Origin of the sequence: Paenibacillus sp. CCS19, from assembly GCF_033239625.1 — a bacterium.
In the GTDB taxonomy this organism is placed as follows: domain Bacteria; phylum Bacillota; class Bacilli; order Paenibacillales; family Paenibacillaceae; genus Paenibacillus_T.
This window is the reverse complement of sequence record NZ_BTCK01000038.1, coordinates 1-57,671: the sequence shown is the minus strand read 5'-3', so window position 1 is coordinate 57,671 and position 57,671 is coordinate 1. Positions and strand designations below refer to the sequence as shown.

The window sequence follows — 57,671 nt, the reverse complement described above, 5'->3', positions numbered from 1 at the left end:
AGCTCCCTCGGCTCGATCACATATAGAGCGCCGTCGTAGGACGCCGCCAGTATGTGTTGGCCGTAACGCGCTACAGTGCTTATTCCATTCGCTGCTATTTTGCTGCGTTTCACGCCGCCGCTTGCCAAGTCAACGCACATCACGTGACCCCAATAATCGCCGACTACGATTGTGTTGTTATCGACGAAGCATACTGATTTCAGTGAACGGCGTCCCAGCGTAATGGAATGTACCAAATCGCCGCGTTCCACATCATATACCTTCAGTGTAAAATCGCGCGATACACTCGCAAGAAGCTCGCCTGAAGGACTGATGTCTACATCATTGATAATCGCCGTGTGACCAAGGTAAGAACGATAGAGCTCGCCTTCGAACGTCCAAGTAACGAGCTCTCCTGCAGCCGAGCAGCTTGCGCCAAGAGCACGTGTCGGATGAAGTCGCAGCGCTTTGACGGCACCGTCATGCACTTCAATGGTCCCTTTGCGCTCGCCGTCGCGTCCGACTCGAACGATCGTACCGCTGTAGCAGCCAACGAAGCACTCTTGTTCATAACCGTGAAGGTTCGCAATGCGAATCGTATTGATCGGGCCTTCGCCAAGCGCCAGCTCGCGTTCGTGAATGAGCGCCCCGTCGTTGTATCCGAACAAATGCAGCCGGTGATTGTGCGCCCCACCCGCAACCAGTCCGTACTGGCCGCTTGCAGCAAGTCCGTTCATCAGAAATCGACCGGAAGTCGGCTCGAATTTGCTCGCTTGATTGTTCTGCAGATCGATCAGCCTAACATAGCCGTCATCGCTGACCGTCGTAATCTGATGGCCGTCCAGCACGCCAATATCATTAAAGCAAGCATTGCCTTGTATTTCTGTATCGCCGCTGACTTCTTTCAAGAGCGTGCCTGTTTCGGTGTCCCAGACAAGTACCGTTCCGTCGAAAGTGCCGGCAAGCAGCTTGCTGCCATCCGTCGTAAACGTAAGCGAACGCTCCCATTTGATCGGATTGTTCTCCAGCTCGCGCTTCAGCTCGAACGTTTGTGCATCCCAGATCAGAATGCGTTGATCATAAGCGGCAGACAGAATGTCGCCGGACGCAGGCGAGACATCGACCTTCTTAATGCCTGATGCATGCGCTGCGATATCTTGAATGAGCTCGCCGCTATTCACGCTAAAGACACGAATATGGCCGTCGTCGCAGCCGAGAATGACGCGTTCGTTCAACAAATCGATGACGCAGGTGTCCGTCTCGACGTCGAATGGTCCCCACGTATTGAGCAGCGCTCCCGTTTCCAAGCTCCAAACGCGAAGCGTTTTGTCATCGCCGGAGGAATAGATATAGCCTTGATGGTAAGCCAGAGAAAGCACGTCCTTCTCATGGCCTTCCAATACTCGCGTGATGGCGCCCGTCGTCAGATCCCATACAAGGATACGATGGTCGCGCGAAGCCGAGATGCCGACGGTTTCGCTGGCGAAGACGAAGCTCTCCACGTCGTCATAATGGCCGTAGAGAACGCGCTCCTGTTTATCCGTTTCCATATTCCAGATGCCGATGGAGTAGTCCGAGGATACGGAGGCCGCTTTGCCTCCTTCGCTGCTTACGACGATCGAGTTGACGAGATGCTGATGGTAGCCTAGCAGCCGAACCTCGCCGCTGTCGAGATTGAACTTAGCCACGGCGCCGTCGTAAGCGGACGTTACGGCCCACGCTGTATTGCCGACCTGCCGAATGGCCGTCACAGGGCCGCGGTGCTTGACGAACTGCTCGATCTGAATGTCTGACAGTAATTGAACGGACATGGATTATCGCTCCTTATGAGCATGATTCCGACCTCTCCTCGATGATCGGTATCATGTTTGATTGGTAAAAGGCAACTGTGCAAACTTCTTCTCTTTGTCGCATTGATGACGCTACTATCTCTTCATTAATCTATATATCCTCGGCTAACCGGAACCCCATGACATAGATGTCGCGGGGGTATCGTCCGTGGCGGCGCCTGCAGCGCGCAAGGTCACGAAGCCGTGTGAAACTTCCGCCTCGCGCGATCCGGTATGTGCCGAGCGAATGAACAAGATCATCTTCGATATCCTCGCCGTTCGGATACGGTCGGTAATCGCAGGCAACATATTCTTCGACGTTGCCTGCCATGTCGAAGATGCCGAATGGAGAACGACCATTCGGGAAAATGCCGACAGGCGTGCTCGTGAGCAGCCCTGTCTCCACCGTGTTGGCGTGATCCTGGAGAAACGTGTCGCCCCACGGGAACTCTCTTCGCTTCGGACCCGAAGCCGCAAACTCCCACTCGAACTCGGTCGGCAGTCGGAACGCTCGGCCCGTCTTTTCCGACAGCCATTTGCAGTAGGCTTCTGCCGCTCCTTCGGACACCGTATGCACGGGATGGTTCGCTTTCTCGGCAGGGTAGCGGCCGAATGCCCAAGACGTCGGCAGTTCCGCTGATGGATTGTCGCGCACAAAATGCCAATATTCCAGGTTCGTAACCGGATATTGGCCGATAGCGTATGGCATTAGCCGGACTTCGAACATCGGACACTCTTTGCGGATCCATTCCGCAATGATGCCTGTTTCCTTATAACGTTCGACGATGTCGTCGACTTCCTGCGGAGCTGTACCAAGCATCGCCGCTCCGCCTGGAATGATTGCCATGCTTGGCGCCAGCGGGTTAATGCGCGGATCGCCTATTAACGCCAACAAGTTTCCAGCCGCGAGCCTTTCCTCTAACGTCCTGCATTCATCCTCGCATAAGATGCTCAATGCCTCAGGCGTCAGCGAAAGGAGCGATCGGAACGAATCGAACAGCTGCTCATGCCGAAGCGCAACATACCCGGCGGGAAGGCCCATTGCCTCCCGGTCGGACAGCTCGTTCAGCTTTCCGCGATAGCCTTCGAGCGAGTTCAGCTGTACATGCATAACGACGAACCCCCTTTTCTACTTAAACGAACCGTACGTATTCATCTGGCTCAGTTCGCGCATTCATTCCGCATAGATTCCATAGCAATCAGCATCACTGGCGATTGCTATATTCAGCAGGCGCAAACATCACAAGGATGACCAACTCTTCCGTGATCGAATGGAAGCGGTGCGGAACGTTCGCTTCGACGAGCACGATGCTTCCCGTCCGGACTTCATGCTCGTTGTCGCCCACGGTCATAGCAGCGCGACCGCTCACGATATAATAAAGTTCATCCTCTGTATGCGGCGATTGATCATCAACCGCACCCGCAGGCAGCCGATAAATCCCGGCGCTCATGGAAGGAATGCGAATAAATTCGCAATAGTCTACGCTGTCGCGGCGCATCGTATCAAGCAGTTGATCCAAGCGCAATGCCATTGGCTGTCAGCCTCCCATCTGCCCGGCGTGAGATCGCCAGCGTCACCTGTCCCGGTTGGTTAGCGAGTAATTGCCTTGATGAGCCCAAGCTGCCGGGCAAACTGGATCTCACGGTGCAGTCCCTCGGCAATCCGATAGAGTTGGCCGAGCATCACCTCATTGAAGTCGACATCGCCGTCGTCATCTTCCTCGAGATCGTACTTCGAGCATGCAGCCTGCTCGTTAATCGTTCTGGCGTACACATTGCGAAAGATGAGCCGCAAGCCGTTAAGCGAATTAATGCCGGTTCTATAACCGCCTGCAGCCGCAATCAGAGCGATCGGCTTGTCCTTCCATAGCTCTGTTTTCGTATAATCGAGCGCATTCTTAATCGCGCCGCTGAAGCCGCCATGATACTCCGGCGTGCCGATGACCAATCCGGACGCCTGCTCGATCTGCTCGACCCAAGTCTGTGCGCCCGCCGGCTGATTGACTAGATCGGGATCGAAGATCGGCAAGTTCAACGCTCCGACGTTCAGAATCGAAGTCGTATACTCCTTTTCCGAAAGGAAACGCTCTACCGTTTGCAAGGCGAATCTCGTTAATGATTGTTCTTTAAGGCTTCCGCACACTAGCAGGATGTGATCAGGCAATGACGTATCCTCCGTTACAAATGAAAAATGTACATGCTACATTGCTTTCGCTTCGGTAGCTGGCGAAGTTGTGCGATCTCGAAGCCCCCATACGATCGGTCCCGTACATGCTAAAATGAGAAAGCTCACCAGCAGAAAAGCAACCGATGCATGCCCAAGCCCGCCGATATAGCCGATAATCGCGTAACTCGTTATTGCGGCGACTCTTTGAAGCGAATTAATAATAGAATAAATGCGGCCTCGCAGGTCAGCCGGCGTCATCTCGGCCATATACCCGGATATCGGGCTTTTCGTTCCACTGGCGAATAACCCCAGGAAGAAGAACAATGCCACGGCAGCTGCAGCATTACTGCTCCATCCGATAATGGCAAAAATAATGCTCTGCATCACAAGCGAGATGAGGATGAATGTCTGTCTTCGAATACGCTTCTCCAATAGACCGATTAACCAAGCGCCTATCGCGGTGCCGGCGGCCATTGCGCCGATTAAGGAAGCATACATACCGCTCTGGCCTGACTCTGTGAGCCCGAGGCTCGACTTCGTATACAGCAGCGCCCCGACCGCAACGCCTGCGAGTACGAATGTATCGAGCAGAAACGAGCTGGCGACGAATTTCAGCTTCGTATGCGAGGACAGATAACGCGCCCCCTGCATGAATTGCTCGCGGAAGACGGGTTTAGCCGTGGTATGGTCTTTCGGCTGTTCTGCAGGCATTCGAATGGAAGCTGACAGCAAGAACGATACGAAGAAGGTTGCCGCATCGATCCATAGCGCCGTGCGAAGGCTGCCTACCGCGCTTATGACGAGCGCGGCGACGAAAGAGCCGCTAATATTCGCGATTTTGAACGAGCTGACCAGCAGTCCGATGCTCTTCACATATTGCGATCGTTCGCATAACAATGGAATGACTAGCGAACGGACAGGCGCGAAGACAGCCGCCAGCGAATGAGATAGGAAGATGAGCAAGTAGATCGCCCACACCTTATCCGTGAAGAAAATGCCTGCAATAAGGAAGCAGCGTATGAGATCGATGGAGACAAGCAGCATCCGTTTGTTCAGCCGATCGATGAACACGCCTGCGAGCGGACCGAGCACGATCCACGGCAAGCTCTCGATGACGAAGCCAAGCACAAGATTCGTTGATGAATGCGTCATCTCGTAAATAAGAAGCGGGATGATGACGAAGCTCAGCGCATCGCCTAGCTGCGACACGGTCTGGCCTGATAATAGTTTCATAAAGCTGCTGTTTCGTAATACTGCACGATAAGTCGAACTTTGATTCGTTGTTACCGACACCTTGTTGCCACCCTTTCGCAGCGTGTCATGAATGACGATCTGCTTGCCGGCTCCAACTCGCTATACCATTCGGTATAAGAGCCGAGGAACGACAAGCGCTCCCTCCTCCTCGTACAATCGGAGCGCTGCTAGGTTATCACCGCTGACCGACCATTCGAGAAATGCGTAACCATTCTCCTCCATATACTGCCTGCTTCCTTGAAGAAGCGCCCTGCCCAGCCCCTTGCGGCGGTAAGTCTCTCCGATGAACAAGTTGCTTAGATACAAGAAAGGCTGCGCTCGTACTGTGTTCCATGCGCTGTATAAGGAGACGAAACCCGCATCGACGCCGTCGTATTGAACAATGAGGTGAATGCCGCGCGAAGGATCTTCGAACAGCTCGGTCAGCATAGCATGCAATTGCTCCTCGTCAGGATACGGGATGCCGTATTGATCGATGTAAGCTTTGATCAGTTCGGTGACGGAGGCGCGGTCGGCCTCTAACGCGGCTCTCACCGTTATGCATTCGGAATGAATATGGAGCACCTTCGGAATCCTCCCGTCAGTTGGCTGTCATGAACATAGACTTCTTCGCTTCCATGTCGATCGAAGTACAGCTCAAATCGTGCGAAACGCCATACGACCTTTGATTCCATCCATCCACATAATCGCGGATCAAATAGCAGCCGGCACGGAAGAACAACGGACCGATCGGCATATCCTCCATCAGCAGTTTTTCCGCTCTGTAGCAGCAATCCATGTACTGCGCAATTTCCGTTTCCTGTCTAGCCTGCTGTAAAAGCGCATCATATGCAGGGTTCGCATAACCGGTCATGTTGAAGGGGTGATCCTGCTGGCAAATATCTAAGAAATTAAGCGGATCGTTATAATCGGCTCCCCATACAGACAACGTTAACTCGTAATTCCGGTCCGCCATTCGCTCGTTCTTCTCCGAGAAGGGCACGGTTTCAATCGCTACATCAAGTCCCAACCGTCGTTTCCATTGCTCGATTAGGATAGGCCCGAGTTGCTTGCCGAGATAGCCATCCTCGAATAGAAGCGTAAGTTTAGGCATCGAATCAAAGCCAAGAGAACGAACCAACTCGCGGAACGCAGCTTCTTCCTCATCGAGATTGCGTTCGATGAGATTGCCGAAATGTTCGCGGTACGATAAGGCATGGTCGTACTGAATGCCGGGCGGGATAAAACCCGTCGCGCCCTTCGATCCGTTCTGATAGATGAGATGCGCGAACTCATGCCCATCGATCGCCAGCGTCATCGCTCGGCGGACTTCCTTGTGGCTGAGCAACGGAATTTCCGTATTGAACATCACTAGGCCCGTTGAAACCTCGAAACGAGAACGAAAATCGGGATGGCGTTCATATTTGGCGATCTGCGAACGAACAAGCGGGATACGATCCAAGCTGCCCGTCTCGTATAACCGCTGTGCCTCTTCGCTATCGAATAGAATGCGATAATGAACCGTCTCCAATTGAATATTCGCATGGTTCCAGTAGAGATCGTTGCGTTCCAGCTCTAACTCTTCCGCATTCCATTTCACAAGCCGGAATGGGCCGTTGAACACCGTCTGCTCCGGCGTCGTGCCATAGTCGGAAGCTGCTTGCTGCACGAATGCCCGCTGCTGCGGGTAGAAGGTCGGCATAGCGAGCATCTCCAGAAAATGGACCGACGGCCGAACCAGCTTCACGCATAACGTAAACGTATCAACCGCCTCGACGGCCATTCGGTCTAAATCGGCTTCGCCGCGATAGTAGCTGCTTACGCCTTCAATCAATTCGAGCAGTCGTGCGTATGCGGCGCCATTGCTTAATTCCACTGTACGCTTCCACGCAAAACAATAATCGTCGGCTCGCACAGGTGATCCGTCGGACCACCTGGCATCCTCGCGAAGATGGAATGTGTACGTCATGCGATTCGAATCGATCGACCATTCGCGGGCTGATCCCGGAACGACGTTCCCATGCTTATCGATGCGCGTTAAGCCTTCGAACGTTTGGCCGAGCATCAAGAAGGAATAAAGATCGTAAGCGCGCGTCGAATCAAGCGTAGACAGCCGATTCGTCATTAGCAATTGGAGCCGTTGTCCTTCCACTCTCTCCTGCTGCACCGCTTCGCCCTCCATCCGCATACGTTCTAGTCGAGGCAAAATAAAACTCGCGGACCTTCTCCGGCACCCCGTCGATAACCCGATATAAGTTCACGAAATTGCCTCTGCCGCCAACGAGCAGTATCGGTACGCCATCATCGCCGATCCGGCCTGCCATCGCCTTCGGAAAATCTTGAATTTGCTCGATCAAGCCGACCATCTCGCCGTCTTCCTCTTGATACGAGCCCAGTTGATAGCCATAGCTGATGACGTGCGCATAGCCGTCTAGAATTTTGCCGTTTTCCTTCGTATTGACCAACAGCTCGATGAATTCTTTCTTTACCTCGTATGTATCGAGATCCAGCTCTACATAACCGAAAGCGCCGACGACGTACATTTTACCTTCTCGTGTTGGCAGGAATCGCTTCGGAAACAGCTTTAAAGAGCTGTCTTGATGCAGAAGCTCCTTGCTGTCTGCCGCGTACACATACAGATTCGCATTCCGAGTGAAGAACATCCGTCTACCGTCCATGGTGTACGTACAGGCCCATACCGGAATGCCTTCCGTAGAGAATTCATCCAGCTTCGTTCCGTCTTCCGCATTGAACTCCGTTACATAACCGTCGTCCGTCGATACCAGCAGCTTATCGAAGCCATGGCTGGGCGATAGGCTGCGCGGCAGGCCAAGCACTTTGCGGTACCAGAGCAGCGTGCCGTCTGATGCGGCGCGGAATACTACGTTCTTTCTGCCGATGGCAGCATACGAGCCATCCGGGAACGGATATACGCGACGGATAATGCCGAACGCGTGCTGATGCTGGGCAATACGGTCGATCTGAATCGAGTTATAAATGCCATTGCGGTAGCGAATAACCTGTACGCCGTCATCCAATGCGCAATATAGCAGGCTTTCATCCTCTGGATGCGGCTCCATCTGCCAGACGCATCGGCCTGCATAATTCGTTCTGGCCGTTATATTGCCATGTCGATCCGAGCGAACGAGTTCGCCGTTCTGCATGAGGACGTACAACTCATCGTCGCTGACATAGAGCATATTAATGATGCTGTATGGGAACGGTCCGATAATACGATTCAGCCGCAGCTCTTTGTTCGTATTGTCGAACACATAGATATGCCCGTCGAAACCGCCGGTATAAACGTAACGGCTTTCATGGTCGAACTCCAGGAACTCGATATCATCGTCTGTGAAATTGTACAACTGAAGGCCGGTTCCATCCTTTTCCACAGTAATGACGCCATTGCGGATGTTTTCATGTTCATTGATCCCCGCATCCTGCGTAGCCCAGAATCGGTCATGACGGCGGTCGTAACGAACCCAATGGACGTTATTGTTGTCTACCTTCAACGTGATGGGGAAATGTCCCGTCTCGAGATTGCCCAGATGAAGCAAACCCGATGTCTCGGAGACGGCGTGCGTATCTGCGCATTCGACGTTAATGCAATCCACGAACGAATTGGGGCTGAACGGCTTGCGAATTTCTAGCAATTCGAAAGAATCAGCGTCGATAACGGCGAACTGGCTGTATCCGTTATTGCCATACACTTTGCCATTCACGACAGCTAACCCGCGATTAGACGCTGGCGAAGGCTCCTCGCCTTCCATCAATCCCACGTCGTCCCGCAGGTACATATCATCATATATGTCGAGCGGTTGCAGCGTTTCAAGATCCCATCTGGCAATCGAACCTCTGCGGTCTTTCGTGAATACGAAGCGATCGGTGGCGAATAGACCATTCTTGGGCTCATTATACGAAGTAGTAGGAGAGGAAAGGAGCAGGTTTAGATCGAGATCCAGCAGATGGATCCGTCCTTTCACATCCGATGCGAGAATAGCATTCTTGCTGGGTACATAGATCATCCGCATCATGCGGTCTTGTACATTCATAACGTGTCTCCCTCCACGAAATTGGTTGTTAGGCAGCCCTTTAATAGGCCCTGCAATCCCTTAATAGCAGAACAATATCCAGCACATGCATGCTGAGTGCAAGCGCTGGATATTGCCTTAGTAACTAGATGAGTGGTTCAATAATTCCGCGAACCGGTTTTTTGAATTGGCTTTTTTTCATTGTGAATCACCCCCTGCCTGTAGATGATCGACGGGATAACGAATGCATCCTTGCTTTCCCACAACGAATCATAATCGAACTTTAAGGCGATGTACATATTTTGCTAATTGGTCTAAAATTCGACAATCCAGTACTTTTAATCTACCTTTTTCTAAGTCGTTCTCGTTGACAAGCTGAATTCATCTCAATTTCTGTTCCGCCGTTTTTCGTAAAAATTAGGAACAAATGTATGAAGCGAGGCGCCATCAAAAGACCTACTGCGCCGTAGAAGGCTTAATGTATCCACAGAGAGTACCCACAGAGATAGGCAATTGGAGAGGATTTGTCTTCGGGACTTTTCTTACAGTTGATTTCGAGAGAGGAATGACCGGATTTTATTCTTATCGCTAACATTTTCGCCAAAAAATGATAAAAAAGTCCTGAGAATTAGGGCAAAGTCAAATCCAGCGAAGCTGTTGTCTACTTTAGTGGGAATAACTCGAAATACTCTATGCTTCTGATAAGAAGCTTAATAAATTTCCGATTGCATCGTAATCATATGATTGGTTAATGACATTGGCAGCAATTTGCTTCGTTATAGATATAAAGACACCAAGTCCTTGTCATTGGTTCTTGACAAGAACTTGGTGTCCTGCAGCCGATATCTCTCACAGCTTATTCTCCATCTCAACACCAAACCCGCGATATATTTACGCGGGTTTGGTGTGAATCGGCATCTATTATTTTACTTTCTCCTTTATTTTTTGTTTTACAATTTCGTACGTTTGGTTTTCTAATGCAGCGAATTCCGGGGCTTTCGAATATAGCGGATGAATCTTTTCCTTACTTTTGTCCATTTTGTCCGTTTTGTCCATTTTGAAATATCCTGCCGAGAAATGAGCCGAATGATATTTGCCTGTCTTCTCATCCCGATTTAAAAATAAGATGTAGCTATCACCTACTTGTACTTCCGGATCCAAGTTTACGTCAACATTGTAAATGTTGAGTGTGGCTTCTTCACCATTAATTCTCCCCTTGAGCGTGTCCGAGACAGAAATGACGATATCCCTCCCATTCACCGTATAAGATGGGTCTACCCCGAACTTCTCCGTTACTGCTCTTTCAGGAGTATCCTCCTCCATTGTCAACGTATTCGATGTGTCATTGATTGAAACGATTTCCCCGGATATTATGGTGTCTGCGGAATCCACGATTGCTTGCAAGTTTTTCGGATATCTGACACTTACTGATGCGTTGCCGGCTCCTGCAAATTCCGGTTCCGTCCATCCCTCTTCAAGAGTCTGTTTAGTAGGACCATTGTTTACTTTACCGTACGCAGCAAAGCCAGCCCCTAGAAGAAGTACCGCTAATACACCTGATAGAAGGATATGTTTTCTCATCATTTAACCTCCAGTTTCAAATAGTATCATTGAAAATTAATAGCCATAAAACCGTTTGACCTCACCTACTTCATGATTCTGCGGCGTATAGCTTTTCTCCATCCACATGTATGTATAGCTCATGATTGATGGATCCGTACTAGGATCTGCTGGATTATACTTAGGATCGTGAGAATGTCCCAGACACAATACATGCCCAAATACATGAGTCATTGTTACGATATAATCATGCTTCGACATCGTCATATAGACGGGTTTGGGATTGAAATAGATTGAAGCAAGTTTGATTTGTTCGCTGGAAGCGGCGGCATTATCATATGTAGTAATGACGCTGCCATATGTGTCAACTACATCCGTAACTCCTATAACTTCATAAGCCAAGCTAGGTTGGCCAAAACGGCCCTTCAACCATACTTCAAACATCAAACATCTCTTGTCATAATCACCTAATCAGCTAACATCGGTCGAAAAAATTTATGAAAGGGTTACAAATTTAGTTTAACGAAACAAATCCAATCCATAAATCTACAAATTTTCTATAAAACTGTAATATGTATAGTTTTGTGTCTCGTTGTGTCTGATTTAGGGAAATATTCTCGATCTTGTCGTTTGAGATAAACTTGATTTAATAAACGTATAAAGTTCGCGCGCGCATTCGGGTTTATACTCGGAAGTACCTTCAACTATAAGCATCACCCTCGCATAATTCAGCATTTGCTTAGTTCGCCACGTTGTTCGTACAACTCCCGTAACTTCGCCCTCGGCTCCGTCTGCGGCATTCAAGCTTGGTTCTTGTCATCCTAGATCCGTTGTATAACAAATAAAAAGTCGCAGTAAAGCGACGCGACTTTTGTATCCGTATGAAATTCAGCTCGTTCCAGCTGAAGCGGAGCCGTTAAATACTGCAGGCCCCCTCAACGTGAATACCGAATCCGCCCCTGCGCTTATGAACAGCCTGTAGCGAATTTGTCCTGCTACAACTATATTTATCGGCGGGAAATCTCCTGCCGATACACTGAATGGCGGGATGTCGAACCCAGTATTTGGGGGAATAAATGAATCGGTATAAATAACAGTCCCCGTACCAGCCGTACCCGTTCCATTGCGCTCAATTGTTACCGTAATGGTTGTTAATATTTCAGCATCCACCAATGCAATCCCGACTATTCCTGTTAACGCAATGCGTACAAGACCGGCATTGCCTGCTGGTGCTGCTGCTACTGTCTGAAGTCCTATATCACCAATTAATAATGGCGTAGCGCCAATCGGCTCTGCACCCGTGCTATTGTTCCGATGCACCGACAGTCGTTCGTCCAGAAATTGTATAGCCATACTAAACCCCTCCTTGTTGCTAAACTATTGTATTATATGTAGCTGCTACTAGAGTTGAACTAGGCGGAGGTTTAAATGATAGACTCGCAGCACAAATGTAAAAACCATCGTCACAATGATGACGACGGTTTTTACATTTGTGCTGCGTGAGAGTCGGTCGGCATGTATTTGCCTAGCCCTTATATACGGCATATCGCTTGTAATCCGCGCCGCAAAGTTTGATATTCCTGCTTTGAGACTTTAATTTTTGGTCACTAATTTTCCATGTATGGTTTTTCTTTTCGGCACGTCTATTAATGACATAGTGATAGCAGTCCGTTGAATAAATTTTGAGGCCTTTATTGTGGCAGCGTCTCAGAAACCCTACGGTTTCACCTAGGGATACGGGACGGAATCGAACCTTATTGAATATCTGCTTACGACAAAGCAGTGTTGCGCCTGCGATCTGCTTCACTTGTTTCATTTGCTTCTTCGGATAACGAAGATAAAGCTTAGAATCAGCTTCTAAGAAAACGAGACAAGCTCTTTTTCCCACTATATCAGCTTTAGATTCGGCTAAAGCGTCCATCATCGTATTTAAATAATACGGCGAATAATAGTCATCATCATCAAACCGGGCTATAAATCCATAACGGGCTTTACGAATCGCATCATTTAAACAAGAGCCCAGCGCTTTCTTCGCAGGCCTTTGAAAGATCGAGATATCTTTACGTGTCTTATACTTAGTTCGATATTTCGCTAAGTTCATCGAGTCATTATTTAAAATTAGAATCAGTTCTTTGGATTTATACTTCTGACGATCATAGTTTGCCAGCAGCCGTTTGATGTAGTCGGGACGATTGGTGCAAGTAATCACCGATACTGGTTCTGATTCAAACCGGGTATTAAATTTTCCCTTCATCTTCTTCATTTCAATCCGCTTCCTAACCGGTACGGACGTGTCAGACTCTGCATCCGCATCAATTCCGATATCGTAACAAAGCGAAAACCTTTTTTTCTTAGTTCCTTTATAATCACGGGCAGCGCAGCCAAGCTTTGAAACCATGGATCGCAAGCATGTAGCAGTAAAATCGAACCGCCGCGCGCATGGCGTACAACCCTTCTCAGGATCTTAGAGACGTCGGTTATTCTCCAATCCAAAGAATCGACATCCCAATGCACGATTAACTGTTTCAAAGCGCGAAGCTTTCGAACTACACGTGGATTCATATCCCCGCCTGGGGGGCGAAACAGCTTCGTTCTTATATTTGTTGCCTGATAAATAGCTTTGCCTGCCTTCTTGACCTCATGCTCAATCCAAGCATTATTTTGTTTCCTATAGTCTTTGTGCCTATAGCCATGAGAGCCGATCTCGAAGCCTTTCTCCCGAATTTTCCTCGCAATTCGGGGATGCATTTCCGCCCATATGCCTGTAATGAAGAAGGTAGCTTTATGGATGCCGCGTTTCTGCAGTAGGGAGAGCATACGTAGTGGAACCCTATGTCCGTTAGCGATGTCGAAGGTTAACGCAACAGCTTTCTTTTTCGTATCTACACGGTATAGAACTTGCCGCGAAGCCATTTCGGGAAAGCCCTCCCTCGCCAAGAATTCCGTTTTTAAATGATCTTGTTCTTCCGCAGATGCTGAATCATATACCGGGCACGGCAGGTGTAGTTATGCTTCGCGACCGCAAGTTTTCCTTGTTTACGTATCCTCTTGCGCTCTTCAGGGTGTTTAAGATAATAGTTTACTAACCTACGGGTTTGCTTAGCGGAGCTAGTAACCACAAGATCCCTGCCTGGTTTAAATAACCTGCGTATTTCAGGAGTATCGCTTGTAATTAAAAAACCTCCTGATCCAAGAATTTCATAAGTTCTTTGGGTTACCTGGGTGAGCTGATTCTGCGGACCGATAATGATCTTGGCCGAATTATATACTTTATGAGCATCGGAGTAAGGCAAGTAACCATGGATCCATTTGCGTGGAATTCGACTTCCAAGAACAGGCTTCATCAACTCCCACTGTCTCCCCCAGAAGTCTACTCTCGTGCCGTCTTGGATTAAAGGGCGAATGAGGTGTTTGATCGATTTAATGCGAAAATGCTTAGGGTACATTTTTAAAATTCGTGAATACCCATTTGCCACAATACCGATATCACGTTTCAAGCTCCTAATTACCTTACCTTCTTTGTGGACCTTTGGATGGTATCCAAAATCCATGTGGGAAGCTTTGATTCCCATTTTTTTATAATTCCTAACCATGGAACGACAAATCGTAAATACAAAATCAGGCTTGACCGTACGCACATAAGGAAGTGAAAAAGATTCATGGTGTGTTGGGTCTTCTGTGGCCCAGTACACATGCGGAATTTTCGAAGAAGCCACGTATCTGCGCACCAAGTATTGCTTATGCTCCTCATGTTCGGGAGTCCATCCCATGCTGATAACTAGATCCGGCTTGAACGTTTTGAGCAGCCGAGGCAGCTTATTTCTCGTCAGCGTTCCAGAAATTTTAACTGTGTGTCCAAGATCCCGGAATCCGTTCGGGAGCCCATGAATCCACATCGGGTGGTTTTCTAGAAATAAAACCCTCATCGTTGCCCCTCCGCTATTTGATAATTGTAGGATTTGAGCGACAACACCCCGAATCGAAACCCTTGCGCTCTTAGGCCTTTAATAATGACAGGCAAAGCAGCCGTACTGTTATCCGCAAAATCATGAAACAAAATGATGCACCTGGAGCTTCTTCGGCTTTCGTTAAGCACTAGAGTTGAAATTTGGCTTGGAGATAGCCGGGGAAGGCAAGAATCCTGCGAATCGATCGTCCAGTCACAATATCGATATTTTCTTGATTTCAATTTTGCCTTGATCGAACGTATAAGATAGAGACCTCTTTTCGAAGAAAGCAACCGATTGTTAGAACCTCCAGGAAATCGAAACAAACGGGGTTTGAATCCAACAACCTTAGTAAGCAGCTTCTCTAAACGATCAAAATCTTGAAAAAAACTTTTTTTATTCGAGTAAATCTTGGCATAATCATGTGAATAAGTATGGTTACCCATAATATGACCTTGTTTAATGATTTTTCGATACATACTCAATCCGTAAGGAGTTTCTTTTCCCAAAACAAAAAAAGTCCCTTTAATCCCATAACGTTTCAAAATACTCAAAATCTGATTTGTATTTTTTGAAGGTCCGTCATCAAAAGTGAGATAAGCCACTTTGTTTCGCTGGCTCCATCTCTTCCGTCGGCCACGATTCACTTTAGAAGCCCCTTCTTCCGTAAGATGTTCAACATAGATTTGGCACGCTCGGTGTAGTTGTGTTTGGCAATAGCCTTCCTACCGTTTCGACGAATTCGTTCTCTCTCCTTATCATGCTTTAAATAGTAACGAACCTTCGCCAGAGTCTGCAACGGACTGGAACTGACAACCACATCTCTTCCCGGCTTTAATAAAGCCCTGACCGCAGGAGTGTCAGACGTCAAAAAGAAACCTTCAGATCCCAACGTTTCAAACGTTCTTTGAGTCAGCATATCCGTGTAATTTTGCAGACCTAGAACAATTTTCGCGGAACTGAATACTTGGTTAGCTTTTTTGTAAGGAATACATCTCTTAATAGAACTTTTGGGAATAGATCGGCCTAGAAACGGTTTCATTCGAGACCAATTCCGTCCGTAAAAGTCAATTCGATATCCTTGCTTCAACAGGGGGCGAACCAAGATGCGAAGAGACTGGCGGCGGTAGAGTTTTGGGTATTTGCGGAGCACATCCGGATAAGCATTCGCGATCACTGCAATGTCCGTTCGATACTTGGCACGGAATTTGGTTCGGAAGTGAACCCTAGGATGAAAAGCATAATCCAAATAGTCAGCCGCATACCCCATTTTTTTGAATCTCTTTGCCGTTTTCTCTGAGATTGTAAAGGTATGATCGGGTTTCATCCGTCTGAGAAGAGGAAGCGTAAAGACATCTGTGAAGTTGGGATCCTCGGTCGACCAGTAGACAAGCGGAATATGAAATCGGGTTGCTAGTCTCCTTACCATTCGTTGTTTGGCTTTGGTATGATCAGGCCCCCATCCTACCGAAACAAGTAAATCTGGTTCAAAAGAAGTCAACAGTCGAATTAGCCTTCTCTGCTCTACGGGGCCCGATACCTTTACTTCATGGCCTAAATCCCTTAGTCCGTCTGGCAATCCATACGACCATAACCTTCCTCGTTCCAAAAACAAAATTCTCATGCCATCACCATCCTATTTATGGCACCTAAATAACCAAATTTCCGGAATCGACATATATATGTTGAAAAAGGAGAATTAACTTTGTCCTACGAAGCGGTTTACAATGTTAAAACACGCAAAAAGTGCATAGCTTTAACGTTTGATGTAGGCTGGGGAAAAAAAGTCCTAACACCCGTACTGGATACGTTATCCTCCCATCATGTGTACAAAGCAACTTTTTTCCTGTCCAGCACCTGGGTCAAGGAGCGTCCGAAACTGGCTTTAAAAGTGAAAGCAAAAGGTTATGAAATCGGGTCTCATGGCCATCTGCACGAAAATTACACGGAACACACCAACAAATGGATTAGCCGTGAAGTAAAAAAAGCGGAAAGTATTATTAAAAAAGTGACAGGCGTAAAATGCCGCCTCATTCGAACTCCTAACGGTGACATGGATCAACGTGTTATCCGACTCCTTGGCAGACTAGGCTATCGGACCATTCATTGGAAAGTAGATTCATTCGATTGGACGAATCCTGGGGTCGAAAACATTATTCGGAAATCAAGTACAAACGTCAAACCTGGCGATGTTATATTGTTTCACGCCAGTGATTCCGCCCGTCAAACTGCCAAAGCTCTGCCTGCCATTCTCCGCAGACTTAGGAGACAAGGTTTTCGATTTGTGACCATTTCTGAACTGCTGTCCATGCGCGTTAAATAATGCCATGTTTCCGCAAGGTTTTAATCACATAAGCCGCCCGTTTTTGATAAGTATGTCTGGCAGCTGCCTTAACGGCGTTAGCACGAATTTTCTCCCTTAACCTAGGGTTCTTCATATATTTAACGATTAGCTTTTTGGTCTCCTGTGCCGAATTTGAAACTAATAACTCCCGTCCCGGCTTGAACCATTTGCGCACCTCAGGCGTATCATCAGTAATCAGCAGTCCACCGGAAGCCATAACTTCATAAGTTCTTTGAGTAAGCCGGTCTTCAGCATTTTGTGGGCCAATAACAAACTTCACGGAGTTGTATACCTTAATGGCGTCTTTGTAAGGTAAGTAGCCGTGAGTCCAAGACTTTGGAACGTTGGCGTTAAACATCTTTTTCATCCTCCCCCAATTTCGTCCGTAGAAGTCTACATGGACCCCTGCTTTCAAAAATGGGTGAACCAGCTTTCTTAAGGACTTGAATCGGTAATGCCCCGGCTTTTGAATATATAATTGCGGATAAGCATTGGCAACAACCGCCGCTTCCCCTTTATATTTCTTGACACTCTTCAACCTGCGGTGGGTTGCGGGGTCACTCCCGAAATCAAGATGAGCTGCATGGAGAGATTTATTTCGGAATTTGTGAACGGTAGGCCTATGAATCGTAAACACAAAGTTAGGTTTTGTTCTGCGAATGAGTGGCAGAGAGAAATCCTCCGTATAACCAGGGTCTTCGGTTGACCAATAAACAAACGGAGCACCTGACATTTTGACCAACTTGGCAATAAGGCGTTGTTTGCTCGGAGTACTGTTCGCCGGTGTCCACCCTATGGCCATAATAAGCGTGGGCTTGAATTGCTTGATCAATTGCTCCGTTTTCTTGCTTGGGTTGCATGTTTTAACCTTATGTCCTAACTTTTCGAATCCTTTCGGTAATCCGTAAATCCACATTGGATGGGACTCTAGAAACAATATCCTATAAAAAGTCATAATCGCACTCCTTAAAAAGCCTACTCATCCGTACAGATGTCTCATTGTATTCATCAATAGCCCTGGTGGAATAGACAGCAACCCATTCCGCTATTAGGCCAATTGAATTTCTTGAACGACGGGATCTGCTGCGTCCTGTAACTCAACTTCGTTGGGAATGCCATCAAGTTCTTGTCTTTGCACTTTGATAAGAATTTGATGACATAAACAAAAAAAGCCGCAACTTATGCGACTTCTAATGGGGCAATGTTCATGTCAACCGACACATATTACGACCAGGAGCAGCTGCCACTGGGCAAACTGCTTCTGGAACATTAAACTCAAGTAACCGATAGTGAGACAACCGCTACTATTTATTCAGCGTAAACTTAACTTTATTTTTACTCCAATTATTAATTTCTTTTGTTATTTGACTAAAACCAAATTCTCCAGAAGATATCTTCCAGCTGCTATCATGATATAAAGCGGCAGATATTGTTTATGATATGCCGGATCCATCACAATTGGATCCAATAGCCTAACGTATTGGAAAGTTTAATCGCCTCCACATGAGATGCGCGATGTTACATACAAATAAAGATCCGCTTCATTAGCGGATCTTTGTCTCCCATATTCTATTCTTCTTGTGACAATTTAAAGTTCGATCCACTCATTAATGATCCACTTGCCGTCTGCACCCTTTGAGAGGAAAAGCACAGCTTCATATGAGTACGAGTCATACGCATCTTCATTATTTTGCACATCGAACGTGAGGAGCGCAGTTGCCGTCCCCTTCGCTTCATCAGCTTGGAAAATATAAGCGTCCGAAGCGGTATACGTCAAATCGAACATCGATGCCATAGCATCCCAAACTTCTACAATGTTGTCTGCGTACTTCGAATTAGCAGCGAACAGCGTCGAGATTGAAGCGGTATCGCCCGTATTGAGTTTATCTGTAACTTGCTTCACAGCACTATTCACTTCTGCAGCAAAATCTGCCGACACCTTCGCTGGCTGCGCAGGAATGTTGTAATCGAAATCATCAACCGAGAAAGACTTCAGCTTCCATGCACCGTCTGCATCTTTCGCTAACTCGAACGTCATCGCATACAACTCATCGATTGTATTCGGTTCCGCCGAATGAACGATGAATTCCGCTTCAATCGTCGCCTTCGTACCGGCGTATGAAGTAATCGTGCTCGATTTCACAGAGAAAGTCAATTGCTCCGGCGCGAAGAAATCCGTTACCGACTCCTCGACATCTGCATTCCACATACTAGGCAGCCAAAGCACCTTTACCGCGTTAATATCGTCTTTGCCGATAGCGGCTGCATATGCCTGGATTGTATCAAGCGCTTTCTGCTTGCTGAGCTTCGTTACTGCAGCTGGCGACGTGACGACGAGCTTACTCACGCCGTCCCACTTCGCCAGTCCGCCTAACGATTGAACAACGATCTCTGCCGGCGTGATGACATAGCCGTTTACGACATACGGTGCGATAACGATCGCTTTCTTCTCGCCGTTGACATACGCAGTCTTGCTGCCTACCGTCAGCTTCACAACCGTAGCGCCGAGCGTGAGCTTTACCACTTTCGCCTTCGTATCGTATGCATACGTTGCACCGAGCTTGTAAGCTAACGTCTTCGCTTCGACCAGTGTAACATTGGTTTTGTATACTGGCGCATTCGTGAATTTGACTGCAGTGCCGTCAACCGTCACCGAGACTGGAGCAGCAGCTGCGAATGCTGCAGCAGGCAGGAGCATGAGTAGCATACAGAATAGCATCAATACGGATAGACTTTTTTTCACTTCATTTCACCCTTCTTTTGTCTATTTACCCTAATTAATATCGAAACGGATGCCATAATTTTGAATACGGATTGGGAAATTTTCGATTCGCCCTTTATACCGATAACAAAAAAAGCCCGCGAATTGCGCGGACTTCATTCGGATAATGTTGTTCTTTGCCAATAGACTCTACTATACTTTTTGGCTGCAGTTTGCCCCGGCAGCTATTAGCGCGTACCTCTCTCTGATAATCAAACGCTTTTGTCGACACAAGCGGTTAATCGCTTCTCGATATCGGAAGCAATACTTATCAAGGCTTTGTTTTCGACCAATCCAATCAAAGCCGTCGGTTTCGGCATGCCGATCCTAGTTGTACCATTCTCTACATATACGGCCAATTTGCAAGGGAGAAAGTAACCGATCAGTGCATTCTCATACAGTACACGCTTAGCTTCAACCGGATTACAAACCTCTAGAATCTGATAAGACCTATCAAATTCGACACCTTTCTCTTGCAACTTTTCCCGCAGATCGAGCTGCCACAGCACTCCGAAGTTCTCAGCTTTTAGATTTTCCGTCAGTGCCTCGATCGCTTCTTCAGATGTCTTGGTTGTTTCAACTGTATAGTGGAACATTAAAAAATCGCCCCCATAATTTTTTTTCTTCGATCATTGCTCAGTAATAAGACCTGACTGAAAATCATTATTGCTACCTCGTCCATTGAACCCGATGTCGCCCTAAAATTATTTGGTCATATAGTATGATTCCCACCAATCGGAGAATTTACTATTTCGCCCATTTCGCATTCCGGTAAGAGGGTAAGATGATCCAGAGTATATTTCCATCTTGTTTTTGATAAACTACCAGACGAGAACTTGATAAACTCGGAGAGGAATATGTGAACTATGTCTGTGTCCGTAAAAGTATTAAAAGTAATGGTCTCACTTGTTATTTTCTCTTTCGTGCTCCTTTTTGCTGCTACTGATGTTGGTGCTAGCAATAAAATTAACAATGACTTGACTATACTTGATCATTTAAGATCAGGTGGGTTCATTATTTATTTTAGACATGGAGAGGCAACGGTTGGCCAAGATCAGCCTGATCTTAACCTTAATGATTGCCGAACGCAGAGAAATTTAAGTAATCGTGGTAAAGAACAAGCCCAGGCAATTAGGGAAGTTTTCAAACGGAATCCCTTCCCCATTCAATTGCCGGTCATAACCGATCCATATTGTCGAGCAAAGGATACGGCTGATATTATTTTTGGAAACAAAAACGTCACCGTATATCCTAGTTTAGCTTCCATTGAAAAATTAAAAATAGAAGCTCTTCCAGCTGTAGAGAAACAGCGAATATTATCGAATCTAACGAAAATCTTCGAAACTCCACCCGCTCGTGGAACAAACACAGTCATAGTCGCTCACACTTTCCCGCCTAACGTAGCTCTAGGTGAAATTCCCAATCTGGGAGCTGTAATCATAAAGCCACAAGGATACGGCAAAGGGTATGAAGTTGTGGGTAGAATTACGCCAGAAGAGTTAATAAGGTGGTCAAATAAATCTGTCCGCGAAACATCCTGAAGTCAAATAACATAGCCCGCACGATCATAGGATCGTCGGGCTTGTTCTTTAGTCTGAATTATCGTCAAATGTCATTCTTTTTAACCTTGCTTGATTACGTTAACGCCCCTTATCGAGCATTATGGGGGTTAAATGTCCAGCCTTGATCGTCATGATAAATCATCTGCTTACTCATTCCGCCATCTATTGTAATATTTTCTCCCGCGATGAAGCTGCCTGCATGACTGCAAAGGAACAGAACCATTCCGGCAATGTCAAGCGGCTCCCCTACTCTTCCGGCAGGATGCTGCATCATATCTGCACTTGTATATTCAGGTGTATAATGTTTCTCTTTCTGATAAGCTCCAGTATCTATCCAACCAGGGCTAATTGCATTAACTCTCACTTTCCCGGCCAGGCTTGAACTAAGAGCATGAGTTAAAGCGCTTATTCCCCCTTTCGCAGCGGAATAGCTTTCTGTATCTGGTTGAGACATGAAAGCTCTCGTTGAAGAGATATTAGTAATAGCACCATCGGGAGAAAAATAATCCATTAACAATTTGCTAAGCATATACGGCGCTGAAACCCCGACCCTCAAAGTGTAATTAAAGTCATCGAAACTACAATCCGAAAGTATCCCCCGTTTACTTATGCAAGCATTGTTTATTAAGAAATCAATATGATCGAAACGTTTTTTCACCTCTTCAACAACCTGTATAATTGTTTCTTCCTCCGCAATATCTCCAGGGACAAATAATAATTTCTCATGACCGTATGTAAGGATTAATTTTTCAGCTGATTCACCGTCAATATCATTAAAGGCAACATAAGCGCCCGCTTTTAAAAATTCCTCCACAATACAACGACCAATTCCGTTCGCTCCGCCGGTTACCACACAAACTTTATCTTGAAAATTCATGATTTATTCCTCCTTCATAAACTACTCTGCTTAAGTAGAACAACCCGTAATAAACCATACCATTTGTTAAGTCATTCTGCATGTTAACATACCCGTTGCTTCAAATAAAAAAGGAGCTGCGTCGAGCAAGCTCCTTTGCAATCGTTCTCCATTTGTTTAATAACCTGCCTGCTTAGCTTTATTCCTTCTCAGTACGGCTATCGGTGCCGACGTTATCACTATCGGCATCCCCTGAATCTTCTCCTATCTTATTACCTAATGCGCCTCCAGCGACTGCACCTGCAATCATGCCGAGTGGTCCCAAAAGTGAACCTATGGCAGCCCCTGCCGCGGCACCGCCGATGGTTCCTACAGCTTCACCTGAGAGCACACCAGCAGCGTTGGTCGTGTTGTGCTCTTCATTATGGTTACGCTCGTTATTTTCCTTCAACTGTATCACTCCCTTGTTTTCCTGCGTCAGTCCCAGAACATATATTGCCCATCTTCTCTGGAAAACAACTAACCAGCCTTGAGAGAAACAATCATCATCGTTCATGCCTGAGAAATAAAAATTTTGGGATTTCGCTTGAACCTGACGTTACGTAATGATTTATAATGGGCATTACAGCAGGATGAAACGGTAGTTAACGGCTAATAATCGAACCATATTAGAGGGAGAAACGAAGATGAGAAAACTAGTTCTATTTCTGCACGCATCGCTTGATGGTTTTGTTGAAGGGCCGAATGGTGAAATGGACATTGGCTGGGTTTCCTACAATGCTGAATTGGAGAAACACGCGAAAGAAATTCTGAGTACGGTCGACACTGTCATTTGGGGACGCGGGACTTATCAGATGATGCACAGTTACTGGCCTTCTGTACCTTCCGACCCATCAGCTTCGGAGCATGAACGCAATCATGCTGAGTGGATCGAAAAGACCGCCAAAATCGTTTTTTCCACGACGCTGGACAAAGCGGAATGGAACAATTCGAGACTGGTGAAAGAAAATGTGGAGGATGAGATCAAGAACCTCAAACAGCAGCCAGGCAAAGATATCGTCATCCTCGGCAGCCCCAGGTTAGCACACTACCTGATGAAGCTTGATTTAATAGATGAGTATAAAATTACGGTGTCTCCCGTTCTGATCGGCAGCGGGTTGCCGTTATTCCAAGGTCTCAAGGAGAAGATCAATCTTAAACTTATCGACAACAAGACCTTTGATTCGGGAGCCATTGGCCTCGCTTACCAGACGGTTAGATGACCTTGTCTACGAATCAGATTACGTTAATGGAGAACGATTGATCAATAACAAAGGCAGTCTACGACTTTATTCTCCAAGTCATTAGACTGCCTCTTATTATTGTGAAGTTTGATCTCATCCGTCCTAATGTTTGTAGACCCTGCTATTCATCGGACACGCCTCTATTCAAGAAACGGTTTCACTGAGCATACAGTGATTCCCTGTTAATTCCTGCCTCATTCTACTGACGGATCCGTATGGAGGTCTTGATCAGGCGCAGTGATTTCCCAACGGGTAAAGGTTACTTCAAAGCCTTCACGGGTTGGTGAGCAAGTGAATGGACCTGCCTGATTACCTGTAAGGTATGGAAAACGTGCTACTCGAATCGTTCTCCATGCATATTGTGTGCTGCGCGCTCGAACAATTACGGCATCCTTGATGATCGATGCGCGTATGGTTACCTCTTCCCCTACCCATTCCGGTACTGCCGATAGCGACCAATCAGAATAACCGTCCGTAACCACTGTTGCAAGCTGGGGAATGCCGTCATTGATCTCGATTCCTGTTTTAATCCATTGTCCTGGACCCTGATACAGCAGCAGTCCGGCCTGATCATATAGTTCAGTGAAGGAGCCGAGATGAAAAGTTACCTCAACCGCTGTGTTACGATCCCAATCGGCGAGTAAAGCCGGGCCATCTTCGAATTCAAATTCATACAGCGTCTTCTTCCAGAAGTCTCGGCCTTTCTCAGGCACAACCTTCAACGATTGTCCTTCCTTCCGGACAGATAATGGAGGGTTAAGCCATACTCCTGCATCCCATTCCATTCGATATCTCTTAAGCAATGTCATCGATGATTCCTCCAATTTATGTTCTGAGAAAAAGTCATCCGAAATGTATCGCTGTATCGCCTCTACTCACTTAGTTCTCAATTTTATAACTTCAGTCTCAATTATTGTACTATATTTGATTCCATAACAAAAAAAAGCCCGCGATTAAGCGGACTTCATTTCATTCGAACGATAGCATTAAATTTTGAACATGCCCATTAAAGGCATAATCGACTTCACTACATTAAGTCCAACTTGGATCGTCGGCATCATTTGTTTAAGTGATCCTTGAAAACCGCTCTGCTGCCCGCCGCCTGCAGGCCTTGGAGGGTCTTCCGAATTTTCTTGTTTTTGAACGCCTGCTCCTGCAAAACCCGATGGGCCGGAAAACATCGGCTTAAATAAGCCTCCCAAAGAATTGAGCGCACCGATTCCCCCGATCAAGGAATCCAGCAGTCCCGATACTTGCACTTCCGGTGACTTGGAACGATTAGATGGTTTTACTTTACCACAACTTCTGATATCGGAAAGGATAAGCTGCTGGTTATGAACGGCTCGAACCGTTCCGACATAACAGTTACCGTCATTTAATAACACGCAAACGGGCTGCCCGATACAACGGTAAGCTTGTTTGACCGCAAGAACTCTACCCTCAGGTTCTCTTCTCTTAGGAGCTTTCCTGGATACCATTACTGTTACCTCTCTTCACTATTAGAAGTTGTGTCAACCGCAATCAAATACAGAAGAAAGGCAAAATGAAAAGCGATGCTAGAATTGCAAATGGAAAAAAGGAGCAACCGCCGCCGAAACCGCCACAGCCTCCACCGTACCCGCCATAACCCCCACCGTAACTGCCATAATAACTGGACAGTCGGGCTTGATGCATGGAGCGCATTTGTTGTTTAGAAGATTTTCCGTTCTGAACAGAGGACATGGTGAATGGCTTGCTGTCGAACGTACAATCCTCCACCATTAACTTTCCGTCTACTACTCCCTTAATCGTTCCGATAAAATGTCTACCGTCATGCGTAACCGCACTGACCCTTCGACCGATGTACGGATAAACCGTATGTTGGGAAATCGGATAAACTTCCTGCATATCTTCATTCCTCCTAACCTGCAGCTTGTTTATCCTAGATTATGAGAGAACCTGCTATAAGGACTGTACGATTGTCTTTCTATTAAGAAAAAATCAATATGTACTTCCTTACTAGTCATAAATGGTGTAGTCATTACGGCAGTTATGCATAGGATATCGGAAGAGGATGAGGTGAAATGACGATGGATTATCATACATTATTAGCCCGGCTCGGCGAAGGAAGCGCGCATCCAGGCGGTTTCCAAGCGACTACAGAATTAATCGAACAAATTGGCTTTGCTCGCGGCACTAAAGTGCTGGAGGTAGGATGCGGCACAGGCCGAACGGCGTGTTATTTAGCCAGTTTAGGCTGTAACGTGACCGCAATTGACCGGAATAAGGATATGATTCTGAAAGCAATCCAACGTGCGAAGACAAGCGGACTTCCCGTCCGCATCGTCCGGGCGGATGCCTCTTCCATGCCTTTCGAGGATGATACGTTTGATGCCGTGTTTACGGAGTCGGTTACGGCTTTTACCCAGGGAAGCACCGCTATACATGAATACTGGCGAGTGCTGAAACCTCAAGGCGTCCTATACGATCGTGAACTCGCATTTGCTAGGAAATTAACCGCAGCGCAAAAGAAAAAACTCCAGTCATTCTACGGACTTCATCATATGAAAACCGTTCCGGAATGGCTGAAGCTGATAAGCCAATCAAAGTTTCAGCATTACTCTTCTTCTCAATTTGTGCAGATCAAACAACCGGTTAGCGATAACGATCCATTGCGGGTAATCGATCACGAACTATTCACGAAACCAGATGCAGTTGCCATGATGATGAAAAATGAGCGTCTGATGAGCAGCTTCTCTAATGTGATGGGCAGCATTGTCATTACGGCTTCGAAAGCGTGAATGAAGATGCCGATAGTCGCTGATTATACTTGTTCTTTATAGAAAATAAGAAGCCCAACACCTCTTGTAAAGTGTTGGGCTTCTTATTTTGTAAGTGCACTCCTATTTAACTTCTGAAAGCTCGCTTTCCGTTACCCATTTGTGGTTTTTGACTGGTTCCCCACCAGTAGCCGGCGTATAATCCACCACATACACGGTTGTTTGCTCGACAGAATCAATCGTTGCCTTTGCTCCATCCATACCCTTCATATGGTCAGCCGCAAGCGTTACCTCATCGCCTTTAACGAATGGCGTATCGCCCGCATTCATTATTTCCTCTTGAACAACCCACTTATGATTCGTAACCTTGTCCCCACCTGTTGTCGGAACATAGGAAACGGTATAAACCGTAGTGTCGAATGCTCCAACGATGGTTGCAGTCGCGCCTTTCATGCCTGGCATATGGTCATCGAGTATGACGGCTTGACTTCCGACTTTAAATTTTGGATCATTGGCATCTTTTAGCCCAGCAGGAAGCTTATCCGAAGATGAATGTTTCATATCCATCCCTGAATTGTCCATATTCATTCCCTGCCCGTTGTTGTTAACGGTCTGTCCTTGATCCGAGCTGTTGCCACAAGCGCTTAACGCAATAGCTAGGATTACAGTGGTACCGAGTAAAGCTATCTTCTTTTTCATTCCCATTAACCCCTTCCAAAGGTGATGTTCTAATCTCCTTTCATTCTAATAAACAGTTGTGTAGATCTTGTGAGAGACATCACGGTGATTTAGGGAAATGAAACTCGACCTTGGTTCCTATGCCCGTCTCGCTGTGGATTTCGATATTGCCTTTATGGGCTTCAACTAACTTTTTTACAATCGTTAATCCAATTCCGCTCCCCCCGGATTTTCGGTCTCGGGACTTGTCCGCACGATAGAAGCGTTCAAAAACAAACGCGAGTTCTTTGTTATCCATTCCGATTCCGGTATCCGAGATTGAAACACTAACCATGTGGTGCTTCTCCGTTACCGCAACGGTAACTCTTCCGCCTGCGGGAGTGAATTTCAAGGCATTGCTGAGTAGATTAACCACAATTTGCCCGAAACGCATTTTATCGATAGAGGCTTGAACCTGTCCTTGATCTTGGAATGACAAGGCTACTCCTTTTTTCTCAAAGGCAGCTTGGTTTGCTCTTATATGATGTCGAACTAAAGAATGAATGTTCTCCTCATTGAGAATCAGTTTGAAGTTCGGTGATTCCACCTCTGTCAATTGTTCCAAATCGCCAACCAAGAATCGGAGACGCTCGATCTCTTCAAAACATGACTCCAACCGCTTAGGCGTTGGTTCCCAAACCCCTTCGATCATGGCTTCCATATGGCTCTTTAACGTTGCAAGTGGCGTTCTTAATTCGTGGGCTGCATCGGCCGTCATCGTTTTACGAAGCTGCTGTTGAAGCACCAATTGCTCGGCCAAATGATTAAGTGAATGACCAAGGTCAGCCAATTCGTCTTTGCCGTTTACTGCCGTACGGGAAGTAAGCTCGCCTTTGGCCATTCGTTCAGCAACACTTTTCATCTGGATAAGCGGCGCCGTTATTCGTTGTGCCACAAAGAGGCTAATCACAATCGCAAGCACGATACCGAGTATTGCAGTCCATATAACGGATTGAACAAGCGCCTGCTCAAAATGCATATCAAACGCTGAAGTGGAAGTCATATTGAGATCTTGTGATTGATGCCGATACATCGTTAGATGATAGTGTGTTTCAAGCAGAAACGTGATCGTTGAAATAATGAGAACACCAGAAGCAATGGCAATGCACGCTATTGCGATTCGCGCGTACAACCCTTTCATGCAGAGTCGCCTCCTGCAAACCGATAACCTACAGCAAAGACGGTTATGACGTACTCAGGCTTTTTAGGGTCGGACTCAATCTTTTGTCTTAAATTCTTCACATGCTGATCAATTGCTCGAGCATCACCTTCGAAATCGAATCCAAGCACCTTCTCAATCAGTTCTTCCCGCGAAAAGATTCTGCCTGGATGTCTTGCAAAAGTTTGCAGCAATCGATATTCATTAGGTGTTAGGCTTACGGGGCTGCCGCTTTTATAAACTTCATGCTTGGAAGGACGGAGAATCAGATCCCCATCCTTAAACGATAAGGTCTCGGCAAGTACGGCATCATCTTGTGCTCGCCGTAAATTTGCCTTCACTCTGGCAATCAGTTCGCGCGTACTAAAAGGTTTCAATACGTAGTCGTCTGCACCTAACGTTAATCCTTGAATACGATCCTCTTCCGTTACCTTAGCTGTTAACATAATAATGGGTATAGTAGAAAACTGCCGAATGGATTTGCAAACCTCAACCCCTGACAAGTCCGGGAGCATGAGATCCAATATGACAAGATCGATGTTTCCGTTGCGAACTAGCTCGAGTGCTTGGAGTCCTTTATCCGTTTCTATTGTTCTGAATCCATCCATTTGTAAATAGGAGACGACGACCTCTCGGATTTTCTCTTCATCATCTACCATCAATATGGTTTTCATTTAAACCCCCGAATAATATCAATCAATTTGCAATAACTTCATGCAGCTTATCTATTGAGATCCGTCTGATAAATTTGTTGAACTTCTCTTTGTTTTTTCCGTTCATTTGAAAATACGTAATGAGCTTGTGCACCGTATTCATCATATGTTCCGCATCTGCCCCCGTAATAAACAATTCTGCAAAGGCAGGTTTCAATGATTTGGGATCCCCGCCGATATAGATATCGAATGTATCGCGCATTTTGACGACCCCGATATCTTTGAGCAAAGGCTCGCTCGTCCCAAGGGCACAACCAGCGTAACCGATTTTCACGGGCGACGGTGTTGTTATTCCTGCAATCATGTCGTTTAGCTTTTCTGCAATCGCAAGTCCGGCATCTTCAGCGCCACGACAAAAGTTACAGGTTATAAGGCTTTTTGTAACAAATCCTGCGGGGTATACTTCAAGCCCTTTTGCCGCTAGCTTTCTCTTTACTTCTTCCAAACGTTCCTCTTCCAGTTCAACATACAATTGCTTGAAGGTTGTGAGCTCAATTCTAGCGCTCTCCCCAATAACCGACCCAATGAGTGCAAGTTGTTCAGGTTTAAAAAGGGTCCCTCCTATTTCGAAGCCAGGTGTGACCGCAATTTTCATCATCCCCATGTAATCCTCTCCTCAATAGAAATTTATTCATACGATATTTACTTGGCATTGTTCTGTAATGTACCCTTGGGGGGTATGTTTTGACCCGAAGAAAAAGGATTAAGGACATCGTGATGCGACATAGTTTTTTAATTGATCTGAATGATGACCTTTTCGTTCATTGCTATCGATGTGGAAGCATTCAACCTGCTCTTGTTCATGTTGCGCCATGGAATCACTCCCCAGAACAAAGATAACATACCCCGTGGGGGTATGTTAAGTGGGTAAATGTATATTTTCAGAACTTCGTTATTTCATTGGGTAATCCCGCTGCGATCGATTCGATTGTATCTATCTCAAATCCATTTTTTTAAGTCCTTGAAGTCTCGCATCTTTAACCTTCGCAATGTCAATCGCCTTTCCATTAATTACGACTGAAGGAAGCACCTGAATGCCATACAACTTTGTTCTTTCGATCGTTTCGCTAGATGCATGACTTTGATTCAAGTTATAGACAAAGACGTCACATTTGGAACAAGCTAACTCTTGTACTTGTTTGACCATTTCCTCGCACAAGAATGTACCTGCTGTGAAAACCTCGATTCTAGCCATTTTTCATTCCTCCTTCCGCTAGATGTTGAATAATAACACATTCATTTTTAGTCGGAATAGTATCGCGATTAGGCCGGTTTACGACCATTTCTAAAATGGACTTAAATCTATTTAATTGATTCATTTTCTCTTCAATCTGATAGATTTTATCTTTAGCAAACAGATACATTTCCTCGATTGGGAAGTACTCGTCACTTCTGTATATCGATAAGAGCCTTTTGATTTCTTCTAATGTGAATCCTATATCCTGCGCGCGCTTAATTAATCGAATATCATCCACCGTATCTGATGTGAAAATCCTATATCCTGATGTGTTTCTGGAGGACTGGGGTAATAGTCCACGCTTTTCGTAATAACGAATGGTCTCGACATTGATACCTGCTGCCTTCGCTACTTGGCTAACTGTTAATCCTTCCACAATTCACCTCCTCCTTTTGTGATTATAAACCTCTGACTTAGGTACAGGGTCAAGGGGCTACTCTTAAAATAAAAAAATGCCGCAAATATGCGGCAATCTTTCGTTTGTTATAAGTTCAACTCATCCTGCCTTTGTCGGCGCAACCGATCACGCTTCGCTCGGATACTTAAGCCCCCATGGCTCCCGGATCCGGTCCATCGTATCCATGATACGGACCGTCTCATCGACGGTCATGACTTGGCTCTCCTTGCGACCCTCGCGCAGGCACTCCATCGCCTCAATCGCCTGGAAGAAGTGGCCGGACGGTTCGAGCTCGTGCTTGAAGACGACCGGCTCTTCCCCATTCACATGCAGCGTTGCGGCTTTGGCGAATAGGAATCCCGGAATTTCGATCCGCCCTTTCGTGCCGTAGATGACGGCCTCGTTGGTCATAGACAGTCGTACCGAGCCGTGAAGGGAGGCGGTGCGGCCGCCGCCGTATTCGAACAGCAGCGAGAACTGCTCATCCACGCCTGTCTCGCCGATCAGGGCAGAACTCGAGATCTTAGAAGGCTGCTCTCCGCCAAATACCATCGACGCGAACGACACCGGGTAGATACCGGCATCGAGCAGCGTGCCGCCGCCCATTTCTTTGTTCAGCAACCGCCCTTCGGGATTCCAGCCCGCGTCGAAGCCGAACTCGGCCTTCACGATGCGCACGTCGCCGATCACGCCGCTGTCCAGCCACTCCCGCACTTTGACGATCGCGGGCAGGTAGCGCGTCCACATCGCTTCCATTAGGAATAGGCCTTTCTCACGAGCCAGGTCAGCAATCTCCTTAGCCTCGGCTGCGTTGATCGTAAACGGCTTCTCGCAAAGCACGGACTTGCCGCCGCGCAGCAGCGTCAGCGCGTTCTCTTTATGTATCGGGTGAAGCGTGCCGATGTAGACGATCTCGACGTCCGGATCGGCCGCGAGCTCTTCGCAGCTGCCATATGCGCGAGGGATGCCGAATTTATTGGCGAAAGCCTGCGCCTTGTCGAGCGAGCGTCCCGCGACGGCGACGAGCTCAGCGCCCGGCGCGTGCGGCAGCTCCGTAGCGAAGTTGTCCGAGATGCCTCCCGGTCCCATGATGCCCCATTTCACGATGCGTTGTTCTGCCATGTTAATTCTCCTTTACCACTCAGATAACTCTACCATAACCGATTCGAAGTCGATTGCAAAGCGTTTCGGGCAAACGAATTCGGCAAAAATAAGCAAGTTTTATTCTCTTCTCGCTGCCAATTCTTAGGCAGCGATGCTTTCCTGTATTGCCCGACCGTTTAACGGTTTGCGATTTCATGCGACTGCAGCAGCATAACACCAAGCTAAGAGACACCTGGTGAATGCTTTATAATGCACTCTCAGGTTACATTCAAGATAATGTTCTTTAGTTCTTTCAGAGTCTTGATTCGATAGCTGGCCTGTGAGAAATCATGCGTGTGTGTGAATTCGTTATGGACAATTACGCAGTCGATACCGGCCGCCACGGCGGAGTTCAACCCTCTGCTTGAATCTTCTACAATCAGTGTCTCTCCTTTCGCAGCTCCGAAGCGCTTCAGGCCGGTCAAGTAGGGTTCCGGGTGCGGCTTGCTGTGCTCATAGTCTTCGCGAACAAGAACGAAATCCATGAATTGCACAATCTGACGATTCTCATGAATAAGTTGAAAATCCGCACGTTTGGCAGTCGTCACGATCGCCATGCGGACGTACTTGGACAGCTCGGCTAGCGTTTCGACTACGCCTTCAATCTCTATGGCTTCTCTTCTTAGGTATTCCTGATAATAGACGTTGCGGACCTCGCGCTGCTTTCCTATGGTCTGTTCATCAATACCTGCCGCTCTAGCTTGCGACCAAGTACCGAATGACTGGGTCATGTCGCGGAGATATTGATCTTTATCCAAGGTAAATCCAATGTCAGCCAGAGCGCGCTCACCTGCTTTGTAATACCAGAATTCAGTATCAACCAGAACACCATCATGATCGAAGAGGATGTACTTTTTCATGGATTCGTTCTCCTTTGTCAGCTGCAGCAGCCATGTGAGTCATTATGTGCCGTTGATTACCCATAAGTTTAGCACGAACTGGATAATCATGGTCCCTATTTTATAGCTTGAAACAGTTTGATTGTAGCGAAATATACTCGAGTACTGGATTTGTGGATACAATGAAAAAAAAGCATCTCTACCTAATTCTTAGGCAGCGATGCTTTCCCTTCTTGTACGGCCGTTCAACCGGTCCGCGATATCGCGCAGCTCTTGCAGAATAACGTCAAGCTCGGAGCGCAATTGATGGAGCTCTTCCATGCATTGCGCCTGAAGACGGTTCATTGCGTCTTCGTTCAAATTCCCCATACGAATCTGGTACATCATCTTGTTCTGCATCGTCTCACTGTCGCTGATTCGGAATGCGGGCATTCTTGCAGGTTCCTGCTGCTTTGGTGTAATCATCGTTAATAGGCTCCCTTAACTGTTTTTTACATTATAGAAGCCCAGTATTAACGACATATTCAGACAATGTTTACGCAGTGTAAGAATTTGCCCAAACGTAACCTTATTCCCTCGCTTATCCGTCTACCCCAACCGCTCTTATCGAATGACGGTTTACCGGTATATTCAGTCCCAGATTGCCGCGCAAAGTGTTGTGCTCATATTCGGTGCGATAGATTCCTCTTTGCTGCAGAATGGGGACAACGTGTTTGACAAAATCCTCTAATGAGGTCGGCGTCACCGACTGGATCAGGAAGCCGTCTGCCGCCCTCTCCTCGAACCAGACTTGAATCAGATCAGCGATGTGCTCCGGCGTCCCGACGAACTCGCCTGGTGGCATCACCGCGTGATACGCAGTCTCTCGCAGCGTCAACCTCTTCTCTGCAGCGATCCGCTTGATTCGATCTGTTGCACCTTTAAAGCTGTTCGATCCCAAATCGCCCAACTCCGGAAACGGTTCGTCCAGCGAATACTGTGAAAAGTCATGGTGATCAAAAAATCTGCCGAGATGGTCCAATGCAGCCTCAACGGTAACAAGGTTCGCGATTTCATCGCGCATTCGTTCCGCTTCCTCCCTGGTGCTTCCTACAATTACTCCAATGCCGTGCATAATCTTAACGTCATCTTCCGATCGCCCGTATGCCTTAACACGATCTTTGACGTCCTTGTAATAGGCCTTTGCTTTCTCGATATTCTCGTGTTCCGTCAATACGGCATCCGCGGATTTGGCAGCTAAATTTCGGCCGGCGTCCGACGTTCCTGCCTGAAAGATGACGGGGTGGCCTTGCCGAGAACGGGCGATGTTGAGCGGTCCCTGTACGGAGAAATACTCACCTTCGTGGTTCAGTAGGTGCAGCTTCGATCTATCGAAGAATATTCCGGTTTGTTTATTCCGGACAAAAGCATCGTCCTCCCACGAGTCCCAAAGTCCTTTTACGACTTCGAGATGTTCTTCAGCCATACGGTATCGTTCGGCATGATGAGGGTGATCCTTGCCATAATTGCAGGCTGAGCCTTCCAGAGGGGAAGTGACTACGTTCCAGCCGGCTCTGCCGCCGCTGATCTGGTCTAACGATGCGAACTGCCGCGCGGCATTAAAGGGTTCGGAGTACGTCGTGGACAATGTGCCAACGAGTCCGATGCGGCTCGTCGCGGAAGCAAGTGCGGAGAGAATTGTGATCGGTTCGAACCGATTCAGAAAATGCGGAATGGATTGATCGGTAATATACAGACCGTCAGCTATGAACACCAGGTCGAATTTGCCAGCTTCCGCGATCTGAGCCTGCCCTTGATAGAATGAGATGCTGACGCTTGCGTCTGCTTGTAAATCCGGATGTCTCCATAAGCCGACATGTGCGCCAACGCCTTGAATGATGGCACCTAATTTCAAGGATTTTCTTAATGACATCGGGGGATGCGCTCCTCTCTTTTTCCTGCAAGATGTCTATTTATATTTTTCCAATTAGTTAAATCGGAATTGCTTGTAGAAAGTCTAGCATGATCGTCTCTTAACCGTACATGAGGAAACAAAAGAATATGCCCCCGTTTTACTTTGGAAAGCCAGAATAAGCAGATCAAATGCCTTTAAAATTGCATTTACAAGCAGGCTTCCTTGGCGACAGGCCATTGAGGAACTTCATCATGTTTTTATTAGCATGCCAAGTTCTATACAGGATCAGAGTTAGCAGCTGCGAACTCTGCGACGATTTCTTCCATGTAGATATCTTGTTCTCCGACATAATAATTTGAGATATCATCCTGCAAAGCTGGGATTCTAGGGTCATTGATAAAAGCATCTAAAGCTTCTTGGGATTCAAAATACAAATTGAAAATAAATGAATACGGTGCGGGAATGCCGTTTGCCGAAGATAAAACCTTCCTCACCTCGTACTTGGTAGCTCCCATCTCAAGAACGGTTTTCTTAGATAATAGTGGAAGATGCGTATTGAAATAATAGTTTTCATCGAATGGGATCTCTCTTTTATAGCAGAAGGTCAACACGATCATATCATCAGCTCCTTCGGATTATAATGACACTATAAAGCATGACATTAATGGTAGAGTCAACTGTATATAAAAAAGCGAGCAGCGCCGCGTGGGTCTGCTCACTCGATTTTGTTACCGTATATCCATATTGAATAAATCATTAACCGCCTGGTCGAAGAGCTAACTTGCCCACGGTGGATCTAGCTTCCAGTTCGGCTAGCGCTTTCGGGCCGTCGCTCAGATCAAATAGGGTTGGTTGACCCGGGGTGTACACTCCGGCCTCTATAAGCGTGAACAGCTCCTCCATTAATTCGCCGAAGATATCAGGTGTATGCTGTACCACTGCCCCGATGTGAAGTCCGATAAGATGAATTTGTTGTTTGAATATGAGTTCCCAGTTCGTAATCCCTGCATCTCCGCTCGCTGCGCCGAATACGACGACCCGTCCGGTTACCCGTTTGGCTGCCGACAAGCTGGCGCCGAAGGTATTCCCTCCTACCGACTCCAGCACCAGATCGACGCCCTTCCCATCGGTCAACTCTAGGATCTCTGCCGTGATGTCACGATTGCGATAGTCAATAATGTGGTCGGCGCCAAGTTGCTGTACGATTGCGTGTTTGTTAGGAGAAGCTGTTGCAATGACAGTTGCACCGTAATGCTTAGCCATCTTCACTGCGGCCTGACCAACTCCTCCGGCTGCGGCGTGGATTAACACGGTTTCCCCTGCAGCGATTCGTCCTAATGGCTTGAGGGCCGCTAACGCAGTCGCCCAGTTAAGAATCAATCCAAGCGATTGCTCCTCTGTCCAGCCAGCTGGCACGGGCACGACCCCGGCAGCGGATAATATCATGTATTCGGCGTATGCACCATATCCACTGCCGATGACGCGAGTACCTAACGCTAGGCCGTTGGTCCCCTCGCCCAGCGCGACGATTATGCCAGCGGCTTCGAATCCCGCCAAGTAAGGCGCCTCTGGGCCATTGTGGTATGTACCTCGGGTTTGCATAACGTCAGCGAAATTGATGCCTGCTGCTGTGACTTGAATGAGAACTTCTCCCGGACCAGGTGTAGGGACGGATGCGTTCGTAATCAGACGCATGTCCTCTGGGCCGTTTTTGGTCGTCTGCTGAAGAGCTCGCATAGTGGAGGGAATGTTCATGGTTATCGACTTCCTTTCCTCTGCTTGCTTTAGTTGTTGAGCTTAGGATGACATACCTAGATATCGCAATTAACATCTTATTCCAATTGAATGCTGTGAACAAGTGTCTTTATAACGATGTACGGGCAGTACCGCACGACCCACCTATTTACAATGTTTGCCCTGTTGTGGTACTCTTGTTTCTATAGTTTTCGAAATACATTCGATAAGGCGGTGAGAACCCATGGTCGAGGACAACGAGGAAGTCAAACAGGCGGTGAAAGTGTACAAAGCACTCGGGGAACCGACCCGGATCAAAATAGCGATGCTTCTTACGGAAGAGATGAATCTCTGCTGCTCCGACATCAGCAGCAAGCTCGAGTCCGTTGCCGGTTCCACATTGTCGCACCACTTGAAACAGCTTACGGAATGCGGCCTTCTTACGATGCGCAAGGATGGCACGTACATTTATTACAGCGTCAATAAAGAAGTCGCACAGAAGTATGCCCCGTATTTACTGGGGTAGTCGTTTTTTTGCCTTATATTTCGATATATTTAGAAATACGAAAATATTATATAGAGAAGAAAAGCGGATAAGGAGCTGGAACATATGTCTTATCATTTGAAAATTTATATACTTGCTTTAGTCAGCTTTCTAGTCGGTACATCCGAATTCATCATTGCAGGCATTCTGGATCAAGTATCGGATGATATCGGCGTCTCGGTCGCAGCTGCAGGCCAGCTCATCACCGTATTCTCCCTCGCTTATGCGTTCGGGACACCCTTCCTGATGGCGGTCGCTGCCAGAATCGATCGCAAAAGGCTCATGCTGTACGCTCTCGTGATATTCATCATCGGCAACGTCGGGGCCTACTTGTTCTCCGGCTTCGGCGCTCTCATCGTCTCTCGCGTTATCGTAGCGCTCAGCAGCGGCGTATTCGTTGTCACGGCGCTTACAGTCGCTGCGAAACTCGCGCCGGCGGAGAAACAGGGCAGCGCCATTGCTACGCTCGTCATGGGATTCAGTACGGCGCTGATTGTCGGCGTACCGCTTGGCCGGTTAGTCGCTTCCGCCTATGACTGGGAGGTCGTTTTCGCTGGCATCGGACTGGTAGGACTGCTTGCACTGCTGCTTATTGCCTTCACGATTCCTAAGACGGATGGTGAACAGCCGGTACCGCTGCGCGACCAGCTGAAGCTGCTCAAGAATCGCCGAATCGTCGTCGGGCTCGGCATAACGTTCTTCTGGATTGGCGGATACTCCATCACCTACACGTATATTTCCCCTTTCCTACTTGATATTACAGGGATGAGCGAGAAATTAGTCAGTATCTCATTGTTCGCGTTCGGTATTGCCAGTCTGATTGGTTCCAAGTTGGGCGGCTTCAGCACCGATCATTGGGGATACAAGCGCACGCTGGTCACCGGCATGTTATTCCATGCAGCCTGGCTGATCGTAATTTCGTTCGCTGCCCATTCGCAGGGGCTTATGTTCGTACTGCTCATCCTCTGGTCCTTCTCCGCTTGGTCGTCAGGTCCAACGCAGCAGTATCATCTAATCTCGCTCGCACCCGAAGCGACCAGCATCATGTTGAGTCTGAACACATCCGTCGTACAGCTGGCTATGGCTGCCGGTGCGGGCATCGGCGGCATTGTTGTGGAAGGTGCTTCATTGACCGCCGTTACCTGGATCGGCGCCGCAGGCGTGGCCATGGCTGCTATCATGTCAGCTGCGGCTTTCGGTTACTTCCGCGTCGGCACGACTTCTCGGGCAGCACACAAGGATGTTCACGCAGAGAAGATCAGCCCTTAAGCATCAAGGGCAAGGTTTAATCTAAAATAAAAAGGACCCGCACAAATGGCAAGATTACTCGCCATTGCACGGGTCCTTTCATCATTTCTTCAATTATCGCAGCTATTTCCAAAACGATTATTGTACGGCTTTCTTCCAATCGGCAGCGAATTTCTCCAAACCTTGATCCGTCAGCGGGTGCTTCGAGATTTGCTCGATGACCGAGAATGGAATCGTCGCGATGTGCGCACCAGCCATAGCAACGCGCGTTACGTGGTCTGGGTGACGAACGGACGCCGCGATGATTTGCGTGTCCAGATTATGCGTGCGGAACAGCTCAGCCACTTTGGAAACGAGCAGCACGCCGTCTTCCGAAATGTCGTCCAAACGGCCGAGGAACGGCGACACATACGTTGCGCCTGCACGAGAAGCCAGAAGCGCTTGGTTGACCGTGAAGATCAGTGTAACATTCGTCTTCACGCCTTTCTTGCTCAAGTAACGGCAAGCTTCGAGACCTGCGAGCGTCATCGGCAGCTTGATCGTAATGTTTTTATCGTAATCGTTGATTTTGATCAATTCTTCCGCCTGAGCGATCATTTCATCTGCGGTCAGCGCATCCGGTGTTACTTCCGCGGAGACGGACTCGACTTCAGGAACTTCGCGCAAGATTTCGGCGATACGGTCTTCAAATTTTACGCCCTCTTTGGCTACAAGGGATGGATTCGTCGTAACGCCGGACAGGACGCCGATTTTGTACGCCTTCTTAATGTCCGACAGGTTAGCAGTATCGATGAAAAATTTCATGATCATTACCTCCGATAAGTGATAGTTTAGTTTATATGGTTAATTAAGCAGGTCTTTCGCTAGGCGAACGACATTGCTTACCGAGAAACCGAAGTAATCCAAGACATCCTGACTAGCTCCCGACGCGCCGAACGTATCGATCGACAAGCTGCGGCCGTCTGGTCCTGTGTAACGCTCCCAGCCAAGCGAAATGCCGGCTTCGATCGACAGACGCTTCGTAACGCTGCCTGGCAGCACCGATTGCTTGTATTCGCTCGACTGACGGTTGAACAATTCCATGCTTGGCATCGCCACAACGCGTACGGACACATTGTCCTTCTCCAGCTCAGCCTTCGCGTTCACGGCCAGCGAAACCTCCGAGCCTGTCCCGATCAGGATCACATCCGGGCGGTCATTCGTTTCTGTCAGCACGTATGCGCCTTTGCTGACATTAGCGACGTTCGCTTTCGTTGAATCGTATACCGGAAGATTCTGACGGCTCAGAATGAGCGCGACCGGACCATCGTTCTGCTGCAAGGCATATGCCCAAGCACTCGCTGTTTCGTTCGCATCGGAAGGACGGATGACCGTAAGGCCCGGAATCGTCCGCAGCGCGGTCAAGTGCTCGACCGGTTCATGCGTCGGTCCGTCTTCGCCGACCGCAACCGAATCGTGCGTGAAGACGTACGTCACAGGCAGCTTCTGCAGCGCAGCCAGACGGATAGATGGCCGCAAATAGTCGCTAAACACGAAGAACGTGCTGACGAACGGTTTGACGCCGCCATGCAAGGCCATGCCGTTGCCGGCTGCGCCCATCGCATGTTCGCGGACGCCGAAGTATACATTGCGTCCCGCATAGGAATCGATGGCAAACTTAGGTTCGCCGGAAATATCCGTCATCGTCGAGTGCGACAAATCTGCACTGCCGCCGAAGATCGACGGAACTTGCTTGATGTAGTGGTTGATTGCATTGCCGCTCGCCACGCGGGTCGAGACGGATTTGGACGAATCGAACGTCAGAATGTCAGCAGCGTCGATCGTGAACGTACCGTTGACGACGCGTTCAAACTCGGCGCCAAGCACAAGATGCTGCGCTTTATAAGCGCCCACCAGCTCGTTCCATGCCGCTTCTTTGGATTCGCCTTGTTTCTTCAATGCGTCGAAATGCTTACGCACATCGTCTGGCACGATGAACTCTTCTTCATAAGGCCAGCCGTACACTTTCTTCGTCGCAAGCCCTTCTTCTTTGCCGATCGGAGCGCCATGCACCTTGTGCGTGCCTGCGCCTTTGCTGCCGTAGCCGATAATGGTCCGAACCTCGATCAGCGTCGGCTGTGTTTCGTTCTGTTTCGCTGCTGCAAGCGCATCGACGATTTGGGCGATGTCGTTGCCGTCCTCGACCCGCAGATACTGCCAGTTGGCCGATTCTGCGCGCTTCTGCATTTGCTCGCCGAAGGAGAGGTTCAAGTCGCCGTCGAGCGAGATGTCGTTGGAATCGTACAGCACTATTAACTTGCCCAATTTCATATGGCCCGCCATCGACATCGCTTCATACGAGATGCCTTCCATCAAGCATCCGTCGCCAACGAGCGCATACGTATGATGATCGACGACCGGGAAGCCATCCTGATTGAACTTCGCAGCGAGATGCGCTTCTGCCATTGCCATGCCGACTGCCATCGCAATCCCTTGACCGAGCGGACCCGTTGTCGCATCGACCCCATCCGTATGCCCGAATTCAGGATGTCCTGGCGTCAAGCTGTTCAGCTTGCGGAATTGCTTCAGATCTTCGATCGATACACGGTAGCCGGACAGATGCAGCAAGCTGTATAGCAATGCAGATCCGTGGCCCGCGGACAATACGAACCGATCGCGATTGAACCACTTGGCATTCGAAGGGTTGTGATTAAGCTGTTTGCCCCAGAGCGCGTACGCCATCGGCGCGGCGCCCATCGGCAGTCCAGGATGTCCGGAGTTGGCGGCGTTGATCGCATCGATGGACAACGTCCGAATCGTATCGACAGCCAGTTGATCAATGGATTGCGTGATAGGCATAGTTAGCTGCTCCTTCTTTCGTTTCAATTTGTTGTTTCGGTCGGGATGGCTGCTCGGGCTCGGAATCGAACCGCCAACGGAAGCCGTCCTGTGCCAGCAGCTCGTCGCTTGCGGACGGTCCATAGCTGCCCGCCTCGTACGGATAGAGCGGCACGAGATTGTCCGCGAACGCGTCCAAGATCGGCTGCACCCATTTCCATGCCAGCTCCACCTCGTCCCAGTGCGCGAAGAACGTCGGATCGCCATTAAGCGCATCGCCGATTAAGTTCTCGTACGCTTCCGGCACGTCTTGTTCGCTAGAATGGAAGTTAATGTTCATCGGCTTGAATTCGTCTTTATTGTGCAAATCTCTCGTATTCAACTGCAGGGTGATGCCTTCGTTCGGACTGATCTCGAACACGAGAAGATTCGGCAGCTTGCTCTCGTCGTTTGCCAGCGAGGGCTGTTTCAACGGATCCTTGAATTCGATCACGATCCGAGTCGATTTCTCCTTCATCCGCTTGCCCGTGCGAATATAGAACGGCACACCGCGCCAGAAGTAATTATCAATCTCCAATTTGGCGGCGATGAACGTATCGTTCGTCGAGCTTGCTGCAATGCCCGGTTCAGAGGTATAGCCGACGACCGGCTTCCCTTGAATCGTTCCTTCTGTGTATTGACCGCGAATCACTTGGGCGGCTACGTTCTCTATCGTAAGCGGAACGACGTCCTCCATGACTTTCTTCTTGCGCAGCCGAACATCGTCGGATGTGCTGTTATTCGGCAGATGGATCGCCAGCATCATGAGCAGCTGAAGCATATGGTTCTGGAACATGTCTCTTACGGCGCCGACATGATCGTAATAGCCCGCCCGCTCTTCGACGCCGACCGTTTCATTGGCCGAGATCTGCACGTTCGCGATATGGCGGTTCGACCAAAGCGCTTGAAGAACGGGATTCGCCTGCTGCAAAATCTCGAGCTTCTGCACCATAGGCTTGCCGAGGTAATGGTCGATACGGAAAACTTCATGCTCTTCAAAAGACTTGCTCAGCGACTCGTTCAATTCGCGAGCCGACTGCAGATCGTGGCCGAACGGCTTCTCGATTACGAGACGTTTCCAGCCGTTAGCTGCGCCAAGCCCGCTCGCCTTAATATTGTCGGCGATCGTTTCGAAGAACTCGGGCCCTACCGACAAGTAGAACATTCGGTTCGGCGCTGCGCCAAGCGCGGCTTCACGCTGTTCAATTCGCTGCAAGAGCTTAACATAATCCGCTTCGTGGTCAATGTTAAGCACGCTATAGCTGAAAGCACGCAAGAAGCGATTCACCGTTTCGGGATCGTTCGATTCGCGTCTTGAGAAGCTGCGGAGTGCTTGCCGGACGTTCGCACGAAACGTCTCATCGTTCAGATCTCTGCGTCCGAGTCCGAACACGGAGAAGGCTTGCGGCAGCTTGCCGTCAATGAATAAGTTAAACAAGGCTGGATAGATTTTGCGTTTGGCTAGATCCCCTGTCGCCCCGAATAATACAAAAGTAGTTGCATCCATCATGCCAGGACTCCTTTTTCGTAACTTCGTTTGAAGCACTGGTTTCTATTCCCTTTTTCCACTATAATACGAATTGCATCTATACAAGTAATGCTTATATTTCACAGGAGCTATAGACCGTGTCTATGACCAACAATTACGAGTTGTACAAAGTGTTCTATTGGGCCGCAAAGACGGGCAGCTTAACGCAAGCGGCCAAAGCGCTGTATGTCACGCAGCCAAGCGTTAGTCATGCGATCAAGCAGCTGGAGGACAGCTTCGGACTTACTTTGTTCTATCGAACGTCCAAGGGCGTATCGTTGACGCAGGAAGGTGCCGTGCTATACTCCTACATCGAGCAATCGCAAATCCTCATTACGGTGGCGGAGGAGAAGATGGCCGCACTCAAACACCTCGGCAGCGGAGAGCTCCGAATCGGAGGAAGCGATTCGCTGTTCAAGCATTACCTTCTCCCCTACCTCGAGGAGTATCATCAGAAATATCCGGGCATTAAGCTTCACTTGAATCACGGGACGACGCCAGAGACCATATCGTTCCTGAAGGAAGGTCGGATCGATGTCGGGGTTGTGCGGATGCCGGTCGTTGACGATCAGCTCGATGTGATGCGGGGCATTACGCTGCAGGATTGTTTCGTTGCAGGCGAGCATTATAAGGAGCTGAAAGGCGCGGTGCTGTCCATGGAGCTGCTGCTGCAGTACCCGATCATCCTCTTCTCGCGCAACAGCCGGGTACGAATGGCCATTACGGAGCTGTTCCAAAGCTATGGCTACGAAATCAAGCCAGAGATCGAGGTAGGCAGCGTCGATTTGCTCATCGAGTTTGCGCGCAAAGGGCTCGGAATCTCGTACGTAACCCGGGAGTTTGTAAGCAAAGAGCTGGAGGAAGGCTCGCTCTTCGAGGTTCAATTGGACGTCAAGCTGCCGCCGTCGCAAGTCGGATTCATGACCATGCGCAACATGCCGCTCTCCATTGCGTCGAGCAAGTTTATCGAGTTGGTCCAATAGAACAAAGCCCGCTATGACGCTAGCGGGCTTTGTTCTACTTCTTTTGTCTCTGTTCTATACCGTTGGTTTGCAAGAATCCGAGCAATATCCTTCATGTACATCTAGACAATCCTCGCAGCAGAAATGCTTAGAGTGGCATAAGTCATCTGTGCAATTGATCATGTTGTCTGTAGGATTTCCGCAGTGTTGACATTTGGCAATCGTTATATCCTCTTCCGTTTGATTGACGCGTACGCCTATGCGTTCGTCGAAAACGTACATTTTGCCATCAAACAATCGGCCTTGCACTTCAGGGTCCTTGCCATAAGTGACAATACCCCCATCAAGCTGGGCGACATCGGTAAATCCTTCGTTGAGAAGTACGCCTGTCAATGTCTCGCATCGAATTCCGCCTGTGCAATAGGTAATAACCTTCTTATCCTTAGCATCGGCAAGATTCGCACGAATCCATTCTGGGAATTCACGGAAAGAGTCGATATCTGGGCGTATCGCATTGCGGAAATGCCCCATATCGTACTCATAGCCATTCCTACCGTCAAGAATGATAATGTCTTCACTTTGAAGCTGTTCGTAGAATTCTTTAGGCGAGAGACGTTTGCCGCTCATTTTATTCGGATCCAATGGCGTGTCGTACCTTAACGTGACGAGTTCTTTCTTTGGTCTGACGAATAGTTTCGTGAAAGCATGCTTGTCGACTTCGTCAATTTTAAACACAAGGTCTGTGAACAAGGGATGATTATGCATATAAGTCAAATAGGCTTCCGTTTGCTCCCAGGTTCCTGAGAGCGTGCCATTGATTCCCTCAGCTGCGATTATGATTCTTCCTTTCACCCCAAGTTCCTTGCAGAACGCAAGGTGTTCAGCCGCAAAAGCTTCATATTCATCGATTGCAACATATTTATAATAAAGTAAAATGCGGAACGGTTTCTGGTCTTCCATGTGATTGCACTCCTTGTACGTTAATAATTGTGAAGCCGAATGCGTGTTACAATCGAACATCATTAATACTTAATAATATAAAATTAATAAGAATAAAGCAAAATAAAGCTCATTCCAGCTGTGTATCTAATCGAGATTCTGGAATAGAAAAATGGCTGCCACATGAGTGACAGCCATTTCACGTTTTACTTACATCTCTGCTGATTGCGGGAATAACATGATCGGCCGCGTACGATTATCATTTGTCCTCCTCACATTAGCATGATCCTGATCCTTGTATTCTACGGGCAATAGGATATCGATTTCCAATCCTTTGCCTGGCGCCGTTCGCAAGATCGTCTCCCCTTCTAGTCCAGACACCCTCTCTCGAATTCCGGCCAGTCCCATATGGTCAAATGACAACTGTAATCGATCCATCTCAATGCCGATTCCATTATCCTTGTAGCAATAACGAATGTTTCGCCCTTCACAGTAGAGCTGCAATTGGACATGCGTCGCCTTCGAATGCTTCATCCCATTGCGCAGCAGCTCTTGCGTAATTCGGTAGATCGCCAGCACATGTTCATCGCCTAGGTCCACGCGAAAATCTTGATGGTCGAACGTAATCGTGAAGTTGGCATTCAATTGGGCATGGGCACATAAATTTTCAATCGCTTGGATGGCTCCCATCTCCTGCAGGAATGGCGGCCTTAGCTCATTACAAGTTTCGCGAATCTGGTGAATGACATCGAGCAACCCTTCACTGATTTCATTCAAATTGGAACGGGTAGTCGCAGGCAGCTCCGCTTCGTCGCTCACGATCATCTCCAGCTTCCGATACCATAGCAGCTGATCCTGAAGGGCAGAATCATGAAGGTCACTGGCAAGCTTGCGTCTTTCTTGCTCCGACAATCGGAACAACAGGCGAAGCACCCACGGCGGTGCTTCTTCTCGCTTCAGATCAAGATCCTGTACAAGCCCTTCTATGAGCTGTAGGTTCTGATACACAAACCCAACATGGGTTATAAGCGTTCGAAGCCACATCTTCTCATCATGATTAAATTCCGTATGATTGACCTTGTCGCTGATCCATACCAAATGCTGCGTGCCGCTCCCCTGCCCGATCTTATAACAGATCCCTTTGGTTAGTTTCAGCTCTTTTCCGACTCTTACACTCGACCAATTATGTAGCAGCTGCGAATATATCTCTTCGAATGGAACGTTTCCGTGCGTTCGCTTTAACGTGATCTGCTGATTCTCATTGCTGCAATCTATAAATCCGACGGAATCAATCGGCAGCAAACTAAGCAGTTCCTTCAGTACGCATTGTTCGAGCTCGCTTACCTTCTTCACTTCGGAGACTCTATCCGAGAAGCTTTCCAAGCTTTGCTCGAATTGGTGCGCGCCTTTAATGACCTTGTTACGAAGCTTGCGATCCAATGCTTCCCTCACGTACAAGAATAGAATGCTTGATACATAAAGGACTAGAAACATCCGTCCCCACACAACGGTTCGAATCGATGTATCGATGAAAACAAGTTCCAATCCGCCAAGGAACAACAAGGTCGGCAAGAAAGCCATGATCAAATAATATCGAAGCCTGCTCATAATAAATTCGATATCGAACAGTTGATTAGAGACGACCAAATACAAGTATGTAATCGGCAGGAATAGGAAAGATAAAACAGCAATGCCGCCATTAACAAATGACATACCTGTTACAAATATCGGCAATAGTGTAAATCCAATGAATGGAAGAAATGAAGCGATATTCCCGATCATCATATATTTCATTAAAGCTTGTTGAGATGAATTTCGGTACCTAATGTACATACGGACCTGAATAAACATCGCGAGCAGAGTCCCTACCATAAATATCGTAAGTCCTTGATAGACAATGGATAACGGGGCTTTCTCGTCAACAGATAGGACGTAGATCAAATAAAAGATATTCCACGCGATAACCATCCCATAACCAATCGTAACAACTCGTTTATGAACGGAAACAATTCCCATATTAATAAAGTAACTTCTTAGAAAATGTAGAAACAATACGGGAGATATTGTCAGTGCGAGTTCGAAGACAAGAGCCGAGAGAATATTCCCGACTGTATTTCCGTATGCAGCCAAATATCCTACGGATATTGACATTAAAAACATGATTAATAATGAAGCCGAGCTGTCATATGGCTTCTTGTAGGCGATAAAGGAAGAGAAAGTGAGCATCAATACGAATAGAGCCATCGGTATGAAGAATTGGTCCCATTGAATCGGTCTGTCGGACATGTCCGAGAAATCGAATTCGATCGAGCTGCCGGCTCTCATAACCATAATGCTCGTCGCAGTATTGATTCCGTAACGATCCCCTAGATTCTTCCCCTCGACCAGTTGATGATCAACATGCGTTATAATATCTCCAGGCACAATGCCTTCCTGTCCAGCCCATCCTTCTCTGTCCATAGCGGACACAATCCACTTGCCATCTGATTCGTTTAACTCAACCGCCATATTCGGAACATTAAAATACAATAGGGTGCTCCATGCTGCAAAAAGAAGTGTGACAAATAAGAACATCCAATTTCTTAATTTCATGTTAATCATAGGATTAAAACTCCTTAAAAAACCGGCTTCGAATTATCGCAGCCGGTTTTATCTTTCAAACTTATTACAGCCAGAAGAGGGCACGAACTTGCTCTTTAGCCGTCTCGCGACCTTTGAAGATGTCCAGCATAGCTTGCTGCTGACTAGAATTCATACCCGCTAATGCTAGATTTCCTTGTTTAAACTGTGCCATCATTCCAGAATTCTGTTTTAATTGTGCGATCACTTCTTTAAGCATCGCCGATCCCACCTTTAGAATAAAATGTATATCTTGTCCCAAGTATAGCACCGTAATAATACCGCTGCATCGCAATACAGATTGCGGTATTCCGCATAAACGATTGCGGGTTGAAACTAAATACCTACTTTTTGCGATTTAATGCAAAGAAAACGTATTTGAGTCTATGTCTAGCGTAAAGCGTTTACATTCTTCTCCGCAATTGTCTCGCGATTCTCCACCACTAGGACTGCACAGTGCCTACCTCAGTTAACCCTCCATCCATCTGCCTATTCCCAAACGACACGCATCGCCATCCATATCTATGCAAAAAGCCCCCTCCCAACTTTAATCGGGAGAGGGCAACGTTCATATGTCGCTGGTTACTTCCATTGTATCAGCTAGACCGATATATCCAGTCTGCCGCCCAGATTGGGATGAGGAGCTGGAACCGACTTCAACATTTCCGTCAATTGCTGTCCTTGCTGCTGTGCCATATTCTTTGACATTGACAATACCTGTAAGCTCACCGATTGAGATAACGAAGCTTGACTCATCGCCATTGATACTGATGCAACATCCATATTCAATACTCCTCTCTTGAACGATAAGTAGACAACCTTAATATCGGACAGATGTGCGAAAATATGAAATTCAGTCGATAGGCAAAATAATTTCCACCATCGTCCCCTTCCCAACCTCGCTATCAATTCGCATCGTCCCTTTATGATTCTGAATGATGCGCATGGAAACCATTAAGCCTAACCCCGTCCCGGTTTCTTTGGTCGTAAAGAAGGGGTTTCCGATCTTCGCCATTTCTTCTTGTGGAATTCCGTACCCGGTATCTTGAATTCGAATGTATAGATGATTCTTCATTTGCTTGGCTTGAACGATCAACTCTCCGCCGTTAGGCATCGATTCGATGGCATTCTTCACAATATTGATGAATACTTGATTGATGCTGATCTGACACTGAATGAATGGTAAATTGGCATCAAACTCTTTGATTATTTGAACGTTATAAAGGTTTGCTTGTCCTTCGAATAATCTTGTAACTTGATTTAAGGTTTGAACCATGTCCCTTAACGCAGATACCTCATTAGAAGGTTTAGCCAGCACTAGCAGCTCGCTTACGATTTCGTTGATCCGATCGATCTCGGATAGCATGACATCATTGCGTAATTTCTTAGAGCCATTAAGATCCTCTTTCATATACAATTGCATGAAACCTCGTAAGCTAGTCAATGGATTTCTAATTTCATGGGCGATTCCAGCTGCAAGCTCGCCAACTAAGGATAGTTTCTCTGATCGACGAATCAATTCTTCGGATTGTATTCGTTCCGTTATATCGCGGCCCATACTGATAACGTGTTGAATTTCCCCTGCTGCATTTCTTATTTTCTTAGAGTGTGCTTCTTGCCAAATATAGTGACCGCTCTTATGACGAATTCGATAAACATGTATTCTGCTATCAGATGGATCCGTATTACTTTTCCTTAGCCAGCCGCCGTTCAAATCCTCTGGGTGCCAATATTCATAGGCGTATTTCCCAATAAGTTCATCCGGCTCATATCCAAGTTGGTTACGGATAGCTGGTGAGCAATATGAGATCATACCGTCAGGCGTTAACCTTAGAATAACGTCCTGCGAATGCTCAGAGATAAGCTTGTGCAATTCCTCGATCTTCTTGAATTCTTCTTCCTTCTTTTTCTGTTCGGTTATATCAACAATCTGGACAATAAACAGATCATCTCCATATCCCTCATGAAGATTCCTCTCTGCTGTAACATTCAGAAGACCCCACACAATGCTCCCAGATTTATGAAGATACCTTAGCTGGATCTGATAACCATCCATTTCACCTTGTATCAATTGATGCCATGATATAAGAGCTGCTCCCGAGTCTTCAGGATGGACTTTAGATGAAAGACGCAGATCAATGAATTCACTTTCCGTATACCCTATCATTGTGCATAAAGCCGGATTAGCTTTTACGATTCTTCCATTACTCAGCACCAAAGCCATTCCAATTGGAGACTTTTCAAATGTACGTGAAAAAAGACTATGGTCATTTAAATAAGACAACATTTGGTCCTCCATTGAAAGCTGTTTAATGATTACTTACCCTCAATGAGGAATTATAACAGCATTTTCGGATTAAATTAACTAATTTTACAATCTTATAATTTCAGCTTACGCCTGACGGCATCAATTCTTTAGGAAGTCTGATCACAAGCAGGCGCAAGTCAGATTTCTATTATTGTCCTATCGAATCTTCCGTTACCTCCCCTCTTATGCGCCCTTCCGACAGCTTTAAGAATAGGGACACGACAAACGAAATGGTGAGCAAAATCAACGGCACGACGCTGATCAGCACGCGAAACACGGTCTCCGGATGCGGTCCTGGCTCATCGCCGCTCTTATACCCATACAATACGCCAACAATCCAGAACGCCAGCGCGGCTATGAGCCCGCTCGATCTTGTAATAAAGCCGGCAACCGCCGTATAAATGCCCTCTCTTCTCTGACCGGTCCGCTCGGCGTCGAGATCGATGATGCGGCTGCTTATGAGCGCAGGTGTGACGAGGAATCCGGCCATGCCGAAGCCTGCGATAATGCCGGCTGCGATACCTTCCCCCAAATTGCGTGCGAACCAGAGCGGAACAGTCGCGAGCGCGTATACGGCGAACGCGAGCCGCCAGCTTGTGAGTCCGCCAAGTTTGCGCGAAATATAATACCATGCTGCGACGAGCGGTATTACCGAAACGAACACTGCGCCCATTAAGATCGATACGTCTTGTTCGGATATGCGCAGCACATACTTCGCATAGAAAGGTAACAGCGCGCCTAGCAGTCCGTTGACCGTCTGCGCGAACGAATTGGCAATATTGAACGTCCAGAACGGTTTGTTTTTCAACGTCTCGCGAAATGCTTCCAGCATCGGCATCGGGGTCGGATGTTTGATGTCTTGCCGTTCTCGAATCGATAATACGAACCCGACCATACATAGCCCGAATAGCAATGAATAGGTTACCGACATCCAGCCGAAGCCGATCGCTCCGTAGATGATTGGCGTTAGTGCTGTACCGATTAATAGCGCGATGATTTGATAGATTTGCTGCACCGCAGACGCTTTGGCGCGAAGTCGCTCTCCTTGATACAGCTCTGGGAACAATGCGCCGTAATTGACCCATAACAGCGTTGCGGCTCCCTCGAATAATACAATCGATAACACTAGCCAGACGAAAAGCCCGGTGTTTTCAAGCCCATGCGGAACCGAGAACACCATTATGAAAGCAAGCATAAACAATGGAATCGAGCCCATGATCCAGGGCCTTCTGCGCCCGAATCGGGACTTGGTTCGATCTGACAGATAGCCTGCCATCGGATTGTTGACCGCGTCCCAGAACAAGTAGATCGTACGTGCGATAGTAGCTAACCCAAGGCCTAGTCCGAGTTTTTCCACGTAATAGTAGTTGAAGTAGGATAGGAATGCTTGACTCGGCACCATCATGGCGAACATGCCAAGCGCATAAGCTGCCGGTGTGTTGAGAAATCGATTGCGCATTCGCTTTCCAACCCTTCTCGTTTGCGTGCAACGCAATTCTTAGGTTATGTAAGAAGCAGGTAGTCCTAAGCAACAGCTGTTATGATCGCTATATGTGACTCATATGCGCCGTACCTTCTATCTATTCGACATGGTCGAGCCGGCGAAACAGTCGATCTCCATATTGCGCATGCGCAAAAAAATAGACCGACAGGAAAAGACCTGTCGATCTAGCTTAAGATAGTTAGAATCTCATTTTTATCATAAAGATGAAATAATAAATAATAGGCATCCCTATGATAACGGATAGCACGGTGATTACAGTATGTACTTTCTTCTCCTCTCGCAATGTGAATAGCAACAATTTATACACCAGAATACCAATCCATCCACCTAAGCTATTCAGAAGAATATCATCAATATCTGCTGTTCCAATGCCCGCTAGTCCCTGTATGATTTCAACCAATAAAGTCATTACAAGTATCATACTCAGATTAGTAAGCACTCTTTTATTGCTCTTTAAAACGGACAAGTATACGCCAATAGGAATAAAAATAAGAATATTGCCTACCACGTTCCCAAAAGCAAACCTTGCTAAATTAGCAGAGCTGCCTGACAGGAATTCACTAATGCTACGAAAAGGAATTAAATTGATTGACCTAACGAACGTCCTATGGCTATCAAATAGTTCTGCAATCGAAACTCTCGATAAGAACAATATTTTCAATAACAAAAATATATAACAAATGAAAACGCCATATAACAAGACTGATTGAATTTGTTCTCGTTTATTCATAAGATCTCCTTTGTATATTGTAAACCTCCAATGTCATCATACACCTACACCAATTAGGATGGCTACGATTTCGAGCAAAAATGCCAACACAAAAGAACAGAATGGGGCGTGAGGAAGTTGATGGGCATGCCAAAAACCCTCCGTTGGCGTGGAGGGTTTTTGGTATATCCTTGAATCTCCTGTTCATTCTGAGTCTTTGATGACACCAATGTTATCGATCTTGTTTCCGGCACTGCCGTCGTATAGATCTCCGGTTTCGGAATCGTATTCGTATTCCTTGCCGTCACTAGGACTATATGCCAAGTAATTCCCCTTGTTGGCGCCATCTACTAGTATATCAACTTCAAGGTTCAGCTTTTCTTTGATATATTGGGCCACATCAGGTTCATAAATTAATTAGGTTGGCTCTATTACTGTGGCAATTTGACCAAAACCTCGTATTCAGCGCCTGGCTGCAGATGTTCCAGTACGCCTGATTCGATAAGCTCGCCGTTAACATATACTTCTGTCGCCTGCACACCGGCAACACGCTTCATCTCGATATTGAACTTCGCACCTCTAAACTCACGCTTCACGGAAGCTTCTTGCCATTCCGTAGGAAGCTGAGGCTTGATCCGAAGTCCGGACGGGCTTCCCTGCAAGCCGAATAGACCGTCGATCAAGCAGCGGTAAACCCACGCTACCGTACCCGTATTGAACAGATGGCTGGATCGTCCAGCGGTGCGCGGGAACTGATGATAAGCTCCGCGATAATAATTCGGGATATAGACAGGCAATTGGCCCCGGCGAACGATATCTTCCTGATTCGGTCCAGGAATCATTTTGCGAAGCAGACGATAGGCGTTATCCTGCTGTTCGCCCGCTGCATAAAGTCCGAAGATATAGAAAGCTGCCGCATGGTTATACACCGCTCCGTTCTCCGCCGAACCAGGATGCTTCTGTGTAACCCGTCCTACATCCTCGCGCATAGCCGTGTAGGAAGGAGCCAGTTTCTCCACGCCGTACGGAGTTTCCAATTGCTCCTCAACGGATCGGATAAGCTTCTCTTTCTTCTCCATATCTGCAGCGCCGCTTAACAGCGCCCAGCCTTGCGGATTGATAAAGATGCGGCCTTCCTTGTCTTCCTTGACCCCGAACGCCACGTTATCGTCCGTAATGCCACGTATATACCAATCGCCATCCCACAAATGTTGATTGACCACAGCATTCGTTTCTTCTGCCGCCAGTCGGAACGATTGAGCCGCTTCGATACGTCCGCCGGCCTCACAAATATTCGCCCAAACATTGAAGGTATACGCAGTTGCGATCGTCAACCAGCCGGAAACGCCTTTGCCTCGGACGCCTACCATATTCATAGGATCGCACCAGTCGCCTTGATGAATATAGTTCAGCCCGCGTTCGTCACGGTCTGTCATCAGATATCGCATCGCTCGGTCGATATGTTCCGATACGGTCACCAATTCCTCGCTGTCTGCAAAAGGAACCTTCTCGTCCAGCAGTGAATAATCGTTCGTCTCGTCCAAATAAGCGCTAATGCAAATAGGCAGCCACACGTTATGGTCCGAGTGCGGAACTTGGTTGATGTACTTCAGTTCAGCATCTTCGTGCAGAAGAATGCCGTCCGGCATGCCGCCGTCCGCATTTTGTTGACTTAGTGCCGTAAGGAAAGACTCTCTGGCGATCTGAGGCTTGATGTAGCTCATGCCCATATGGTCTTGTAAGTAATTTCGTGTCTGAGGATCAGTCGTAAGCCGGTTCGTTTTGCCATGATAATACATTTGCCGTGGGAGCCAGTGATTGATCATATTATCGAAATCGGCGTCCGGCGTGCGGATCTCGAGATTTCCTTTGCCTTCGCCTACATAGTCCGCGTATTCTCGTTCCGCTTTTTCGAAACCGTTTTCGCCAGTGGCGTCGGTTTGTGTGAAATAAGTCTGGCGGATCTGTGCGATCTCTTCTTCGTCCTTGGCGGGTCCGAATAGGAAACGATATTCGCTCTCTTCACCAGGTTCCAGTTCCATACGGTACTGCAGCACCGCAAGCGGCATTTCGTAACGAGCGTCTCCGTTACTCAAAGTCTCGTTCTCGATCGCGCTCGGCCGAGTAAGCCCGCCATCCCCTTCGAATGTTTCCTGGCTTGCTTCCCAAGCATATGGCTTCCGATCCGCAAGAAGATACGTTTTGTCCTTCAGCAATTTGATCTTGTCGTACTCTTTATACTTCTGATACGGCGTAACCGAGGAGCAAACCAATGCCTGCAAGTCTTCGTTGTACTCAGCGGATTGATTCATCCACGACATGTAACCGACTGTAAAATACGGGTAGACGCTGAGCTTACGTTTACTCTCCGAAACGTTCTTGACCTTCACGCGCCACATCTCAATCGCATCCTCTGTGGGCAGGCTTAAGCTCATCTCGACAGCCACACCGTTGCTCTCCGTGTTCCACACGATCCGATGTTTGCCTACTGCAAACGTATATCGATCAGCATGCGCACGCACCGGTTCATAAGGCGCCGAGAACAGCTGGCCATTTGTTTCGTCTTTTACATAAACGAACCGGCCTGGATGATGAGCGTAATAAGGCTGCTCCGGCTGCATAAACGATTTTGCTTCCATATTCGGTCCATGGGAATATTTCGCGGGCTCAGGCTGCATAAACTGCGAAGTCGCGTAGCCGCGGCAATTCAATTGAATCATCATCTTCTCGTTCCATAGAAATCCCGATGCCTTGGGCAGGATCGTAGGACTTGTAAGGACGTAATATTCATTGTCTTCAGATGCTTTAATCATTGGAATGGCCTCCATCCTATTCAAGCCTATTAATAAGACTTATCATAATCGTTTACTAACGCGTGTTCATTTTACCAGAACAAGCAAGTAAGAACTATGCAGCATTTTGGTTTATCCATATGTTTTTGTTTCATATTAGGTTACTGGGGATTCTCTAGCATGTGGACGATGATATAAAAAAACCGCAGGTTGCATGACAGGAATGTCATACTTTGCGGTTTCTTTCATAAAATACCCTTCTGCTGCACATGTACATTCAAGATGTAATTAACGCTTCCAACAACCCTTCTTTAAAAGGGTTTAACGACCATTAGCACCAATATGGTAATCATCAGAAGCTGGGCTGTTGTCTCGATTGGTATGATCCTCTTCATTAGCAGTCCGAACTCGGCGGGCACTTCGTCCCCCTTATCTTGACTTTCAGAAATGAGCTTTGTGATCTTTTTCATTCGCGGCTCGATCCATCCGTCTAGCATGACGACCGTGAGCAGTGATAATAGGATTGATACATTCAACCACATTTGGGTTATTCCCATTCTGGTTATGAACATAAGCCAAATCCCCGTTATTATCAGAATGGTCCCGCCAACTTTAGTTATTATGGCAAGCTTGGTCGTTAGTTCTAAAGAAAAGAGCAGCTGGTCAAGGTTTCTTGCGAACCTACGAATGAGGGGCATCATGAATGTGGGGCCGATGATAGCGATCGAGGCTAATATGTGTAATACGAGCAGTAATCCAAACAAACTAGTTATCCCCCTTCTCCTCTATGTGATAGGCTAGACCAACTCTCTTTCTATGGAACGCTCCTCCGAGATTGATATGGTTCAACATACATTTTGCAACATCGTCATAAGTAACATTCAGCTCATGAAGTCGGCTGTATAAATGACCTGCTAATTCTGCCTCGGAATATTCTTTGATCGTCTCTGACATTTGAATGGGCAAGGTTTCCGTTGTTACATGTAGATGGACCTGTTCTGGGTTCTCTCTCGATTCGATCATTGTGCCCGGACACATAATGGACCAATCGAGCCGAGTCTGCCGTAGTCTTTCGAAATTCCGATTATGATTTCTAAACTCAGGCGGGAAGCCAGGCAGATTGTTTCCGATAAAATTAGTGTATGGGATATGCAGTAGGCCAGCCCCTCCCATTATCCATACGCGCCCAGAGAAACTAGGTTGGGATTCGCATTGGCTTATAATGTTATCGACGATATGAACGAACTCTTCTCCTTGACCCGCATGGCCGGCTGCAATTATTGCAGCGTCTTGATGCGCCAGCGCCTCTCTGACGCTGATGGGATCCATCATACTTTCTACAATTACCTTTACATGCTTTGCCGATAAATCGCCAAGTTGACCATAAAGTTTCTCGGAATTACGTACAAATGCAGTCATTTCATACCCCATAGTTATCCCATGTGCCAGCAATCTTTTCCCTGTGTTCCCCGTTGCTCCGAAAATGATAATTTTCATTATTGTTCCTCCTCTTGAATGCTCCCCAATATCTGGTTAACTCAAGCTTAGCATCGCTTCAAAATGATGTTAAGAACCCACTTTAATGTAGGGTACTTACTTAAAAGTAAGCATCAATTCATATGTGGACTTCGGCTGTCAACTGTAGAGAAAACAAAAAAACTGCCCGGAATTCCATGGCAGCTTTGGTATGGAGTGAATGGTTTAAGTGTACAAGTTCATTGAACCAGCTTTATGATGCGGATTCTTCATATTTTCGCTTATTATGACTTTCTCCCCAAGCACACATAACTTCTGCTACAGGAATCAATGTTCTGCCGTATTCACTTAGCGAGTATTCCACTTTGGGAGGGATGGTAGAATAGACTGTTCGTTCGACGATGCCTTCTTGTTCCAAATCTCGGAGATGTTGTGAAAGCATTTTTTGTGATACATCAGGTATAAGTTTCTCCAGTTCGTTGTATCGCTTTGCGGATTCAATCAAATGCCATAATATCATGGGCTTCCATTTGCCGCTTAAAACATGAATGAGCGACTCAATCGGACATTCACGCAGATGAATCATGGATGAATCATCCCCTTACTCTTGAGGAAGTGCACTCCCTCTTATTAAGATAACAAAATCTTACATTAGCCCTGCAATCAAGTCAATCGCTGAATACTGTTGAGTCTACAAACGGCTGCATGAGGCTATACTGTGGCTATCTTAGGTTACTTTAGAGGAGCAATGAAATGGGAATTCTGAATGGCAATCCGAAAGACGAACCGTTGCATTACGGGGAGATTTATCATATATGGATGTATTCCGCGACAGAGAAATCGTCCATTTCCACTTACCAGCTCTACTTATCGCATGCAGGTGATCATGATTTAAAGCGGTTATTGAACAATCTCATTAAACAAGCGCGTCAAGCGGCTGCAGAATGTGACGAACTGCTTGTTCATAATGGCATAATGCCCCCTCCTTCCTTACCGGAACGCCCAAGCGTAAGTCTGGAGGAGATTCCAATCGGAGCTCGTTTCTCGGATGTGGAAATTATGGTCGGAGTCGCTAAGGATCTAGCTGCTGGTATGGTAGCGTGCAGTCAAATTACCGGAAGTTCGATTCGGATCGATGTCGGCTTATTATTCTCGAAATACTATGCTTTAATTCTTGCATCGAATGCAACCGCGCTGTCATTAAGCAAAGAGAAGGGCTGGATCGTGCCTCCTCCACTTCAGATACAACGGCCGGAACACTAACGATATAAAAAGCAGCCCGTCACTCCACGGGACTGCCTTCTTGTTGTTGATCGTTAAACGCCGGCGCCGATGGCTTCCGGGCGTTTGATTTGAAGAGGCGGCGGTATCAGCCAGCCTTTCTCTTTGCTAAGACGCTGAATTTGTACGCCGAGAGCGGCCTTGGTCGTGTGATATTTGCCGAATAAGGCCCCGACGTCCTCTCGAATCGACATTCCCATTGCTGTGCTGGCGGCGACAAGGCCGGCTGCCAGATCTGCCGCTACCATCGGCGCAATCTCCTGATCGGCGAACCTTGCTCCGACCGGTATCTCCTCCAGCTTCGCTTCCGGACGTTCCGGCAATTTGGGAGTCGGCGCAATGCCGTTGGCGATCAGAATCTCATCCAGTTCGTTAATCTCCAATTGTGCCTGTCGAACAACGTCTTCCATGATTGCGCGGAGATCCTTATCCCCCGTGTGGAATTTTAAAGCGCCGTAAGAGGACACGCAGCCTTTTGCCGTCGTCGATGCCTGCCAAATTGCGAAAATCTCGCCATAATGCAATGGCTCATCTTTAGGATTACCGCTTAAAACGCCCATGCTGAGATCGCTCCTTCGAGGGTATGGATTCGTGCTCGGATAACCGCCGAGAACACATATAATATATCCATGGCCAGCGCGAATATCCTGCTGAGGAAACTTGGTGTACAAAACGAAAAAAGCCGCATATAGCGGCTTTCAGATTGTAGAGAAACCCACGTTTTTTTTCAAAACGCTGGGTTTCTCTTTGTGTTTAATCGT

The 57,671-nt window shown here is 47.4% G+C and carries 59 protein-coding genes (1 of these 59 running past the window's edge); 8 read left to right on the top strand and 51 right to left on the bottom strand.

Annotated elements, in window-relative coordinates:
* From SBI19_RS22280 to SBI19_RS22205, 16 genes are all read right to left on the bottom strand, one after another.
* On the bottom strand, window positions 1-1,790 hold the 5' portion of the coding sequence (locus tag SBI19_RS22280; protein ID WP_317971723.1) for a WD40 repeat domain-containing protein. 46 nt of this gene lie to the left of the window's left edge; only the first 1,790 of its 1,836 coding nucleotides appear in the window; the start codon lies at window positions 1,788-1,790; the stop codon falls past the left edge of the window.
* Window positions 1,791-1,920: 130 nt separating this feature from the next.
* A complete protein-coding gene (locus SBI19_RS22275; RefSeq protein ID WP_317971722.1) occupies window positions 1,921-2,919 on the bottom strand; it encodes a formylglycine-generating enzyme family protein in 999 nt (332 codons plus the stop codon).
* A gap of 94 nt (window positions 2,920-3,013) precedes the next feature.
* Window positions 3,014-3,340, bottom strand: coding sequence for a cupin domain-containing protein (locus SBI19_RS22270; RefSeq protein WP_317971721.1), 327 nt, complete (start codon window positions 3,338-3,340; stop codon window positions 3,014-3,016).
* 59 nt (window positions 3,341-3,399) lie between these two features.
* Complete coding sequence (locus SBI19_RS22265; RefSeq protein ID WP_317971720.1) at window positions 3,400-3,972, bottom strand: NADPH-dependent FMN reductase; 573 nt, start codon at window positions 3,970-3,972, stop codon at window positions 3,400-3,402.
* A gap of 36 nt (window positions 3,973-4,008) precedes the next feature.
* Window positions 4,009-5,268 (bottom strand): MFS transporter, encoded by a 1,260-nt coding sequence (locus tag SBI19_RS22260; RefSeq protein ID WP_317971719.1) that lies wholly within the window; start codon window positions 5,266-5,268, stop codon window positions 4,009-4,011.
* Window positions 5,269-5,328: 60 nt separating this feature from the next.
* The gene (locus tag SBI19_RS22255; protein WP_317971718.1) at window positions 5,329-5,793 is read right to left on the bottom strand and encodes a GNAT family N-acetyltransferase; all 465 of its coding nucleotides are present in this window, start codon (window positions 5,791-5,793) and stop codon (window positions 5,329-5,331) included.
* Window positions 5,794-5,809: 16 nt separating this feature from the next.
* On the bottom strand, window positions 5,810-7,375 hold the full coding sequence (locus SBI19_RS22250) for a peptide ABC transporter substrate-binding protein (RefSeq protein ID WP_317971717.1): 1,566 nt from the start codon (window positions 7,373-7,375) through the stop codon (window positions 5,810-5,812).
* Complete coding sequence (locus tag SBI19_RS22245) at window positions 7,308-9,260, bottom strand: hypothetical protein (protein ID WP_317971716.1); 1,953 nt, start codon at window positions 9,258-9,260, stop codon at window positions 7,308-7,310. The genes SBI19_RS22250 and SBI19_RS22245 overlap by 68 nt, the downstream gene beginning before the upstream one ends.
* Before the next feature lie 900 nt (window positions 9,261-10,160).
* Window positions 10,161-10,823 carry a hypothetical protein gene (locus SBI19_RS22240; RefSeq protein ID WP_317971715.1) on the bottom strand — a complete coding sequence of 221 codons (663 nt, stop codon included), beginning with the start codon at window positions 10,821-10,823 and terminating at the stop codon, window positions 10,161-10,163.
* Between the two features lie 33 nt (window positions 10,824-10,856).
* Window positions 10,857-11,243: a zinc metalloprotease gene (locus SBI19_RS22235; protein ID WP_317971714.1), complete on the bottom strand. Its 387-nt coding sequence runs from the start codon at window positions 11,241-11,243 to the stop codon at window positions 10,857-10,859.
* Between the two features lie 444 nt (window positions 11,244-11,687).
* Window positions 11,688-12,152, bottom strand: a complete 465-nt coding sequence (locus SBI19_RS22230) for a hypothetical protein (protein ID WP_317971713.1) — start codon at window positions 12,150-12,152, stop codon at window positions 11,688-11,690.
* A gap of 172 nt (window positions 12,153-12,324) precedes the next feature.
* Window positions 12,325-13,062, bottom strand: coding sequence for a glycosyltransferase family 2 protein (locus tag SBI19_RS22225; protein ID WP_317971712.1), 738 nt, complete (start codon window positions 13,060-13,062; stop codon window positions 12,325-12,327).
* Window positions 13,059-13,712 carry a polysaccharide deacetylase family protein gene (locus SBI19_RS22220; protein WP_317971711.1) on the bottom strand — a complete coding sequence of 218 codons (654 nt, stop codon included), beginning with the start codon at window positions 13,710-13,712 and terminating at the stop codon, window positions 13,059-13,061. The genes SBI19_RS22225 and SBI19_RS22220 overlap by 4 nt, the downstream gene beginning before the upstream one ends.
* 35 nt (window positions 13,713-13,747) lie before the next feature.
* Complete coding sequence (locus SBI19_RS22215; RefSeq protein ID WP_317971710.1) at window positions 13,748-14,725, bottom strand: CgeB family protein; 978 nt, start codon at window positions 14,723-14,725, stop codon at window positions 13,748-13,750.
* Window positions 14,722-15,393: a polysaccharide deacetylase family protein gene (locus tag SBI19_RS22210; RefSeq protein WP_317971709.1), complete on the bottom strand. Its 672-nt coding sequence runs from the start codon at window positions 15,391-15,393 to the stop codon at window positions 14,722-14,724. Before SBI19_RS22210 ends, SBI19_RS22215 begins: the two co-directional genes overlap by 4 nt.
* Complete coding sequence (locus tag SBI19_RS22205) at window positions 15,390-16,370, bottom strand: CgeB family protein (protein WP_317971708.1); 981 nt, start codon at window positions 16,368-16,370, stop codon at window positions 15,390-15,392. Before SBI19_RS22205 ends, SBI19_RS22210 begins: the two co-directional genes overlap by 4 nt.
* An 81-nt stretch (window positions 16,371-16,451) precedes the next feature.
* Here SBI19_RS22205 and SBI19_RS22200 point away from each other — a divergent pair, with 81 nt between their 5' ends.
* The gene (locus SBI19_RS22200; protein ID WP_317971707.1) at window positions 16,452-17,069 is read left to right on the top strand and encodes a polysaccharide deacetylase family protein; all 618 of its coding nucleotides are present in this window, start codon (window positions 16,452-16,454) and stop codon (window positions 17,067-17,069) included.
* Here SBI19_RS22200 and SBI19_RS22195 read toward each other — a convergent pair.
* From SBI19_RS22195 to SBI19_RS22185, 3 genes are all read right to left on the bottom strand, one after another.
* On the bottom strand, window positions 17,062-18,045 hold the full coding sequence (locus SBI19_RS22195; RefSeq protein ID WP_483312324.1) for a CgeB family protein: 984 nt from the start codon (window positions 18,043-18,045) through the stop codon (window positions 17,062-17,064). The genes SBI19_RS22200 and SBI19_RS22195 overlap by 8 nt on opposite strands.
* A gap of 633 nt (window positions 18,046-18,678) precedes the next feature.
* The gene (locus tag SBI19_RS22190; protein ID WP_317971705.1) at window positions 18,679-19,833 is read right to left on the bottom strand and encodes a copper amine oxidase N-terminal domain-containing protein; all 1,155 of its coding nucleotides are present in this window, start codon (window positions 19,831-19,833) and stop codon (window positions 18,679-18,681) included.
* Between the two features lie 230 nt (window positions 19,834-20,063).
* Window positions 20,064-20,447 (bottom strand): DUF302 domain-containing protein, encoded by a 384-nt coding sequence (locus SBI19_RS22185; RefSeq protein ID WP_317971704.1) that lies wholly within the window; start codon window positions 20,445-20,447, stop codon window positions 20,064-20,066.
* Window positions 20,448-20,717: 270 nt separating this feature from the next.
* Here SBI19_RS22185 and SBI19_RS22180 point away from each other — a divergent pair, with 270 nt between their 5' ends.
* A complete protein-coding gene (locus SBI19_RS22180) occupies window positions 20,718-21,392 on the top strand; it encodes a histidine phosphatase family protein (protein ID WP_317971703.1) in 675 nt (224 codons plus the stop codon).
* Window positions 21,393-21,501: 109 nt separating this feature from the next.
* On the opposite strand, the gene SBI19_RS22175 is transcribed toward SBI19_RS22180, so the two are convergent.
* Together SBI19_RS22175 and SBI19_RS22170 are read right to left on the bottom strand one after the other, a co-directional pair.
* Entirely contained in the window at window positions 21,502-22,290 is a 789-nt protein-coding gene (locus SBI19_RS22175; protein ID WP_317971702.1) for an SDR family oxidoreductase, read from the bottom strand.
* Between the two features lie 178 nt (window positions 22,291-22,468).
* Complete coding sequence (locus SBI19_RS22170) at window positions 22,469-22,729, bottom strand: hypothetical protein (RefSeq protein WP_483312325.1); 261 nt, start codon at window positions 22,727-22,729, stop codon at window positions 22,469-22,471.
* A 226-nt stretch (window positions 22,730-22,955) separates the two neighbouring features.
* Here SBI19_RS22170 and SBI19_RS22165 point away from each other — a divergent pair, with 226 nt between their 5' ends.
* The gene (locus tag SBI19_RS22165; protein ID WP_317971700.1) at window positions 22,956-23,531 is read left to right on the top strand and encodes a dihydrofolate reductase family protein; all 576 of its coding nucleotides are present in this window, start codon (window positions 22,956-22,958) and stop codon (window positions 23,529-23,531) included.
* Window positions 23,532-23,746: 215 nt separating this feature from the next.
* Here SBI19_RS22165 and SBI19_RS22160 read toward each other — a convergent pair whose 3' ends face one another.
* The 3 genes from SBI19_RS22160 to SBI19_RS22150 form a co-directional block, all read right to left on the bottom strand.
* Window positions 23,747-24,361 (bottom strand): DUF1349 domain-containing protein, encoded by a 615-nt coding sequence (locus SBI19_RS22160; protein WP_317971699.1) that lies wholly within the window; start codon window positions 24,359-24,361, stop codon window positions 23,747-23,749.
* Between the two features lie 177 nt (window positions 24,362-24,538).
* The gene (locus tag SBI19_RS22155) at window positions 24,539-25,030 is read right to left on the bottom strand and encodes a hypothetical protein (RefSeq protein ID WP_317971698.1); all 492 of its coding nucleotides are present in this window, start codon (window positions 25,028-25,030) and stop codon (window positions 24,539-24,541) included.
* Between the two features lie 43 nt (window positions 25,031-25,073).
* The gene (locus tag SBI19_RS22150) at window positions 25,074-25,439 is read right to left on the bottom strand and encodes an LSm family protein (protein WP_317971697.1); all 366 of its coding nucleotides are present in this window, start codon (window positions 25,437-25,439) and stop codon (window positions 25,074-25,076) included.
* 176 nt (window positions 25,440-25,615) lie between these two features.
* Here SBI19_RS22150 and SBI19_RS22145 point away from each other — a divergent pair, with 176 nt between their 5' ends.
* Entirely contained in the window at window positions 25,616-26,332 is a 717-nt protein-coding gene (locus SBI19_RS22145; protein WP_317971696.1) for a class I SAM-dependent methyltransferase, read from the top strand.
* A 102-nt stretch (window positions 26,333-26,434) separates the two neighbouring features.
* Here the strand turns inward: SBI19_RS22145 and SBI19_RS22140 are convergent, their stop codons facing one another.
* The 12 genes from SBI19_RS22140 to SBI19_RS22085 form a co-directional block, all read right to left on the bottom strand.
* A complete protein-coding gene (locus SBI19_RS22140) occupies window positions 26,435-27,010 on the bottom strand; it encodes a YdhK family protein (RefSeq protein ID WP_317971695.1) in 576 nt (191 codons plus the stop codon).
* Window positions 27,011-27,089: 79 nt separating this feature from the next.
* A complete protein-coding gene (locus tag SBI19_RS22135; RefSeq protein ID WP_317971694.1) occupies window positions 27,090-28,169 on the bottom strand; it encodes a sensor histidine kinase in 1,080 nt (359 codons plus the stop codon).
* Window positions 28,166-28,861, bottom strand: a complete 696-nt coding sequence (locus tag SBI19_RS22130) for a response regulator transcription factor (protein WP_317971693.1) — start codon at window positions 28,859-28,861, stop codon at window positions 28,166-28,168. Before SBI19_RS22130 ends, SBI19_RS22135 begins: the two co-directional genes overlap by 4 nt.
* A gap of 22 nt (window positions 28,862-28,883) precedes the next feature.
* Window positions 28,884-29,504 carry a nitrite/sulfite reductase domain-containing protein gene (locus SBI19_RS22125; RefSeq protein WP_317971692.1) on the bottom strand — a complete coding sequence of 207 codons (621 nt, stop codon included), beginning with the start codon at window positions 29,502-29,504 and terminating at the stop codon, window positions 28,884-28,886.
* A gap of 330 nt (window positions 29,505-29,834) precedes the next feature.
* Window positions 29,835-30,095: a glutaredoxin gene (locus tag SBI19_RS22120; protein WP_317971691.1), complete on the bottom strand. Its 261-nt coding sequence runs from the start codon at window positions 30,093-30,095 to the stop codon at window positions 29,835-29,837.
* Window positions 30,088-30,513: a MerR family transcriptional regulator gene (locus tag SBI19_RS22115; RefSeq protein ID WP_317971690.1), complete on the bottom strand. Its 426-nt coding sequence runs from the start codon at window positions 30,511-30,513 to the stop codon at window positions 30,088-30,090. Before SBI19_RS22115 ends, SBI19_RS22120 begins: the two co-directional genes overlap by 8 nt.
* 147 nt (window positions 30,514-30,660) lie before the next feature.
* On the bottom strand, window positions 30,661-31,656 hold the full coding sequence (locus tag SBI19_RS22110) for a Gfo/Idh/MocA family protein (protein WP_317971689.1): 996 nt from the start codon (window positions 31,654-31,656) through the stop codon (window positions 30,661-30,663).
* A gap of 239 nt (window positions 31,657-31,895) precedes the next feature.
* On the bottom strand, window positions 31,896-32,537 hold the full coding sequence (locus SBI19_RS22105) for an HAD family hydrolase (protein ID WP_317971688.1): 642 nt from the start codon (window positions 32,535-32,537) through the stop codon (window positions 31,896-31,898).
* A 189-nt stretch (window positions 32,538-32,726) separates the two neighbouring features.
* Entirely contained in the window at window positions 32,727-32,981 is a 255-nt protein-coding gene (locus tag SBI19_RS22100) for a hypothetical protein (protein WP_317971687.1), read from the bottom strand.
* A gap of 115 nt (window positions 32,982-33,096) precedes the next feature.
* Complete coding sequence (locus tag SBI19_RS22095; RefSeq protein ID WP_317971686.1) at window positions 33,097-34,428, bottom strand: LLM class flavin-dependent oxidoreductase; 1,332 nt, start codon at window positions 34,426-34,428, stop codon at window positions 33,097-33,099.
* A gap of 257 nt (window positions 34,429-34,685) precedes the next feature.
* Window positions 34,686-35,027 carry an EthD family reductase gene (locus SBI19_RS22090; protein ID WP_317971685.1) on the bottom strand — a complete coding sequence of 114 codons (342 nt, stop codon included), beginning with the start codon at window positions 35,025-35,027 and terminating at the stop codon, window positions 34,686-34,688.
* Window positions 35,028-35,166: 139 nt separating this feature from the next.
* The gene (locus SBI19_RS22085) at window positions 35,167-36,165 is read right to left on the bottom strand and encodes an NADPH:quinone oxidoreductase family protein (protein WP_317971684.1); all 999 of its coding nucleotides are present in this window, start codon (window positions 36,163-36,165) and stop codon (window positions 35,167-35,169) included.
* 223 nt (window positions 36,166-36,388) lie between these two features.
* On the opposite strand from SBI19_RS22085, the gene SBI19_RS22080 reads away from it, so the two are divergent.
* Window positions 36,389-36,670, top strand: coding sequence for an ArsR/SmtB family transcription factor (locus SBI19_RS22080; protein WP_317971683.1), 282 nt, complete (start codon window positions 36,389-36,391; stop codon window positions 36,668-36,670).
* Between the two features lie 84 nt (window positions 36,671-36,754).
* Window positions 36,755-37,957 carry an MFS transporter gene (locus tag SBI19_RS22075; RefSeq protein ID WP_317971682.1) on the top strand — a complete coding sequence of 401 codons (1,203 nt, stop codon included), beginning with the start codon at window positions 36,755-36,757 and terminating at the stop codon, window positions 37,955-37,957.
* 117 nt (window positions 37,958-38,074) lie between these two features.
* On the opposite strand, the gene fsa is transcribed toward SBI19_RS22075, so the two are convergent.
* Genes fsa through zwf form a run of 3 tightly spaced genes read right to left on the bottom strand, consistent with a single transcriptional unit; the run spans window position 38,075 to window position 42,299 of the window.
* Window positions 38,075-38,740, bottom strand: coding sequence for a fructose-6-phosphate aldolase (gene fsa, locus SBI19_RS22070; protein ID WP_317971681.1), 666 nt, complete (start codon window positions 38,738-38,740; stop codon window positions 38,075-38,077).
* 39 nt (window positions 38,741-38,779) lie between these two features.
* A complete protein-coding gene (gene tkt / locus SBI19_RS22065; protein ID WP_483312323.1) occupies window positions 38,780-40,774 on the bottom strand; it encodes a transketolase in 1,995 nt (664 codons plus the stop codon).
* A complete protein-coding gene (gene zwf, locus SBI19_RS22060; protein WP_317971730.1) occupies window positions 40,752-42,299 on the bottom strand; it encodes a glucose-6-phosphate dehydrogenase in 1,548 nt (515 codons plus the stop codon). The genes tkt and zwf overlap by 23 nt, the downstream gene beginning before the upstream one ends.
* A gap of 125 nt (window positions 42,300-42,424) precedes the next feature.
* Between zwf and SBI19_RS22055 the strand changes: the two genes are divergently transcribed.
* A complete protein-coding gene (locus SBI19_RS22055; RefSeq protein WP_317971729.1) occupies window positions 42,425-43,303 on the top strand; it encodes a LysR family transcriptional regulator in 879 nt (292 codons plus the stop codon).
* A gap of 54 nt (window positions 43,304-43,357) precedes the next feature.
* Here the strand turns inward: SBI19_RS22055 and trhO are convergent, their stop codons facing one another.
* The 11 genes from trhO to SBI19_RS22000 all read right to left on the bottom strand — a co-directional run bounded on the left by trhO (window position 43,358) and on the right by SBI19_RS22000 (window position 56,215).
* Complete coding sequence (trhO, locus tag SBI19_RS22050; RefSeq protein ID WP_317971680.1) at window positions 43,358-44,242, bottom strand: oxygen-dependent tRNA uridine(34) hydroxylase TrhO; 885 nt, start codon at window positions 44,240-44,242, stop codon at window positions 43,358-43,360.
* A 189-nt stretch (window positions 44,243-44,431) separates the two neighbouring features.
* Window positions 44,432-46,822: a sensor histidine kinase gene (locus SBI19_RS22045; RefSeq protein ID WP_317971679.1), complete on the bottom strand. Its 2,391-nt coding sequence runs from the start codon at window positions 46,820-46,822 to the stop codon at window positions 44,432-44,434.
* 64 nt (window positions 46,823-46,886) lie between these two features.
* Window positions 46,887-47,060, bottom strand: a complete 174-nt coding sequence (comX, locus tag SBI19_RS22040; protein ID WP_317971678.1) for a competence pheromone ComX — start codon at window positions 47,058-47,060, stop codon at window positions 46,887-46,889.
* Window positions 47,061-47,440: 380 nt separating this feature from the next.
* Window positions 47,441-47,623, bottom strand: a complete 183-nt coding sequence (locus SBI19_RS22035; protein WP_317971677.1) for a YjfB family protein — start codon at window positions 47,621-47,623, stop codon at window positions 47,441-47,443.
* Window positions 47,624-47,693: 70 nt separating this feature from the next.
* A complete protein-coding gene (locus SBI19_RS22030) occupies window positions 47,694-49,127 on the bottom strand; it encodes a PAS domain S-box protein (protein ID WP_317971676.1) in 1,434 nt (477 codons plus the stop codon).
* Window positions 49,128-49,296: 169 nt separating this feature from the next.
* Complete coding sequence (locus SBI19_RS22025; RefSeq protein ID WP_317971675.1) at window positions 49,297-50,607, bottom strand: MFS transporter; 1,311 nt, start codon at window positions 50,605-50,607, stop codon at window positions 49,297-49,299.
* A 223-nt stretch (window positions 50,608-50,830) separates the two neighbouring features.
* Entirely contained in the window at window positions 50,831-51,382 is a 552-nt protein-coding gene (locus SBI19_RS22020) for a VanZ family protein (RefSeq protein ID WP_317971674.1), read from the bottom strand.
* 410 nt (window positions 51,383-51,792) lie between these two features.
* Complete coding sequence (locus tag SBI19_RS22015) at window positions 51,793-54,174, bottom strand: GH36-type glycosyl hydrolase domain-containing protein (protein WP_317971673.1); 2,382 nt, start codon at window positions 54,172-54,174, stop codon at window positions 51,793-51,795.
* A gap of 290 nt (window positions 54,175-54,464) precedes the next feature.
* On the bottom strand, window positions 54,465-54,917 hold the full coding sequence (locus tag SBI19_RS22010) for a DUF2269 family protein (protein WP_317971672.1): 453 nt from the start codon (window positions 54,915-54,917) through the stop codon (window positions 54,465-54,467).
* Between the two features lies 1 nt (window position 54,918).
* Entirely contained in the window at window positions 54,919-55,650 is a 732-nt protein-coding gene (locus SBI19_RS22005; RefSeq protein ID WP_317971671.1) for an NAD(P)-dependent oxidoreductase, read from the bottom strand.
* Between the two features lie 232 nt (window positions 55,651-55,882).
* Entirely contained in the window at window positions 55,883-56,215 is a 333-nt protein-coding gene (locus tag SBI19_RS22000; RefSeq protein ID WP_317971670.1) for a winged helix-turn-helix transcriptional regulator, read from the bottom strand.
* 167 nt (window positions 56,216-56,382) lie between these two features.
* On the opposite strand from SBI19_RS22000, the gene SBI19_RS21995 reads away from it, so the two are divergent.
* A complete protein-coding gene (locus tag SBI19_RS21995) occupies window positions 56,383-56,892 on the top strand; it encodes a DUF3231 family protein (RefSeq protein WP_317971669.1) in 510 nt (169 codons plus the stop codon).
* Window positions 56,893-56,945: 53 nt separating this feature from the next.
* Here the strand turns inward: SBI19_RS21995 and SBI19_RS21990 are convergent, their stop codons facing one another.
* Window positions 56,946-57,470 carry a DUF3231 family protein gene (locus SBI19_RS21990; RefSeq protein WP_317971668.1) on the bottom strand — a complete coding sequence of 175 codons (525 nt, stop codon included), beginning with the start codon at window positions 57,468-57,470 and terminating at the stop codon, window positions 56,946-56,948.
* Window positions 57,471-57,671: the final 201 nt, after the last annotated feature.

What these genes read in the sequence shown, in the direction of transcription:
- SBI19_RS22240 (WP_317971715.1), bottom strand. Translation starts at nt 10,823, where the DNA reads ATGATGAGAAAACATATCCTTCTATCAGGTGTATTAGCGGTACTTCTT.
- SBI19_RS22045 (WP_317971679.1), bottom strand. Translation starts at nt 46,822, where the DNA reads ATGATTAACATGAAATTAAGAAATTGGATGTTCTTATTTGTCACACTT.
- SBI19_RS22225 (WP_317971712.1), bottom strand. Translation starts at nt 13,062, where the DNA reads ATGAAGAAGATGAAGGGAAAATTTAATACCCGGTTTGAATCAGAACCA.
- SBI19_RS22035 (WP_317971677.1), bottom strand. Translation starts at nt 47,623, where the DNA reads ATGGATGTTGCATCAGTATCAATGGCGATGAGTCAAGCTTCGTTATCT.
- SBI19_RS22135 (WP_317971694.1), bottom strand. Translation starts at nt 28,169, where the DNA reads ATGAAAGGGTTGTACGCGCGAATCGCAATAGCGTGCATTGCCATTGCT.
- SBI19_RS22175 (WP_317971702.1), bottom strand. Translation starts at nt 22,290, where the DNA reads ATGAATTTTCAAGATAAAGTTTGTGTGGTAACCGGCGGAGCGAACGGA.
- zwf (WP_317971730.1), bottom strand. Translation starts at nt 42,299, where the DNA reads ATGGATGCAACTACTTTTGTATTATTCGGGGCGACAGGGGATCTAGCC.
- comX (WP_317971678.1), bottom strand. Translation starts at nt 47,060, where the DNA reads ATGCTTAAAGAAGTGATCGCACAATTAAAACAGAATTCTGGAATGATG.
- SBI19_RS22235 (WP_317971714.1), bottom strand. Translation starts at nt 11,243, where the DNA reads ATGTTTGAAGTATGGTTGAAGGGCCGTTTTGGCCAACCTAGCTTGGCT.
- SBI19_RS22245 (WP_317971716.1), bottom strand. Translation starts at nt 9,260, where the DNA reads ATGAATGTACAAGACCGCATGATGCGGATGATCTATGTACCCAGCAAG.
- SBI19_RS22105 (WP_317971688.1), bottom strand. Translation starts at nt 32,537, where the DNA reads ATGAAAAAGTACATCCTCTTCGATCATGATGGTGTTCTGGTTGATACT.
- SBI19_RS22005 (WP_317971671.1), bottom strand. Translation starts at nt 55,650, where the DNA reads ATGAAAATTATCATTTTCGGAGCAACGGGGAACACAGGGAAAAGATTG.
- SBI19_RS22145 (WP_317971696.1), top strand. Translation starts at nt 25,616, where the DNA reads ATGACGATGGATTATCATACATTATTAGCCCGGCTCGGCGAAGGAAGC.
- SBI19_RS22230 (WP_317971713.1), bottom strand. Translation starts at nt 12,152, where the DNA reads ATGGCTATACAATTTCTGGACGAACGACTGTCGGTGCATCGGAACAAT.
- SBI19_RS22150 (WP_317971697.1), bottom strand. Translation starts at nt 25,439, where the DNA reads ATGCAGGAAGTTTATCCGATTTCCCAACATACGGTTTATCCGTACATC.
- SBI19_RS22075 (WP_317971682.1), top strand. Translation starts at nt 36,755, where the DNA reads ATGTCTTATCATTTGAAAATTTATATACTTGCTTTAGTCAGCTTTCTA.
- SBI19_RS22120 (WP_317971691.1), bottom strand. Translation starts at nt 30,095, where the DNA reads ATGGCTAGAATCGAGGTTTTCACAGCAGGTACATTCTTGTGCGAGGAA.
- SBI19_RS22020 (WP_317971674.1), bottom strand. Translation starts at nt 51,382, where the DNA reads ATGAATAAACGAGAACAAATTCAATCAGTCTTGTTATATGGCGTTTTC.
- fsa (WP_317971681.1), bottom strand. Translation starts at nt 38,740, where the DNA reads ATGAAATTTTTCATCGATACTGCTAACCTGTCGGACATTAAGAAGGCG.
- SBI19_RS22160 (WP_317971699.1), bottom strand. Translation starts at nt 24,361, where the DNA reads ATGACATTGCTTAAGAGATATCGAATGGAATGGGATGCAGGAGTATGG.
- SBI19_RS22205 (WP_317971708.1), bottom strand. Translation starts at nt 16,370, where the DNA reads ATGAGAATTTTGTTTTTGGAACGAGGAAGGTTATGGTCGTATGGATTG.
- SBI19_RS22000 (WP_317971670.1), bottom strand. Translation starts at nt 56,215, where the DNA reads ATGATTCATCTGCGTGAATGTCCGATTGAGTCGCTCATTCATGTTTTA.
- SBI19_RS22030 (WP_317971676.1), bottom strand. Translation starts at nt 49,127, where the DNA reads ATGTTGTCTTATTTAAATGACCATAGTCTTTTTTCACGTACATTTGAA.
- SBI19_RS22025 (WP_317971675.1), bottom strand. Translation starts at nt 50,607, where the DNA reads ATGCGCAATCGATTTCTCAACACACCGGCAGCTTATGCGCTTGGCATG.
- SBI19_RS22100 (WP_317971687.1), bottom strand. Translation starts at nt 32,981, where the DNA reads ATGATTACACCAAAGCAGCAGGAACCTGCAAGAATGCCCGCATTCCGA.
- SBI19_RS22165 (WP_317971700.1), top strand. Translation starts at nt 22,956, where the DNA reads ATGAGAAAACTAGTTCTATTTCTGCACGCATCGCTTGATGGTTTTGTT.
- SBI19_RS22180 (WP_317971703.1), top strand. Translation starts at nt 20,718, where the DNA reads ATGTCTGTGTCCGTAAAAGTATTAAAAGTAATGGTCTCACTTGTTATT.
- SBI19_RS22085 (WP_317971684.1), bottom strand. Translation starts at nt 36,165, where the DNA reads ATGAACATTCCCTCCACTATGCGAGCTCTTCAGCAGACGACCAAAAAC.
- SBI19_RS22125 (WP_317971692.1), bottom strand. Translation starts at nt 29,504, where the DNA reads ATGGGGATGATGAAAATTGCGGTCACACCTGGCTTCGAAATAGGAGGG.
- SBI19_RS22055 (WP_317971729.1), top strand. Translation starts at nt 42,425, where the DNA reads ATGACCAACAATTACGAGTTGTACAAAGTGTTCTATTGGGCCGCAAAG.
- SBI19_RS22275 (WP_317971722.1), bottom strand. Translation starts at nt 2,919, where the DNA reads ATGCATGTACAGCTGAACTCGCTCGAAGGCTATCGCGGAAAGCTGAAC.
- SBI19_RS22095 (WP_317971686.1), bottom strand. Translation starts at nt 34,428, where the DNA reads ATGTCATTAAGAAAATCCTTGAAATTAGGTGCCATCATTCAAGGCGTT.
- SBI19_RS22110 (WP_317971689.1), bottom strand. Translation starts at nt 31,656, where the DNA reads ATGGCAGAACAACGCATCGTGAAATGGGGCATCATGGGACCGGGAGGC.
- trhO (WP_317971680.1), bottom strand. Translation starts at nt 44,242, where the DNA reads ATGGAAGACCAGAAACCGTTCCGCATTTTACTTTATTATAAATATGTT.
- SBI19_RS22090 (WP_317971685.1), bottom strand. Translation starts at nt 35,027, where the DNA reads ATGATCGTGTTGACCTTCTGCTATAAAAGAGAGATCCCATTCGATGAA.
- SBI19_RS22195 (WP_483312324.1), bottom strand. Translation starts at nt 18,045, where the DNA reads ATGACTTTTTATAGGATATTGTTTCTAGAGTCCCATCCAATGTGGATT.
- SBI19_RS22215 (WP_317971710.1), bottom strand. Translation starts at nt 14,725, where the DNA reads ATGAGGGTTTTATTTCTAGAAAACCACCCGATGTGGATTCATGGGCTC.
- SBI19_RS22015 (WP_317971673.1), bottom strand. Translation starts at nt 54,174, where the DNA reads ATGATTAAAGCATCTGAAGACAATGAATATTACGTCCTTACAAGTCCT.
- SBI19_RS22130 (WP_317971693.1), bottom strand. Translation starts at nt 28,861, where the DNA reads ATGAAAACCATATTGATGGTAGATGATGAAGAGAAAATCCGAGAGGTC.
- tkt (WP_483312323.1), bottom strand. Translation starts at nt 40,774, where the DNA reads ATGCCTATCACGCAATCCATTGATCAACTGGCTGTCGATACGATTCGG.
- SBI19_RS22080 (WP_317971683.1), top strand. Translation starts at nt 36,389, where the DNA reads ATGGTCGAGGACAACGAGGAAGTCAAACAGGCGGTGAAAGTGTACAAA.
- SBI19_RS21990 (WP_317971668.1), bottom strand. Translation starts at nt 57,470, where the DNA reads ATGGGCGTTTTAAGCGGTAATCCTAAAGATGAGCCATTGCATTATGGC.
- SBI19_RS21995 (WP_317971669.1), top strand. Translation starts at nt 56,383, where the DNA reads ATGGGAATTCTGAATGGCAATCCGAAAGACGAACCGTTGCATTACGGG.
- SBI19_RS22155 (WP_317971698.1), bottom strand. Translation starts at nt 25,030, where the DNA reads ATGGTATCCAGGAAAGCTCCTAAGAGAAGAGAACCTGAGGGTAGAGTT.
- SBI19_RS22140 (WP_317971695.1), bottom strand. Translation starts at nt 27,010, where the DNA reads ATGAAAAAGAAGATAGCTTTACTCGGTACCACTGTAATCCTAGCTATT.
- SBI19_RS22220 (WP_317971711.1), bottom strand. Translation starts at nt 13,712, where the DNA reads ATGGCTTCGCGGCAAGTTCTATACCGTGTAGATACGAAAAAGAAAGCT.
- SBI19_RS22270 (WP_317971721.1), bottom strand. Translation starts at nt 3,340, where the DNA reads ATGGCATTGCGCTTGGATCAACTGCTTGATACGATGCGCCGCGACAGC.
- SBI19_RS22185 (WP_317971704.1), bottom strand. Translation starts at nt 20,447, where the DNA reads ATGTTCCACTATACAGTTGAAACAACCAAGACATCTGAAGAAGCGATC.